Origin of the sequence: Glaciimonas immobilis, from assembly GCF_011947285.1 — a bacterium.
Classification (GTDB): Bacteria; Pseudomonadota; Gammaproteobacteria; order Burkholderiales; family Burkholderiaceae_D; genus Glaciimonas; species Glaciimonas immobilis.
The window spans coordinates 346,027-403,697 of sequence record NZ_JAAOZT010000009.1 but is presented as its reverse complement, the minus strand read 5'-3'; the positions used below and the strand labels follow the sequence as shown (position 1 = coordinate 403,697).

36 protein-coding genes (2 of these 36 only partly in view) are annotated in these 57,671 nt (G+C 50.8%); 23 read left to right on the top strand and 13 right to left on the bottom strand.

All coding sequences use genetic code 11. From position 1 onward, the window contains the following. On the top strand, positions 1 to 564 hold the 3' portion of the coding sequence (locus HAV38_RS16020; RefSeq protein WP_168056371.1) for a pyridoxamine 5'-phosphate oxidase family protein. 129 nt of this gene lie to the left of the window's left edge; 564 of the gene's 693 nt are visible here — the last part of the coding sequence; the start codon falls outside the window, past its left edge; its stop codon occupies positions 562 to 564. A gap of 90 nt (positions 565 to 654) precedes the next feature. Continuing rightward, the gene (locus HAV38_RS16015) at positions 655 to 1,299 is read left to right on the top strand and encodes a tRNA-uridine aminocarboxypropyltransferase (RefSeq protein WP_168056479.1); all 645 of its coding nucleotides are present in this window, start codon (positions 655 to 657) and stop codon (positions 1,297 to 1,299) included. Between the two features lie 88 nt (positions 1,300 to 1,387). On the opposite strand, the gene HAV38_RS16010 is transcribed toward HAV38_RS16015, so the two are convergent. Both HAV38_RS16010 and HAV38_RS16005 read right to left on the bottom strand, forming a co-directional pair. Beyond that, positions 1,388 to 2,944, bottom strand: a complete 1,557-nt coding sequence (locus HAV38_RS16010) for a YifB family Mg chelatase-like AAA ATPase (protein WP_168056370.1) — start codon at positions 2,942 to 2,944, stop codon at positions 1,388 to 1,390. A gap of 22 nt (positions 2,945 to 2,966) precedes the next feature. After that, positions 2,967 to 3,209, bottom strand: a complete 243-nt coding sequence (locus tag HAV38_RS16005; protein ID WP_168056369.1) for an accessory factor UbiK family protein — start codon at positions 3,207 to 3,209, stop codon at positions 2,967 to 2,969. A 669-nt stretch (positions 3,210 to 3,878) separates the two neighbouring features. On the opposite strand from HAV38_RS16005, the gene HAV38_RS16000 reads away from it, so the two are divergent. The 14 genes from HAV38_RS16000 (at position 3,879) to HAV38_RS15935 (ending at position 21,907) form a co-directional block, all read left to right on the top strand. Further along, positions 3,879 to 4,703, top strand: a complete 825-nt coding sequence (locus HAV38_RS16000; protein WP_168056368.1) for a TorF family putative porin — start codon at positions 3,879 to 3,881, stop codon at positions 4,701 to 4,703. A gap of 11 nt (positions 4,704 to 4,714) precedes the next feature. Continuing rightward, positions 4,715 to 5,053: a P-II family nitrogen regulator gene (locus HAV38_RS15995; protein WP_168056367.1), complete on the top strand. Its 339-nt coding sequence runs from the start codon at positions 4,715 to 4,717 to the stop codon at positions 5,051 to 5,053. Between the two features lie 13 nt (positions 5,054 to 5,066). Further along, positions 5,067 to 6,626: an ammonium transporter gene (amt, locus tag HAV38_RS15990; RefSeq protein WP_168056366.1), complete on the top strand. Its 1,560-nt coding sequence runs from the start codon at positions 5,067 to 5,069 to the stop codon at positions 6,624 to 6,626. Positions 6,627 to 7,028: 402 nt separating this feature from the next. Beyond that, positions 7,029 to 8,327, top strand: a complete 1,299-nt coding sequence (gshA, locus tag HAV38_RS15985; protein WP_168056365.1) for a glutamate--cysteine ligase — start codon at positions 7,029 to 7,031, stop codon at positions 8,325 to 8,327. Positions 8,328 to 8,675: 348 nt separating this feature from the next. Next, positions 8,676 to 9,626: a glutathione synthase gene (gene gshB / locus HAV38_RS15980; RefSeq protein ID WP_168056364.1), complete on the top strand. Its 951-nt coding sequence runs from the start codon at positions 8,676 to 8,678 to the stop codon at positions 9,624 to 9,626. Positions 9,627 to 9,832: 206 nt separating this feature from the next. Next, positions 9,833 to 10,237 carry a PTS sugar transporter subunit IIA gene (locus HAV38_RS15975; protein ID WP_168056363.1) on the top strand — a complete coding sequence of 135 codons (405 nt, stop codon included), beginning with the start codon at positions 9,833 to 9,835 and terminating at the stop codon, positions 10,235 to 10,237. A 152-nt stretch (positions 10,238 to 10,389) separates the two neighbouring features. Then, positions 10,390 to 10,659, top strand: coding sequence for an HPr family phosphocarrier protein (locus tag HAV38_RS15970; RefSeq protein ID WP_168056362.1), 270 nt, complete (start codon positions 10,390 to 10,392; stop codon positions 10,657 to 10,659). Between the two features lie 258 nt (positions 10,660 to 10,917). Then, on the top strand, positions 10,918 to 12,675 hold the full coding sequence (gene ptsP / locus HAV38_RS15965; RefSeq protein WP_168056361.1) for a phosphoenolpyruvate--protein phosphotransferase: 1,758 nt from the start codon (positions 10,918 to 10,920) through the stop codon (positions 12,673 to 12,675). Positions 12,676 to 13,207: 532 nt separating this feature from the next. Then, complete coding sequence (gene metX / locus HAV38_RS15960) at positions 13,208 to 14,428, top strand: homoserine O-succinyltransferase MetX (protein WP_168056360.1); 1,221 nt, start codon at positions 13,208 to 13,210, stop codon at positions 14,426 to 14,428. Beyond that, on the top strand, positions 14,425 to 15,027 hold the full coding sequence (metW, locus tag HAV38_RS15955; protein WP_168056359.1) for a methionine biosynthesis protein MetW: 603 nt from the start codon (positions 14,425 to 14,427) through the stop codon (positions 15,025 to 15,027). The genes metX and metW overlap by 4 nt, the downstream gene beginning before the upstream one ends. A 329-nt stretch (positions 15,028 to 15,356) precedes the next feature. Further along, positions 15,357 to 16,604: an AmpG family muropeptide MFS transporter gene (locus tag HAV38_RS15950; RefSeq protein WP_168056358.1), complete on the top strand. Its 1,248-nt coding sequence runs from the start codon at positions 15,357 to 15,359 to the stop codon at positions 16,602 to 16,604. 211 nt (positions 16,605 to 16,815) lie between these two features. After that, entirely contained in the window at positions 16,816 to 18,738 is a 1,923-nt protein-coding gene (locus tag HAV38_RS15945) for a PrkA family serine protein kinase (protein ID WP_168056357.1), read from the top strand. A gap of 362 nt (positions 18,739 to 19,100) precedes the next feature. Then, entirely contained in the window at positions 19,101 to 20,369 is a 1,269-nt protein-coding gene (locus tag HAV38_RS15940) for a YeaH/YhbH family protein (RefSeq protein WP_168056356.1), read from the top strand. Further along, the gene (locus tag HAV38_RS15935) at positions 20,366 to 21,907 is read left to right on the top strand and encodes a SpoVR family protein (RefSeq protein ID WP_168056355.1); all 1,542 of its coding nucleotides are present in this window, start codon (positions 20,366 to 20,368) and stop codon (positions 21,905 to 21,907) included. The genes HAV38_RS15940 and HAV38_RS15935 overlap by 4 nt, the downstream gene beginning before the upstream one ends. A 126-nt stretch (positions 21,908 to 22,033) precedes the next feature. On the opposite strand, the gene guaD is transcribed toward HAV38_RS15935, so the two are convergent. From guaD to xdhA, 4 genes are all read right to left on the bottom strand, one after another. Further along, on the bottom strand, positions 22,034 to 23,356 hold the full coding sequence (gene guaD / locus HAV38_RS15930) for a guanine deaminase (RefSeq protein WP_168056354.1): 1,323 nt from the start codon (positions 23,354 to 23,356) through the stop codon (positions 22,034 to 22,036). Positions 23,357 to 23,438: 82 nt separating this feature from the next. Further along, the gene (gene xdhC, locus HAV38_RS15925; protein ID WP_168056353.1) at positions 23,439 to 24,566 is read right to left on the bottom strand and encodes a xanthine dehydrogenase accessory protein XdhC; all 1,128 of its coding nucleotides are present in this window, start codon (positions 24,564 to 24,566) and stop codon (positions 23,439 to 23,441) included. Between the two features lie 79 nt (positions 24,567 to 24,645). Beyond that, positions 24,646 to 27,024: a xanthine dehydrogenase molybdopterin binding subunit gene (xdhB, locus tag HAV38_RS15920; RefSeq protein WP_168056352.1), complete on the bottom strand. Its 2,379-nt coding sequence runs from the start codon at positions 27,022 to 27,024 to the stop codon at positions 24,646 to 24,648. A gap of 28 nt (positions 27,025 to 27,052) precedes the next feature. Then, the gene (gene xdhA, locus HAV38_RS15915; protein WP_168056351.1) at positions 27,053 to 28,612 is read right to left on the bottom strand and encodes a xanthine dehydrogenase small subunit; all 1,560 of its coding nucleotides are present in this window, start codon (positions 28,610 to 28,612) and stop codon (positions 27,053 to 27,055) included. 484 nt (positions 28,613 to 29,096) lie between these two features. Between xdhA and HAV38_RS15910 the strand changes: the two genes are divergently transcribed. Next, entirely contained in the window at positions 29,097 to 30,398 is a 1,302-nt protein-coding gene (locus HAV38_RS15910; protein ID WP_168056350.1) for an NCS2 family permease, read from the top strand. A 138-nt stretch (positions 30,399 to 30,536) separates the two neighbouring features. On the opposite strand, the gene HAV38_RS15905 is transcribed toward HAV38_RS15910, so the two are convergent. Further along, a complete protein-coding gene (locus tag HAV38_RS15905) occupies positions 30,537 to 31,232 on the bottom strand; it encodes a Crp/Fnr family transcriptional regulator (RefSeq protein ID WP_168056349.1) in 696 nt (231 codons plus the stop codon). 498 nt (positions 31,233 to 31,730) lie between these two features. Between HAV38_RS15905 and HAV38_RS15900 the strand changes: the two genes are divergently transcribed. Then, entirely contained in the window at positions 31,731 to 37,931 is a 6,201-nt protein-coding gene (locus HAV38_RS15900; protein ID WP_168056348.1) for an SET domain-containing protein, read from the top strand. Between the two features lie 337 nt (positions 37,932 to 38,268). Here HAV38_RS15900 and HAV38_RS15895 read toward each other — a convergent pair whose 3' ends face one another. Beyond that, positions 38,269 to 45,327, bottom strand: coding sequence for a hypothetical protein (locus HAV38_RS15895; RefSeq protein ID WP_168056347.1), 7,059 nt, complete (start codon positions 45,325 to 45,327; stop codon positions 38,269 to 38,271). Between the two features lie 597 nt (positions 45,328 to 45,924). Beyond that, positions 45,925 to 47,400: a hypothetical protein gene (locus HAV38_RS15890; RefSeq protein ID WP_168056346.1), complete on the bottom strand. Its 1,476-nt coding sequence runs from the start codon at positions 47,398 to 47,400 to the stop codon at positions 45,925 to 45,927. A 339-nt stretch (positions 47,401 to 47,739) separates the two neighbouring features. On the opposite strand from HAV38_RS15890, the gene HAV38_RS15885 reads away from it, so the two are divergent. Both HAV38_RS15885 and HAV38_RS15880 read left to right on the top strand, forming a co-directional pair. Continuing rightward, the gene (locus HAV38_RS15885) at positions 47,740 to 48,738 is read left to right on the top strand and encodes a DMT family transporter (RefSeq protein WP_168056345.1); all 999 of its coding nucleotides are present in this window, start codon (positions 47,740 to 47,742) and stop codon (positions 48,736 to 48,738) included. A gap of 128 nt (positions 48,739 to 48,866) precedes the next feature. After that, complete coding sequence (locus HAV38_RS15880; RefSeq protein WP_168056344.1) at positions 48,867 to 50,135, top strand: aminotransferase class I/II-fold pyridoxal phosphate-dependent enzyme; 1,269 nt, start codon at positions 48,867 to 48,869, stop codon at positions 50,133 to 50,135. 459 nt (positions 50,136 to 50,594) lie between these two features. Here HAV38_RS15880 and HAV38_RS15875 read toward each other — a convergent pair whose 3' ends face one another. Continuing rightward, entirely contained in the window at positions 50,595 to 51,293 is a 699-nt protein-coding gene (locus HAV38_RS15875; RefSeq protein WP_168056343.1) for a LysR family transcriptional regulator, read from the bottom strand. Between the two features lie 889 nt (positions 51,294 to 52,182). Here HAV38_RS15875 and HAV38_RS15870 point away from each other — a divergent pair. Both HAV38_RS15870 and HAV38_RS15865 read left to right on the top strand, forming a co-directional pair. Continuing rightward, on the top strand, positions 52,183 to 53,532 hold the full coding sequence (locus HAV38_RS15870; RefSeq protein ID WP_168056342.1) for a CitMHS family transporter: 1,350 nt from the start codon (positions 52,183 to 52,185) through the stop codon (positions 53,530 to 53,532). 126 nt (positions 53,533 to 53,658) lie between these two features. Next, on the top strand, positions 53,659 to 54,372 hold the full coding sequence (locus HAV38_RS15865) for an autoinducer binding domain-containing protein (protein WP_168056341.1): 714 nt from the start codon (positions 53,659 to 53,661) through the stop codon (positions 54,370 to 54,372). Between the two features lie 4 nt (positions 54,373 to 54,376). Here the strand turns inward: HAV38_RS15865 and HAV38_RS15860 are convergent, their stop codons facing one another. Continuing rightward, a complete protein-coding gene (locus HAV38_RS15860) occupies positions 54,377 to 54,568 on the bottom strand; it encodes a Tn3 family transposase (RefSeq protein WP_168056340.1) in 192 nt (63 codons plus the stop codon). Between the two features lie 95 nt (positions 54,569 to 54,663). Beyond that, entirely contained in the window at positions 54,664 to 55,944 is a 1,281-nt protein-coding gene (fabF, locus tag HAV38_RS15855) for a beta-ketoacyl-ACP synthase II (protein WP_209216776.1), read from the bottom strand. Positions 55,945 to 56,493: 549 nt separating this feature from the next. Here fabF and HAV38_RS15850 point away from each other — a divergent pair. Then, on the top strand, positions 56,494 to 56,691 hold the full coding sequence (locus tag HAV38_RS15850) for a hypothetical protein (RefSeq protein ID WP_168056339.1): 198 nt from the start codon (positions 56,494 to 56,496) through the stop codon (positions 56,689 to 56,691). Between the two features lie 442 nt (positions 56,692 to 57,133). On the opposite strand, the gene metH is transcribed toward HAV38_RS15850, so the two are convergent. Beyond that, positions 57,134 to 57,671 carry the 3' portion of a methionine synthase gene (metH, locus tag HAV38_RS15845; protein ID WP_168056338.1) on the bottom strand. The gene runs 3,221 nt beyond the window's last position, so only the last 538 of its 3,759 coding nucleotides appear in the window; its start codon lies beyond the right edge, outside the window; it ends in the stop codon at positions 57,134 to 57,136.

Sequence of the window (57,671 nt, the reverse complement as noted above, 5' to 3'; positions counted from 1 at the left end):
TTTATCCAGAATGACAAACCGACAGCGATTCCCTTGGCCTGCTGGCGCGATGGTCAATATTTATATTTTCATTCTGCGAATAAAGGACGTTTGAGCAACCAGCTGATAGGGAACGAGGTCTGTATCTCAATTGCGTTGTTCGATGGGTTGGTACTGGGACACAGCGCGTTTAATCATTCTTATAATTTTCGTTCCGTCGTCATCCGCGGACATGTTGAGGAGGTGGGGAAAAAGTTAAACAAGGAGGCGGCAATGCGCGCCTTTATGGACCAGGTATTGCCAGGACGCTGGCCGGATATCAGGCCACCAAAGGAAAAAGAACTGCGTGCGATTGCGGTGATGCGGGTCAAACTGGATCAGGCCGCAGGCAAAATCCGCGACGAATTTCCAGATGAGGAGGCCGATACGCCCGACTGGCCGACCTGGATTGGGGTGATTCCCGCCGCAATCACATTTGCTGCGCCGGATCCCGATCCAAGGCGCAACAAAACGGATCTCACCCCACAGTATATTGCCGACTATGCTGGTATCGACGACCACGTTGCGCAATACCGAAACAAATAAAACGCATAAAATGCTGATGCCGAACGACCGCCGGATCACTACATTAAATGAGGTTGTAAATCATTATTACGAGCAGACACGCCCATGCATATGTCGTCTAACAATTTATCAACTTCCCACACTTCCCGAACGCGATGCATCCAATGCACGCGCCCACTTGCACGCTGTCTGTGCCATCTGGTTCCGCACCTTGATAGTCGGACGCGGATAGTGGTGTTACAGCATCCGAGCGAAACCGATCATGCATTAAACACGGCACGACTGGCGGCGCTGGGATTGAACAATGCGGCGTTGCTTATTGGCGAGACATTTCCCGATTTGCCGACATTGCTGGCTGATCCAGTTTATCAGCCTTGCCTGTTATTTCCCGGTGATCAGGCGCAAACGCTGGTTGCGCCTATTGAAGAAACGGACGCCAAACCTTTACTGCTGGTGGTGCTGGACGGCACGTGGCGCAAAGCGCGCAAACTATTGCACGTTAATCCGGCATTATCGCTGTTGCCGCGAATTGCCTTGCCCGCAGGGCGCCAGTCGCGCTATCGCTTACGCAAGGCACCCGCGCCCGGCATGATCTCCACGCTGGAGGCGATTGTTTGTGCGCTCAACTTGTTGGAAGCGCCGCGTAATTTCGATGCGTTGTTAGTGCCTTTTGAAGCGCTCATCGATCAGCAAATTGCGGCGATGGGTGAGCAAACCTACCTGCGTAATCACGTTAATCACGTTCTTGCAGAGTAGAAATCAGAAAGCGCGCTCAGGCGCACTCGGGCACAAACGAGCACAATCGAGCACAATCGAGCACAACCGAGATTTGCACCCCGCTAGCCTATTTCTCCCGCAACGCCCGCCGGTATTGAATCGCTTCTGCCACGTGCGTTTTTACGATGTTCTCGGAGGACGCAAGATCGGCTATCGTTCTCGCGAGTTTAAGTACGCGGTGATAGCCGCGGGCTGACCAGTTGAGATGCGTCATGGCAGTCTGCAGTAACTTCTCTCCTTCCGCATCGGCCTGACAATACGCATCAATATCAGTCGTCGATAATGCGTTGTTGCCCTTGCCCTGCCGCGCTAACTGGATCGCATGCGCGCGTGCCACGCGCTCGGCAATCTGGCTGGACGGTTCGCCATCGGCCTGTTTTTTTAGCTCGTCATGGCGCAGCGATCCAACTTGAATCTGCATATCGATCCGATCCAGCAAGGGGCCGGAAATCTTGTCCTGATAGCGTGCGATATTATCTGGGGTGCAACGACATTTATTGGAAGCATGACCAAGATACCCGCACGGGCAAGGATTCATCGCGGCGATTAATTGAAAGCAGGCGGGGAAATCTGCCTGCCGTGCCGCGCGCGAGATGGTGATGCGACCAGACTCTAGCGGTTCCCTTAATACTTCTAAAACGCGTCGATCAAATTCCGGCAATTCGTCCAGAAACAGGACCCCGCGATGAGCGAGCGAAATTTCGCCCGGCCTTGGCACGCCACCGCCACCAACCAACGCCACGCCCGAGGCTGTGTGATGCGGTGCGCGGTAGGGTCGCACCTTCCAGCTGCTACTGGAAAACCCGCTGGTCAACGATTGCACGGCGGCAGATTCTAATGCTTCCTGATCGGTCATCGGCGGCAGTATTCCGGCAAAGCGGGTCGCCAACATCGATTTACCGGTACCGGGCGGTCCGATTAGCAATGCGCTATGACCGCCTGCAGCAGCGACTTCCAGTGCTCGCTTGGCTTGTAATTGTCCCTTAACGTCGCTGAAATCGAGGTAGTGCGGCGTGCGCACTTGCCGGGCAGCAACGTGGCGCGTTAACCGCCCTTCCGCACTTTTGGCGGAAAAATGTGCACATACATGCAGCAACGAGTCTGCGGGGAAAATTGCTGCATCGGTCACTAACGCGGCCTCGTCAGCGTTTTGCCGCGGCAGAATAAATGCGCGTTGCTTTCTGGCGGGTTGATCGCGACGCGCTTCAGCCGTCGCAGGATTGGCGCTGGAAGTGGTCATCGCAAAGGTCATCGCCAGCGCGCCACGGATAGGCCGCAATTCGCCAGAAAGAGAAAGCTCGCCGGCAAACTCATAACGATCCAGTTGGTCTGCGGGCATTTGACCGGAAGCTGCCAAAATCCCAAGCGCGATCGGCAAATCAAAGCGGCCTGACTCTTTTGGCAAATCTGCTGGTGCCAGATTGACGGTTATTCTGCGTGAAGGGAATTCAAAACAGGCATTTTGTAACGCCGCCCTGACCCGGTCCTTGGATTCCTTGACCTCGGTCTCCGGCAACCCAACGATAGTAAATGAGGGCAGGCCGTTGGCGAGGTGCACTTCGACGGTGACTTCCGGGGCTTGCATCCCTGCCAACGCCCGACTTTTTAATACCGCCAACGTCATTGGCAGAACCGGTGATCCATCCTCATGGGCGCTTGAGCTGTACTTCCAACTCGGTTACGCGCAACTCCAGCAGTTCCAGTTTTTCACGGGTGGCGGCCAGAACTTGCGCCTGAATGTCGAACTCTTCACGCGTCACAAGATCAAGTTTTGAGAAACCGCTACTTAACATGGCCTTGACGTTTTTTTCAATATCCTTGGCGGGGGAGTTCTCAATAGCCTTATTGATCTTGGATTGCATATCTTCAAAAAAATTGGACTTACTCATTGTGACTCTCCGGTAAATACTAAAAATTGTACGAACGAAAAAATCATACCTCATCCGCCGCCCGTTGGCGTGAAACTGCCGTGCATCTTAAGATAATCTCCCAAACTCGCGTGTAAAACCGTGGCCAGCCAACGCTAATGCGCGTAATACGCCCGCGCCCGGCGCTGGTTGGCTAGTTTGTCGTCCGGCGTCTTGTTCAGCGGCGGCGGCATTTTATTGTCGTTTTCTCTGGTCCCTGGTGATACCCACGGGCATGGCAAAGCGTGAAATCCCTGCGGACGCAGGCGCTCCGCGCGCCAGTATCAACGCCACCACATTCACTCCGACAGCGCCCACCTAAAGCACTAAGGGATTTCGCTGCACCACGGTGGGATGATTTACAAGCTCACCAGTGTGGAGCGGCGCACGAAATCGGCACCTGTATGGTGCGCAAAATTTTCTTTGCATCTCATTGGTGCATATTTTTAGTATTCTCACAACATGAAGGTGCATTTTAATGGAATGAGACGCAATATGTATAACATTGCATATAAATCGGGCGGAATTTGCCTTCGAGATTAAATGTATGTGGTTGGCATGAGTCCTGCTAGAGAAAGAATGAAAGTAAGTTGCAGGGAATATATAAACAGTGTCAATATTTTTAATGCCTATAACCACTCGGGACAAAAGATGAAAAAAATCACCTCCAAGCTCTTATTAACTACCGTTGTTGCAACGACCATGGTGACCGGTTTTGCCCATGCTGACGACGCAGTGCCTACAGCACCTACGGTCGCCGCCGCTCCTGCCGCAGAACCAGTGCCAGATAATGTCATCGCTTATAACATCGGTCTGGTCAATGATTACCGTTTCCGCGGTATCTCGCAAACCCGCCTGAATGCAGCAGTACAAGGCGGCGTGGATTACACCAACAATCCTACCGGTCTTTATGCAGGCACCTGGTTGTCTAATATTAACTGGATCAAAGACTCGGTAAATAGTGCGGGCTTTAAGGGCAAGGGAGACATCGAGTGGGATTTGTATGCAGGAAAACGTGGCGATTTGCCGCTTGGCTTTACGTATGACGTAGGTGGTTTGTACTATTACTATCCAGCTAATAACTACAGTTTAATTAGTAAAAACGCAAATACTTTTGAGCTTTACGGCCAACTGGGTTACGGCCCAGGTTATTTCAAGTATTCACAGTCACTGACTAACTTGTTCGGCACCGTCAACAGCAAAAATAGTGGGTATTACGACCTTGGCGCCAATTTTGATGTGGGTTCGGGCATTACTCTTGGTTTGCATTACGGTCACCAGACAGTTGCGCACTCTAACTTTACGAGTTACAACGACTGGAAAGTTGGCGTAACCAAAACCTTTGATGTCCTTTATGGCGTTACGCTAGGCGCCGCTTATGTCGGAACAGATGCCAAAAACGGTGCGTATGCCAGCCCAAGTGGCAAAAACCTCGGCAAAAACGGCCTGGTTTTCTCACTCGCAAAAACTTTCTAACCGAGGTCAACATGAAACTGATCACTGCGATTATTAAACCGTTCAAACTGGACGAGGTCCGCGAAGCGTTGTCTGCTATCGGCGTGCAAGGCATTACTGTGACTGAAGTTAAGGGCTTCGGTCGTCAGAAAGGCCATACAGAGTTGTATCGTGGTGCGGAATATGTCGTAGACTTTTTGCCTAAAACAAAAATCGAAGCAGCAGTAGACGACAGTATTCTGGATCGGGCAGTTGAGGCGATCGAAACTGCAGCGCGGACTGGCAAAATCGGGGACGGCAAAATATTCGTTCTCAATCTGGAAGAAGTAATTCGTATTCGTACCGGTGAGACCGGTAAAGACGCAATCTAAGGGACCGAGAAAAATGAACATAAAGAGAATTATTGCCACGTTTCTGGCATTTTGCGCACTGATGCTTGCAGTTGGCTTCATGCTGCCAGCATCCGCGGCTGATGAGGCATCGGCTTCCGCAGCGGCTAGTGCCACTAGCACAGCAGAACTTGCTGTAGCCGCGCCAGTGGCGGCGGTAGTTGTCCCTGTAGCGGTAGTTGCCCCTGCAGCAGCGGCGGCTTCAGCGGTTGCAGGTGCTCCGGCAGCAGTCCCGGCACCTGCAGTACCAAACAAGGGCGACACTGCGTGGCTCCTGGTTTGTACAGCATTTGTGATTTTAATGACATTACCGGGCCTTGGCCTGTTCTACGGCGGCCTAGTGCGTAGCAAGAACATGCTATCGGTGCTGATGCAATGTTTCACTATCTTCTCTCTCGTGATCGTATTGTGGATTGTGTATGGCTACAGTATGGCGTTCACAGAAGGAAACGACTTTATCGGTGGCTTTAGCCGCTTGTTCCTGCATGGTATGACACCTGATTCATTAGCAGCAACCTTTAGCAAAGGCGTCGTATTGCCAGAGTTCGCGTTTGTTGTGTTTCAGGGCGCATTCGCCGCGATTACCTGCGCATTGGTTATCGGTGCATTTGCTGAGCGCGCTAAGTTCTCCGCGATTCTCGCCTTCACAGTCATCTGGTTCACGTTCTCTTACCTGCCAATCGCGCATATGGTTTGGTACTGGCCTGGTCCTGATGGCTTCACAGATGCCGCCGCCGCCGCAAAACAGACAGCGACTTCCGGCTGGTTGTTCCAAAAAGGTGCGTTGGATTATGCAGGTGGTACCGTTGTACATATTAACGCTTCGGTTGCCGGTTTGGTCGGCGCCTATGTTATCGGCAAACGGGTAGGCTACGGCAAAGAAGCATTCAAGCCACATAGCCTGACATTGACGATGGTTGGCGCGTCGTTGCTGTGGTTTGGCTGGTTTGGTTTCAATGCCGGTTCCGGCCTGGAAGCAAATGGCGGCGCGGCTTTGGCCTTCATCAACACGCTGGTTGCAACGGCTGGTGCCGTATTGACCTGGAGCCTGGGTGAGTGGATTGGCAAGGGCAAGCCTTCAATGCTGGGCGGCGCGTCTGGCGCAGTTGCCGGTCTGGTCGCGATTACACCTGCCGCTGGTTTCGTCGGCGTCGGTGGCGCACTGGCACTGGGCTTGATCGCAGGCTTTGCTTGCTTATGGGGCGTAACCGGTCTGAAGAAATTGCTTGGCGCTGATGATTCACTGGATGTATTTGGTGTGCACGGCGTCGGCGGTATCCTTGGTGCGTTGCTAACGGGCGTGTTCGCTGCACCTAGCCTCGGCGGTGTTGGTATCTATGACTATGTCACTAATGCAGTTGCTCCGGACTACTCGATCAGTGGTCAAGTCTGGATTCAGTTGCAAGCCGTATTGACTACGGTGATTTGGTCCAGCGTGGTGGCGTTTATCGCTTTCAAACTGATCGATATCGTCATCGGCCTACGTGTAACTGAAGAAGAAGAACGCGAAGGTCTGGACATCTCCAGCCACGGCGAATCGGCTTACCACGGTTAATAGATTTGCGCCCCTGCACTGATCCACGGTGGAGAGGCGACCGGCATAATACTGGATTTTAAATAATTCTGTTACGCAATAAAAAGCGCCCTTTTTGGGCGCTTTTTCATATTTAAGGGCTTTAAAATTTCCCGATTGCCCTAATGTTAATCATCCAGCTTGATTAATCTCTTATTATAAATTCAGTTTTTTTAGTCGGCGGGTTAGCAAAATCCCCGTTAAAATCGAGATCAATCAAGCGCAGCCGAAGTTTATCAAAGATTTCACAGACTTCTTTCGGATTGTGGTGCGCATCGCTTATTTGCACCGCACGGTAGGTTCCCAAAGAAACCTTCATTTGATAAACATGCCGACTGGCACTCTATCGCTAACAGCGCATAATCAAGAAAGTGTAAGAGTCCTATGGTCCCGCATCTCGTTACCGCCCTCAACGGCCCACTACTCGATCTCGAAAAGAAAATTCTCGGCGCCACACCGGCCATTGAACGCTGGTTCCGGATGGAATGGCAGGAGCACACGCCGCCGTTTTATTGTTCGGTCGACCTGCGTAACTCTGGCTTCAAGTTGGCCCCGGTGGATACAAATCTGTTTCCCGGGGGCTTTAATAACCTCTCGCCGGAAATGTTGCCCCTCGCCGTGCAGGCTGCGATGGCCGCGATTGAGAAGTACTGCCCGGATGCAAAGAATCTGTTGCTGTTACCGGAGTTGCACACTCGCAACACTTTCTACCTCCAGAACGTGGCCCGGTTAATGCAAATTTTCCGCCAGACTGGGTTGCATGTGCGTCTGGGCTCTTTATCCGATAAGGTCACAGAACCTGTCACCGTGGAACTTCCGGACGGCACCACAGTTACGCTGGAACCATTGGAACGTTCACACAACGGGCGTCGTCTTGGGCTGAAAAATTTCGATCCCTGCACAATTTTGCTCAACAATAATCTGGCCTCGGGCACGCCATCGATTCTGGAAAACCTGAACGAGCAGACTTTATTGCCGCCGTTGCACGCCGGTTGGACCGCGCGCCGCAAGAGTAGTCATTTCTCTTCTTATGACGACGTAGTGAAAAAATTTGCGAAATTGGTGGATGTCGACCCCTGGATGTTGAATCCGTTCTTTGCCAGGTGTGATCAGATCAACTTTCAGGAACCTCCGGGTGAAGATACGCTGGCTTCGAGCGTCAGTTCGTTGCTCTCCAAAATTCGCAAGAAATATAAAGAATACGGCATAAAGGAAAAACCGTTCGTCATCGTGAAAGCTGATTCGGGCACCACTGGTATGGGTATTACCAGCGTGACCGACGCCAACCAGATCAAAGAACTTTATTTTAAACAACGCAATAAAATAGCGGAGGGCAAGAGCACTCAGTCTATTTATGATGTTGTGATTCAGGAAGGCGTGCACACCTTTGAGCACATTAATGACGCCGTCGCCGAACCGGTGGTGTACATGATTGATCGATACGTGGTCGGCGGCTTTTACCGCGTGCACGCCGAACGCGGCATTAATGAAAACCTGAACGCCCCGGGCGCGCATTACGTACCGCTGGCGTTTGCCCAACAACACGCGTTGCCTGATTTGCTGGCTAAGCCGGGCACCACGGCACCGAATCGCTTTTATATGTATGGCGTGGTTGCAAGGCTGGCGTTGCTGGCGGCTTCGCTGGAGATGGAAAAAACCGATCCGAATCCAGAAATTTATTGATTCAACGTTAAAATGTGAACGAGCTACTGATGACAGCGCGCAGGCGTGCTCGGCACCGTCATACTAACTGATGCCCGAGACCATTGCGGTGTAAAGTTGCACAATGCGTGCAGCAAGTGCTTTATAGAATTCTCGGCATCGCGTCATAACGCGTGTCGTTACACCGACCATCAGCATTAGGAGTTACGCAAAGTCGTCCCAGCAACGAGTTTTTCGACCCTGCCGACGCAGACAGTGCGCTAGCTCCGGGCCGCGTAAGGTGGCAAGGAAAGCACAACGCAGCTGGGGCGACTTTGCGTAACCCCTAATCATGAGTAAATACAACACGACACTAGTAAAGGCTTGAACATGAAAATCGCTTTCCTCGCCGATCCGCTCGACAGCTTTAAAATTTACAAAGATACGACATACGCGATGATGGTCGAGGCTGCCAAACGTGGCCACACGATTTACGCCTTTGAGCAGCAAGACATGGCGCTGGAAAGCGGCATCGTTACGGCCAACGTTGCACGGATCACGCTCACCGGCGACGGCAAGGACTGGTACCGGGCGGCGGCGCCGACCTCGATGTTTCTGTCTGAGTTTGATGCGATCCTACTGCGCAAAGACCCGCCGTTCGACATGGAATACATCTATACCACCTATTTGCTAGAGTTAGCAGAGAAACAAGGTGCGAAGGTATTTAACAAGCCGCAAGCCATACGTGATCACAACGAAAAACTCGCCATTGCGCAATTCCCGCAATTCATTTCGCCTACGCTGGTGACGCGTGATGCGGCCCGTTTGCGCGCTTTTCATGAAGAGCATCAGGACGTTATCCTCAAGCCACTGGATGGCATGGGTGGTGCGGGTATTTTTCGGGTCAAGGCTGACGGCATGAATCTTGGCTCGATTATTGAAACGTTGACTAACAACGGCAGCCAAACGATCATGATCCAGCGCTTTATTCCAGAAATCGTGGCGGGCGATAAACGGGTGTTAGTCATCGGTGGCGAAGTCGTGCCCTTTACACTAGCCCGTATTCCACAAGGCAGCGAGGTACGCGGCAATCTTGCCGCCGGAGGATTGGGCGTGGCCCAACCGCTAACTGCACGCGAACGCGAAATCGGCGAAACGCTAGGGCCGATTTTGGTTAAACGCGGCCTGTTGCTGGTTGGACTGGACGTCATCGGCAATTATCTCACTGAAGTCAACGTCACCAGCCCAACTTGCTTTCAAGAAATCATGCAACAAGTCGGCTTTAATGTGGCTGAAATGTTCATTAATGCTCTGGAGGCAGCCGTCAACAGAAAGGATTAGAATAAAGTTAAATAAAAATTAACTTTATGATTCTTTTTGGGCGGAATAGATAGAGGCGCTACTCACATTTACCCGCTTTGTGGCTAAATCGCAAAGTCGATAAACGGGATTAATACGGACACACACAAAAGCGCATAAAATTACGTCGCAATATGCCATCCGGCACATTCGGTTTTTATCCGCTCAGCGGGTCTGGTATTTACATTATGGTTGGTATTCTTTTATTAACCCACTCGCCTCTCGGTCAGGCTTTCGTTTCTGCTGTGTCACACGTGTTCCGGCAAATGCCGGAGCGGTTCGAGGCAATTGATGTCGTGGCGGACCAAAATCCGACCGAGGTGAAGTTGCTAGCCAAAGAAGCGGCCGCCAGACTTGACGATGGTTCGGGCGTGCTGGTGATCACGGACATAATGGGCGGGACGCCCTACAATTGCACGCTGCCGTTATGCAGCGGTACGCAAACGCAAGTGATCGCGGGTATCAGCCTGCCAATGCTATTGCGCGCCCTTACTTATCGTAACGACACACTAGATGTGGTCGCTGAGATGGCACTTGCCGGTGGACAGGGCGGTGCCGTGCGCGTCGACAATCGGGTGCGGGTCTCCCAATAGCCTGAAGACAACGCGTAACGCTTTATTTAGCTTTGATCGGGTCGGCTTAAAAATTCAGCTTTAACAATGCGCTACCTCGTTACATCGTTTCCTACCCGCACGCGCATTACGAGACGCTATCAGGCAAACAACAAATAACGATAAAGAACCTCATGATTCAAAAAGAAATCGAAATCATTAACAAATTGGGTCTCCATGCACGCGCATCGGCCAAATTTACCCAACTTGCCAGTAAATTCAAATGCGAAATCTGGATTTCCCGTAATAATCGTCGCGTCAACGCCAAGTCAATCATGGGCGTCATGATGCTGGCAGCGGGAAAAGGCAGCACCATCTTACTAGAGGCCGAGGGTCCAGACGAGCAAGAAGGCTTCGATGCGCTCAATCAGTTGATACAGGACAAATTTGGCGAAGGCGAATAAGCTGCTTTAAAAGGAAACCACCGCGACAAGTTGCGGTCATATTGGTGCGAAAAACGACGGGGTGCACAGCAGAAACGCAATTAAGGACTTTCGCAGAATAAGCGCCGCGCAGGCTATTTTGAGCAAGACCTCAAAATTTTGGTCGACGGGGGTTTTTCTCCTTCGTCATCCAGTAGCGCACCCGTTTGGATTGACGCATTGACTAGCAGGGAAACTGTTCAATCATTTTCAGATAGCAATTTACTTCGGGCTGAACAGATGGCATCTTTTTCACTACATGGCATTCCGGTATCGCGCGGCATAGCGATTGGTCGGGCGCACCTGCTTGCGCCGACAGCGATGGACGTCAAGCACTATTTGGTATCGGAGACTCAGGTCGAAGCCGAGGTCCAGCGACTGGAAAACGCAGTCGCCACCGTGCGCCAGGAACTACAAACAATACGTGGCGAGTTACCCAAAGAATCACCCGCCGAACTAGGCGCATTTATCGATGTGCATTTGCTGATTCTGGCCGATGCGATGCTGGCCGAAATCCCGCTTGAAATCATTCGCCAGCGTCAATACAACGCCGAATGGGCGCTAGTCACCCAAATCGACGAAGTATCAGCGCAATTCGATGAGATAGAAGACCTTTATCTGCGTGAACGCAAAACCGATATTCAACAGGTCGGCGAGCGGATTTTAAAAATATTGACCGGCACCGCTACCACCCTGCCCGAGCTGAACCTGGATGGCGACGAGCAATCCTCGCCTAATATCATCGTGGTGGCGCACGATATCTCACCGGCCGACATGCTGCAGTTTCGCAATCGCGCGTTTGCCGGATTTATCACCGATCAGGGCGGTCAGAATTCCCATACCGCCATTGTGGCGCGTAGCCTCGATATCCCAGCCGTGGTTGGCATGGACCGTGCCTCTTCGCTGATCAAGCAGGATGACTGGATTATCATTGATGGTCTGGCTGGTGTCGTCATCGTTGATCCTTCACCGCTCATATTGCAGCGGTTTCGTGAGCAACAAGCGCAACAAATCCGCGCCAGAAAAAAACTCGGCAAGCTAAAGAAAACCCGCGCTGTTACCTTGGACGGCGTTGAGATTACCTTGCTGGCAAATATTGAACTGCCCGACGATTGTGGCCCGGCCATGGAGTCTGGTGCCAACGGTGTCGGCCTGTTCCGTTCAGAATTTTTGTTTATGGGACGCATCGGCGAAAAACTGCATTTACCGACCGAAACCGAACAGTTTGCCTCCTACAAGCAAGCGGTCGTCGCCATGAAGGGACGTCCGGTAACGATCCGCACGCTTGACGTCGGCGCCGATAAACCGCTGGATGCGAACGAGCAAACCGCGTTGAATCCGGCATTGGGACGCCGTGCGATCCGCTATTGTCTGGCGGAACCGCATTTATTTATAACCCAACTACGGGCTATTTTGCGTGCCTCGGCCTTCGGTCCGGTAAAATTGCTGATTCCAATGCTGGCGCATGCGTTTGAAATCGATCAAACCTTAACGATTATTACCCAAGCCAAACAGCAACTGCGCGAAGAAAAAATCAAATTCGACGAAGCGATGCAAATCGGCGCAATGATAGAAATCCCAGCGGCGGCGTTAGCCCTGCCGATGTTCATCAAACGCATGGATTTTCTGTCTATCGGCACCAATGATCTGATTCAATACACGCTGGCGATTGATCGCGTAGACCATGAAGTGTCGCACCTCTACAACCCGCTGCATCCCGCTGTGTTGTTTTTGTTGTCAAGCGTCATCGCAATGGGCCGCAAAGCCGGCATCCCGGTATCGGTATGCGGGGAAATGGCGGGTGATGTGAAGTACACCCGACTGCTACTGGGCATGGGCTTGCTAGAGTTTTCGATGGATCCTATCCATTTGCTGGCAGTGAAACAGGAAATTTTAAATAGCGATCTGGAAGCTCTGACCACCCAAACAAAGAAAATTTTGCGCACTACGGAGCCAAGTGCAATCGCTGCCGCAATGATACAGATGCGGGCGGCTTAATTGGCAATACTGATAACAGTGTAGAGGCGGCAGCGTTGCAAGACTGGAGAAGCGATCGCTCCAACAGTGAGATGGCGCCAGCGCGTTAACGTGAGGTTAACGTGGGGCTATCTTGCAACATGATTGCAACATAATTGCAGTAAGATTGCCGCACTCTTGCTGCCATCCAATTGACGGCGAGCCCCGACTTGGTTATTCTAATACCGTTGCAGCGTCAGGTAAGATACTGAGCAGCAACAAACAGCGCCGATTTGAACGGTCTCACCACCTCAGCTTGCGGGCGCGTGGCAATCCTCCGGGAATGTCGAATAAATACGGCTAAAGCGAGCTTGCATTACAAGCCCCTGATTTAGCCCGATGAGCGCAAGCTTTCGGGCTTTTTTATTGCTTGAGTATTATTTAAAACGTCCGGGCAAGACTGGCGTTCCGGCAGGACACGGAAAGCACAGCTTCGCTGGGGCGATTTTTGTCAGTCCTGTGTTTGCAGCGATGAGGCCTTACACAAATTGTTAATAACGTTCAATCTCACACTATGTCTCAAGTAACCGTCACACCGCAGTCCATGCATTTTGCGACACCCCTTAAATTGCAGAGCGGTGCGTCGCTGTCCGATTACACCCTTGTGTATGAAACATATGGCACCCTAAATGCCGATAAATCGAACGCGGTGCTTGTTTGCCATGCCCTAAATGCCTCGCACCATGTGGCCGGCAACTATGCCGACGATCAGAAAAACGTCGGTTGGTGGGACAACATGGTCGGCCCCGGAAAATCAGTCGATACCGATAAATTTTTTGTCATGGGCGTGAATAATCTGGGCTCCTGCTTCGGCTCGACCGGTCCGATGCATATCGATGCCACAACAGGCAATCCATACGGCGCAAACTTCCCTGTGGTAACGGTGGAGGATTGGGTGCAGGCGCAAGCGCGCCTGGCCGACGCGCTCGGCATCACCCAGTTCGCCGCAGTGATGGGCGGATCGTTAGGCGGGATGCAGGCGCTGGCGTGGAGTCTGCTGTACCCGATGCGTTTGCGCCATTGCGTGGTGATTGCATCCACGCCCAAATTATCCGCACAAAATATCGCTTTTAATGATGTTGCGCGGCAAGCAATTCTGACCGATCCGGATTTTCATGGCGGCGATTTTTACGCGCACGGCGTCGTGCCCAAAAATGGCTTGCGCGTGGCACGGATGATCGGTCACATCACCTATTTATCCGATGATGACATGGCCGAAAAATTTGGCCGGGATTTGCGCTCGGGTAGCTATCAGTTCGGATTCGGCGTCGATTTTGAAATCGAATCCTATTTACGCTATCAGGGCGACAAATTTTCTCAGTACTTTGATGCCAACACCTATTTGCTGATAACCAAGGCGCTCGATTACTTTGATCCTGCGGCCGAATGCGGGGGCGATCTCACGGTTGCGCTCGCAAAAACCCGCGCCGAATTTCTGGTCATCTCATTTATGACCGACTGGCGTTTCTCGCCGGAACGCAGTCGCGATATTGTCAAGGCGTTAGTGAATAATCGCCGACGGGTAAGCTATGCGGAAATCGACGCGCCACACGGCCATGATGCGTTTTTGCTAGAAGATGCGCGCTACCAGAACGTCGTGCGCGAGTACTACAACCGCATCTGGAAAGCGATTAATGCCACTGGCAAACCAGACGCCCATGGCAATCTGCCGAACCATTCAACCCCACCCGGGTCGGCTGAGGCCATACCTGACAGCGCCGGAGAAAATGTATGAACTTTGAGCAACTGAGCGGACTTCGCCCTGACCTGGCGTTTATCGCCCATTGGGTCCCGCAACAGTCTCAGGTATTAGACCTGGGCTGCGGTGATGGTGTGATGCTTGACTACCTGCAAACGGACAAGCAATGCGCCGGATATGGGGTTGAAATCGATGACAGCAAGATTCCTCCTTGCGTAGCGCGTGGTGTATCGGTAATTCAACAAGATTTGGAGACAGGCCTCGCTTTGTTTGCCGATAATGCGTTCGACACGGTATTGTGTCTTTCGGCATTACAAATGATGAAAAATGTCGAAGGCGTCTTAAGGGATATCGCCCGGGTTGGTCGCGAAGCAATAGTGTCGTTTCCCAATTTTGCCTATTGGCCACACCGCATGGCGCTGTTGCGTGGTCGCATGCCGGTCTCAAAGTTACTGCCTTACGAATGGTATGACACCCCTAATTTGCGTTGCGCAACGATTAAGGATTTTGAAGAACTGGCGAACGAAGTGGGCCTGGAAGTGCTCGAATGCGTGGCCCTGCATGATGGAAGGCCGGTATCATTTCTACCCAATTGGCGTGGTAGCCTTGCTGTGTTTCGTTTTCGCAAAAAATAACCCAAGCGGTAAGGCTGACGTGCTGTCGAAAGTTTCTGTAGCGACTTCCTGTGGCGCACCCAAGGTTACAAAATCTGAAAAAATAACAGGCACCTGTCACCAAACCGCATTTTTGTCAGTCGTCGTCATTGTAGACATTGAACGCGGTGCAATGACAATATTGACAGGTCGCGTCCCGGGTCCCGACGCGTTTAACGTTGTTTTTGTGTACTATTTTTACCACTCATTATTTTCCGGCGCAGCTTGGGTATTCTCCACATTACGTCTATCTGCTTCCGTATTTTAAATACTTTTCCTGCACACATAACGTCCCGTTTTCGGGCGCATAGATGACTTCAACTTCGCCCCCGTGGCATCATTATCTGAACCGACGCATGCTGATCTGCGTTTTTCTCGGCTTTAGTTCCGGCTTACCTCTATTTATATTAATCAGCTTGTTACAAGCGTGGCTGGCAAAATCGGGATTGAACGTCAAAGCACTGGGCCTCTTCGCGCTCGTAATGTTTCCGTATACGTGGAAATTTTTGTGGTCGCCATTAATGGACCGCTTTCACTTTGGCCGCATGGGCCGCCGCCGCGGATGGATGGCATTGACACAAGTCGCCCTGTTTGGCGCCATCGGCGCCATGGGAATGCTTGACCCGATCCTGAATTTACCCGCCATTGCAGCCATGGCATCGCTGGTCGCCTTTTTATCCGCAAGCCAGGATATCGTGATTGATGCTTACCGGCGCGAAATTCTTCCCGATAGCGAGCAAGGCCTCGGTAGCGCGATCCACGTCAACGCTTACAAAGTCGCGGGTATGGTGCCGGGCGCGCTGTCGCTGGTGCTGGCCGATATGATGCCGTGGCACCAGGTGTTCTGGATTACCGCTGGCTTTATGCTGCCCGGCCTGGCCTGCACATTGATCATCAGTGAGCCAAAGGTATACGGTGATCCGCCAAAAAACCTCCGCGCTGCCGTACTGCTGCCGTTTCAGGAGTTTATTTCCCGGAATGGCTGGCAAAGTGCGTTGTGGGTGCTCGGATTTATTTTTCTTTACAAGCTTGGCGACAGCATGGCGACAGCGCTGGCAACCAAGTTTTATATCGATCTTGGTTTTACGATGACACAGATCGGCGCCATTTCAAAGACGACCAGTCTTTGGGCCAGCGTCGCCGGCGGCATTATCGGTGGTATCTGGATGGTCAAAATTGGTATCAACCGCGCACTCTGGATTTTTGGCGTTGTACAAGCTGTCACAATACTCGGATTTGCATGGCTGGCGCATGTCGGCGCTGAACCACTAATACTCGCTGCCGTCATTGGTGCCGAGGCATTTGGCGTCGGGCTTGGTACTGCGGCATTTGTGGCCTACATTGCACGCACGACAGACCCGCGTTACACCGCAACACAGTTTGCCTTATTCACAAGTCTGGCAGCGGTTCCGCGTACGTTTATCAACTCTTCGGTCGGTTACATTATTGCCCAGACAGGCTGGTTTACTTTTTTCATCGTGTGTTTTGCACTGGCGATACCCGGCATGCTGTTGCTGCCAAAAGTCGCTCCATGGAACGAAAAAAAAGTTGAAGAATAAAATTTTTTCTGTTTCTGTAATCTCTGATTACACAATTTCTCGGTTGCGTTCGAGAAAAAGATATAGAATCAAAAGCATGGAAACCTCTTCCGTTAATTACTGTGTAAATTCAGCGCAAAATTCAACGGTCTGTTAAGCTCTCAAAGGGGTCCTACATTGTAGGAATTGTTTGTTCAGTTTGTTTTCGCAACATCGTTGATGCGGGGGTGATATGGATATTTACAGCAGCTTTGCGAGTCGGTTCGACAAGACCAGAGAAGAAGAATTTTCACTTGAAGAGTATCTGACACTTTGTAAGAACAATCCTACCGTGTATGCAACGGCGGGTGAACGCATGCTGATGGCAATCGGCGAACCTGAAAAAATTGATACACGTCAGGATCAATTGTTGTCACGTATTTTTGCCAACAAAGTGATCAAAGTGTATCCGGCCTTTAAAGAATTTTATGGCGCCGAAGAAGTAATCGAACAAGTCGTGGCATATTTCCGTCATGCCGCTCAAGGTCTCGAAGAAAAAAAACAAATCCTCTATTTGCTTGGCCCGGTTGGTGGCGGTAAATCCTCCATCGCGGAACGGCTGAAGCAATTGATGGAGCACGTTCCTTTCTATTCGATCAAAGGTTCTCCCGTTAATGAATCGCCCCTCGGTCTGTTCGACTATGACGAAGACGGCGGCATTCTGGAAGAACAATACGGGATTCCACGCCGGTACATCAAATCCATACTGAGTCCATGGGCCGTTAAACGCTTGCATGAATTTAACGGTGACATCCGAAAATTCCGTGTAGTCAAACGTTATCCAAACATATTGCGACAAATCGCGATTTCCAAAACGGAACCCGGCGATGAAAATAATCAAGATATTTCTACGCTGGTCGGCAAAGTAGATATTCGCAAGCTTGAACAGTATTCACAGGATGATGCCGACGCTTACAGTTACTCTGGCGGTCTTTGTTTGTCCAATCAGGGCTTGCTAGAATTTGTCGAAATGTTTAAAGCGCCGATCAAGGTTTTGCATCCGCTTTTAACTGCGACGCAAGAAGGCAATTTTAAAGGTACCGAGGGATTTGGCGCGATTCCGTTTGACGGCATTATTCTGGCCCACTCCAACGAATCAGAGTGGAAAGCATTTCGCAATAACAAGAATAATGAAGCGCTGTTAGATCGTATATATATCGTCAAGGTGCCATATTGCTTGCGGGTGTCGGAAGAAATCAAGATCTACGAAAAACTTATCCGGACATCATCTCTGGGCAAGGCCGTCTGCGCGCCCGGAACGTTAAAAATGATGGCCCAATTTTCGATCCTGACCCGACTTGCCGAGCCTGAAAACTCGAATATTTTTTCCAAGATGCAGGTCTACGATGGCGACAATCTGAAAGACAGCGATCCGAAAGCGAAGTCGTTCCAGGAGTATCGCGATTATGCGGGCGTCGATGAAGGCATGACCGGGGTTTCTACCCGATTTGCGTTCAAGATTTTATCGCGGGTTTTCAACTTTGACTCGTCCGAAATCGCCGCCAATCCTGTGCATTTAATGTATGTACTGGAGCAGCAAATCGAGCGGGAGCAGTTTCCGCAAGAACTGGAACAAAAATATCTTTCTTACGTGAAGGACACGCTGGCCTCGCGTTACGCTGAGTTCATCGGCAAGGAAATCCAGACCGCTTATCTGGAGTCGTATTCTGAATATGGGCAAAACGTATTTGACCGATATGTCACCTATGCCGACTTCTGGATTCAAGATCAGGAGTTCCGCGATCACGACACCGGAGAAAGTTTTGACCGCGCCGCGTTGAACGCAGAACTGGAGAAAATAGAAAAGCCTGCCGGTATCAGTAATCCAAAAGATTTCCGTAACGAGATAGTTAACTTCGTGTTACGTGCCCGGGTCTCGAATGGTGGCAAAAATCCACTTTGGACCAGTTATGAAAAACTGCGGGTAGTGATTGAGAAGAAAATGTTCTCGAACACCGAGGATCTGCTTCCGGTTATTTCATTTAATGCCAAAGGTTCAGCCGATGAGATGCGCAAGCATGAAGATTTTGTAAACCGCATGGTGACCAAAGGTTATACGCCAAAGCAGGTCCGGCTACTTTGCGAGTGGTATCTACGCGTCCGTAAATCGTCATAAAGATCTGCGTATGCGCACGTGCGTAGCGAGCTGTAACATGTGAACGTGGCTTATGGATCAGCGGTGGAGAAACCGAAATGTTTAACACACCATTTGGATTTTAAAACCCGTTTAGCACCACCTTTTAAAGGCAATATGTAGGCATCAAAAGATCGCAGACAGGCTCTCACGGCGATACCTGCGATGTCTACTACCAGTGGTGGTGCAAACTGTAACTGCACAGGGCAGCCATGGGAGCTGTCGGAACTGGCTTAGGGCTATGTCCGGCGGTCTTCTGGCAAGTCCGGCATCGTCAGCCGATCAAGGCCATCAGGCGATACCGGCGGCAGCTCCCAGATACATCACGATCAGGAGACTGTACCGTGTTACATCAAATAATTGACCGTAGACTCGCTGGAAAAAACAAGGGAATCGCTAATCGCGAACGTTTCCTGCGCCGTTATCGTGATGATATCCGGCGCTCGGTAACGGAAGCGGTGCGAGACCGTGGCATTACCGAAATCGAAAAGTCCAAAAGCATTACTATTCCGCGCAAAGATATTTCAGAACCGGTCTTCCGCCACGGTTCTGGGGGTATGCGCGAGATGGTGCATCCCGGCAATGAAGAATACCTTCAGGGCGACCGGATCGCCCGACCGGACGGTGGCTCAGGACGCGGCGGTGGGAGCGACGCGAGTGATCAGGGCGAGGGCCAGGATGATTTCGTTTTTGAATTATCCCGCGAAGAATTCATGCAATATTTCTTTGAGGATCTTGAATTACCGCGCCTGATCAAGACCAATCTGATGACAGCGCCAACGTGGAAGAATATGCGCGCTGGTTACTCCACCGATGGCTCGCCCAATAATATTGATATTGTGCGCTCACTGCGCAGTTCGCTTGGTCGACGCATCGCGCTAGGTTCCCCGCTAGTGGCGCGCTTACGTGAACTTGAGCTATTGATGGAGGCCCTTAAAGATGATACCGAAGATCGCGGCGAAGAAATCCGGCGGTTAGAGGAAGATATTCATCATCTCAAGGGACGCATCTGGCGGATTCCTTTTATTGATCCTTTTGACTTGCGCTATGTCAATCGCGTCAGGCAACCACAACCGTCAAGTCAGGCCGTAATGTTCTGCGTCATGGACGTGTCCGGCTCAATGGATGAACAACGCAAGGATCTGGCCAAACGCTTTTTTATTCTGCTGTATCTGTTTCTGACGCGTAACTACGAACATATTGAAGTCGTTTTTATTCGTCACCACACGCGCGCTGATGAAGTGGATGAAAACACGTTTTTTCACTCCCAGGAAAGCGGCGGTACCGTGGTGTCGAGCGCGTTGGAGCTGATGTCAAAAATCATTGATGACCGCTATCCACCGGGCGACTGGAACATCTATGGCGCGCAGGCGTCTGACGGCGACAACTGGAACGATGATTCCCCTAAGTGCCGAAAAATTCTTGAACAAAAAATCTTGCCTCGCTCCCGCTATTTTGCTTACATTCAGGTCGTTGCTGAAGAGCAAAATCTGTGGAGGGAATATGCACAAATAGTGCCGGCTTATCGACAGTTCGTGCAGAAGAAAGTCCAGCACGCCAGCGATATTTATCCGGTATTTCGTGAGCTATTTGAAAAACAGGTGAACCTATGAATGCACGTGCAGATATCGATAAGCGTAAAACGCCGTTACCATGCCCCTCCGATTGGACCTTTGAATTAATCGAACGTTATAACGTTGAAATAGCGCGGGTAGCGGCCTCCTTTAAACTGGACATTTATCCCATCCAGTTAGAAATCATTACCGCCGAGCAAATGATGGACGCTTACGCGTCGTCCGGGATGCCAGTGAATTATAGACATTGGTCGTTCGGCAAACATTTCCTATCCACCGAGCGCGGTTATAAGCGCGGGCAAATGGGTCTTGCCTACGAAATCGTGATTAATTCTAATCCGTGTATCGCATATTTGATGGAAGAGAATACGCTGACGATGCAGGCGCTGGTGGTGGCACATGCGGCTTATGGCCATAACTCATTTTTTAAGGGCAACTATTTATTCCAGTTATGGACCGACGCCAACGCGATTATCGATTATCTGGTGTATGCGCGTAATTACATTTCCGAATGTGAAGAACGGCACGGATTTGAAAGAGTAGAAGAGTTATTGGACTCATGTCATGCATTGATGCATTACGGTGTTGATCGTTATAAGCGACCGCAGCATTTATCCTTGGTCAAGGAGAAAGAGCAAGCCCGCGAACGTGAGGAATATAACCAGTCGCAGGTGAATGCATTGTGGCGGACTTTGCCGACCAGAAAAGAAGAGGCGATGGCGCAGGATGAAACCCGCTTCCCGCCTGAGCCACAAGAAAACTTACTGTATTTTGCAGAGAAAAACGCGCCGCTGTTAGAGCCATGGGAGCGCGAGGTCATCCGCATTGTGCGGAAGGTTGCGCAGTATTTTTATCCGCAACGGCAGACGCAGGTAATGAACGAAGGCTGGGCAACGTTTTGGCATTACACGCTACTCAATACGCTGTATGACGAAGGACATCTGACCGATGGCTTCATGATGGAGTTTTTGCATTCACACACTAGTGTCGTGTATCAGCCGCCAGTGACCAAGTCGTATTACAACGGGATTAATCCGTATGCGCTGGGATTCTCAATGATGAGTGATATCCGGCGTATTTGTGAACATCCGACCGACGAGGACCGCGCCTGGTTTCCACAATTAGCTGGCACGCCATGGCTGGACGCGCTGCATTATGCGATGCGAAATTTTAAAGACGAGAGCTTTATAGCGCAATATTTGTCACCCAAATTGATCCGTGACATGCATCTTTTTTCGGTCCAGGATGATGAGAATCGTAGCGAACTGGAAGTCACGGCGATTCACAACGAAGCCGGTTATCAATACGTACGTGAAACCCTATCGCGCCAATACGACATCAATCATCGCGAGCCGAATATTCAGGTCTGGTCGGTCAATACCCGGGGTGACCGCAGCCTGACTTTACGCCATTTCCGCAGCGATGGCCGACCATTGGGCGAAAATACGGATGAAGTCCTACGCCACATGGCACGACTCTGGCAGTTTGATGTGCATCTTGAAAGCGTGGACGATAGCGGTAAGGTACTGCGCCGGTATCAGTGTGTGAGCAATAATCGGTATTCTTTGCGAAGTTGAGATGCGTAAACTATGCCTTGAGCTTATCTTGGCTTAACCTTACGCACCCACGCGCCGCTTCTGATGTCGTCGCGTGGCTTTCTTGATTGGCTGCTTATTGCGCGACCAGCCGCTGTATTATTAGCACTAATAAACCTGTTTCCCGGCAGCAAAGGTCGCCTGAATACTGCGATCATCACCCAGCAATGCCAGCGCAAATAACAACTCTTCCAGACTGTCGGTGTTAGCTGTGCGGCGTGCCAGCAATGGCGTCGCATCCGGGTCCAGAATGATGAAATCTGCCTCGGCGCCCGGTACAAAATTACCAATGGTATTTTCTAGCTGCATGCTGCGCGCACCGCCCAACGTCGCTAGATAAAACATCCGCAATCCCGGTAAAAAAGTACCGCTCATGCGCGCCACTTTGTAGGCACCGTTCATTGTTTGCAACATTGAAAAACTGGTCCCCCCGCCAACGTCGGTGGCGATGGATAGCGGGACGTGCTGTTTGTCGGCGTTGGCAAAATCGAATAGACCACTTCCCAGAAACAGATTAGAAGTCGGACAGATTGAAATAGCGGACTGTGTTTCGGCCATACGTCGCCGGTCGTCATCGTTAAGCCAGACGCAATGTCCATACATTGAGCGCGGACGCAGCATGCCATATTTGTCGTAGACATCCATATAGCTGCGTGATTCCGGGAACAACGATTTTACCCACGCTACTTCGTCCACATTTTCGGCGGCGTGGGTTTGTAGATAAACGTCAGGATGTGCAGCCGCCAATTCACCCGACAATTGCAATTGCGCGTTGCTGGAGGTCGGTGCAAAGCGTGGCGTGATGGCGTATAACTGGCGGCCCCGATTGTGCCATTTTTTGAGCAGGTCTTCAGTCTCGCGAATACCCCCTTCGGCAGTGTCCTGCAAAAAATCAGGACAGTTCCGATCCATCATAACCTTGCCCGCGATCATCCGCAGATTGCGCGCTTCACTCTCCGCAAAAAAGGCATCGACGGATTCTGGATGGACCGTGCAATACACCATTGCGGTGGTTGTGCCGCAACTGAGTAACTGGTCAAGGAAAAAATCGGCGACATCGCGTGCGTGCTCGGGATCGCTGAATTTTCTCTCCGTTGGAAATGTATACTTCTCCAGCCATGGCAGCAACCCTGGCGATGGCGATGCAATCATGTCGGTCTGTGGATAGTGAACATGACTATCGATAAAGCCGGGCATGATGATCTTGCCGCGATAGTCGTGGATCGATTGTCCGTCGGGCAGTGCATCCTTCAGATGCTGATAATCCCCCGCCGCGACCACGTGTCCGTCTCTGATTAACAGCAGGCCATCTTCATGCCATGCGGTCCCTTCAGGATGATGCAAAGGATCGGCGGTGAAGTGCAGCACACTGCCGCGATAAACATCGAGCGTTGTGTGGTCGGATTGCGGGGTGTTGTAGCCTGCTGACATGAGCTGTATATCCTTTTGTGAACATGTACTGATGTTTTATTTTGTATTTTTTTGGGGATAACTGTGCCGTATCTATTGCATGTCAGCCGCCGGTCGCTATGCTTGCTTCTTCATTTGCAGCAAGACTAGCGGCGGTTGCGCTGGAGCGCGAGGGCAGGACCGGCGACGTGCTCGCCATCCGCTCCCACACTTGCAACAACTGCGCCGTCACGGAGGCGGCGATCACAGCGGGTTCTTTGCCAACGATTCCCTGAATACCTATCGGGCAGATCATTGCGGCGAACCTTTCCGGGGCGATGCCGCGCTCTTGCAGTCGATGTTCGAACTGCATGCGTTTTGTTTTGGAGCCGATCAAACCGAACCAGCCAATATCGTCGCGCTGCAATATCAGCTCGGACAAGCGTTGATCGAGCGCGTGGTTATGCGTCATGACCAAAAAACTTACTCCCGGCGGTGCGCTGGCGACCAAGGCCTCTGGAATGTCGGTAGCTTCTATCGTGACGTTAGCCGGTTGCAGATCAGGGAACATCTCTTCCCGCTCATCAATCCAGGTGATGCGGCAAGGCAAATCGGACAACGCCCGGACAATCGCGGCACCGACATGGCCCGCACCAAACAAAAACAATTGCGGCCGTGGTGCCAAACAACCGTCTAATAACCAGCGTTGCCCGGCAGCATCGCGGATGACCATCGCGCTATCAATCAATGTCGGCAATGTGGGCAACATGCCGGGGCCGTGCAAACGTCGCCCATCCGCATCGCAAAGACTCGGCGCGATGGCGGTATCTGCGCAATCCAATGCGACCAAACGCCAGCTATCTTCAGCTTTGCGCAAGCGTAACTGCAGATAATTAAAATACTCGGCGGCATTGGCATCGACCCGCTCAAAAGCCAGATGCACCACGCCGCCGCAACATTGGCCGAGCGATGGCCCTAATGAAAATCGTTGCAAGCGGCGCTCGCCTGCCAGATTGGAACCACTCAAACCGACCGATTTTTCATTTAGCATCTGGCGCGCGATATCAATCGCGCACAATTCCAAATGGCCACCGCCGATGGTGTCGAACTGGGCCAGAGAAGTCACCACCATTTTTGCCCCCGGGGCGCGTGGCCCGGAACCCTCGACCTGCGCAACCGTAATCAAGATCGCCGGATTAGCGGCGGTCGGTTGCTTCATCAGCGTGGTCAAGGCATTTAACCAGATGGTCATAGTAATGGTCCTTTTTTAAAAATCAGCGACGGCGACTGGTAGTCATCGGCGGTCCTCGCTTTGACGCCGCCGGTCAAATTCAACCCGCGGCCATGGCCTCAACGGCAGTGATCGCCTGCAATATCGCTTCGCTGGTCGCAGGTGCATTCAACGGTGGGTTATAACGATGGTCGGCCACGCTGGCGATGGCGTCACGGATCGCGAAAAAGACCGAAAAGGGCAACAACAGCGGCGGCTCACCTACCGCTTTGGAGCGATGGATGCTGTCTTCTACGTTACGATTTTTAAACAGGCTGACGCGGAAGTCCTGAGGGCAATCCGATATCGCAGGTATCTTGTACGTTGACGGCGCGTGCGTCATCAACTTGCCGTCTTTGTTCCACCATAATTCTTCGGTGGTCAACCAGCCCATTCCCTGAATGAAGGCTCCCTCCACCTGACCAATATCGAGCGCCGGATTGAGCGACGCACCGGCGTCGTACAACGCGTCGGCGCGTAGCAATTTCCACTCCCCGGTCAAGGTATCGATGACTACCTCAGAGACCGAAGCGCCATACGCGAAATAGGAAAATGGATGGCCCGTCATGGTCTTGGAGTCCCAATACAAACCCGGCGTCGCATAGAAACCGTCGGACCAAAGCTGCACTCGCGCCATGTATGCTTTTTGCACCAGATCAGGGAAGGAGATACTGTACTCTCCCATCTGTATCATGCCCGCGGCAAAGGTGACTGCCGTAATATCAGCGCTATTGTCACCGCCAAATAAAGTAACAAAAAACTCCGCCAGACGCTGGCGAATTTTATTTGCTGCGTTTTGTGCGGCTTTACCGTTCAGGTCGGCACCGGTAGAGGCAGCCGTAGCAGAAGTATTAGCAATCTTACTGGTATCGGTAGCGGTAACGCGCACCAACGCCAGCGGAATCCCTAATTCGTGCGCGACCACCTGCGCGACCTTAGTATTCACGCCCTGCCCCATTTCGGTACCGCCGTGATTAACCAGGACCGAACCATCGGTGTAGACGTGCACCAGCGCACCAGCTTGATTCAGGTGCGTGACATTGAATGCAATCCCAAACTTGACAGGCGTCAGCGCAAGACCTTTTTTAAGCACCAGACTGCTGGCATTGTAGGCGTTGATTTCAGCGCGCCGTTGACGATAGGCGCTACTGACTTCCAATTCGTCGACCAGTTCGTGGATGATATTATCGACGACGATCTGACCATATTGGGTCACATTGCGGCCTTCGCTTTCGTTGCGGCCGTAAAAATTGATCCTCCGAATATCCAGCCCGTCGCGGCCCAGATTGCGGGCGATTTCGTCGAGGATGTATTCAATCGCAATCGCGCCCTGCGGACCGCCGAAGCCACGGAATGCGGTGTTTGACTGCGTGTTGGTCTTGCCGCACATGGCGCGAATATCCACGTCCGACAAATAGTAGGCATTATCGAAATGACAGACTGCACGGGTAGCGACCGGCGCGGATAAGTCTGCAGAATATCCCGCCCGACTCACCATCTGTACCCGGGCACCGACGATGCGTCCGTCGTTGTCATAGCCGACTTCATATTCATAATGGAAGCAATGGCGCTTGCCGGTGACCATCATGTCATCGTCGCGGTCGGCACGCAGTTTGACCGGACGCTTTAACTTCTGCGCGGAGATTGCGGCCACCGCTGCCCACAATGCCGATTGCGATTCTTTACCGCCAAATCCCCCGCCCATACGACGACACTCCACTACGACATTGTGTGCGTGCAAACCCAACGCGTGCGCGACTACATGTTGCATTTCAGAAGGATGCTGGGTTGAGCACTGCACCAGCATGCCATTGCCTTCCTTCGGAATAGCGTAGGAAATCTGGCCTTCCAGATAAAATTGTTCCTGTCCGCCCACTAGCAGCTCACCACTGAGCTTATGCGCCGCAATGGCAAACGCTGACTCCACATCACCGCGTGCCAAATGCATTGGTGGCAACACATAAGAGCGTGCAGCATGCGCCGCCTGCGGCGTTAAAATAGCCGGCAACTCTTCGTAATCAACGACTACTTTACGGACCGCACGACGGGCATTATCGTGGCTGTCGGCGACGACCACAAATATCGGCTGACCGACGTACTGGACCAGACCATCGGCCAGAATCGGATCGTCATGGATGATCGGACCACAATCGTTGGTGCCAGGAATATCGCTGGCAACATAGACTGCGACCACACCGGTTGCAGCGCGCACAGCGTCCAGATTGATGGCGCGCACCCGGGCGTGGGCTTTTTGCGATAAGCCCAGTGCTGCGTGCAACGTGCCTTGCGCTTCCGGGATATCGTCGGTGTAGGTGGCTTCGCCCAATACGTGCAACGCCGCGGATTCATGCGGATGCGACTGGCCGACTTCGGCCCACTGGGCGACATCGACAGGCGTTGCTGGCTGATCTTTCAGGAATGCGTCGGTCTGGGTATTCATTGTATTTCTTCCTTTTTCCGAATGGCGCTCAAGCGCATGCAAACGCATTAACCTGATCGGGCCGCAGCGGCGCGTCGATACGGGTTTCTAACCAGCAGCGGCGTAGCAGATTCTGCGCTGTCTTCATACGGTAAACACTGGATGCGCGCATGTCCGACAGCGGTGCAAAATCCTCTGCCAGTAACGCCATCGCGGCTTGCAGTCTGACTTCATCCCACGGCTGCCCTACCAGCGCGGCCTCTGCTTTGGCGGCACGTTTGGGCGTCGCTGCCATCCCGCCAAAAGCGATCCGGACCGACTCCACCAGATTGCCATCCAGTACCACCGAAAAGGCGGCACACACCGCAGAGATATCCTGATCGAAGCGCTTGGCTAATTTATACGTGCGGAACTGCATACCGGCGCGTGGCAATGGCACCCGCACCGACTCAACAAATTCATCGGGCTGCATGTCTTTTTTCATGTAGTCCAGATAGAGCGCTTCCAATGGCATGATGCGCTGCCCCGCTGGTCCCCGTAATACGACTTCCGCGCCTAATGCGATCAACCACGGGGGCGAATCGCCGATCGGCGAGCCGTTGGCAACGTTGCCGCCAAGAGTGCCCGCATTGCGGATCGGCAACGAGGCAAAGCGTTGCCACATTTCATTCAGTTCCGGGTAATGCGCGCTTAACGCTGCATAGGCATCGTTCAATGAAACACCGGCACCGATTTCAAGTTGTGCGTTTTCAGTTTTAACGGTGGCAAGCTCTTTAACCTGTCCCAGAAAAATGATATCGCCCAAGTCACGCATTTGCTTGGTGACCCACAGACCAACGTCGGTCGATCCTGCCAGCATGCGCGCTGCCGGATGGCTAGCGCGAATGTCCACCAGTTGCTGCAAAGTACGCGGTGCGTAAAAATGCTGCCCGGCGTGGCTATAGGTAAACATGTCGTCGCGTTGCAATGGTTCTAATGCTGTCTGCAACGCGTGACGGTCAAAACCTACGACTGGCAATTCACCCATTCGGTGCGCCGCGTCGATAATCGGGCGATAACCGGTGCAACGACAAAGGTTACCGGACAAGGCGACATCAATCTCTTTACGCTGCAAGGGTTTCCATGGGGGACATTGCGTGACTGAAGCAATCGCTGTAGACGGCAACGGCGCCTGCTGCACCCCTTCATTTTTGAGATATAAATCCCACAAAGACATGACAAACCCCGGTGTACAAAAGCCGCACTGTGAGCCGTGACATTCAACCATCGCTTGTTGCACGGGGTGCAGCGCACCGTCCTGCTGCTTCAGGTCTTCTACGGTATATAACGCTTTACCGTCCAGCGTAGGCAAAAATTGAATGCAGGCGTTGACCGATTTCATCTGAACCCCGTTAGCGCCCATTTCACCAATAACCACCGTACATGCACCGCAATCGCCTTCAGCGCATCCCTCTTTGGTGCCGGTGCAATGCAGATCTTCACGCAAATGTTGAAGAATAGTCCGGGTGGGCGCGGCATGATGTACCGAGTGGACTGCGCCGCGATAAAAAAACCGGATTGGACTGCTGGCTGCATCTGGCGTTGCGGTCGTTTGGATGGCAGTAGACACAAGAAACTCCAATATGATTTATTTATACTTTGTAGATTAGCAGTCGCACGCCCTGCAGAGTGCGATATGCCGATGATGTTGGGTATTTGCAAAATGAAATAGCGCTGTGGGTCTTGTAGCCTGGATTACCCCAGGCCCTCATCCGATGTCAGCTTAACTGCTCTGTCCAAACCTTTTCAGACGTTGAGCGTTAATAATAAGCGGCAATAAAAATTATCAATAATACAATTTCACGGAAGTATGTTCGATTAATACAAGCAAGCATCGGACCCGCCGTCATAAACTGGCGAAGACGCGCATAATCATCCCCACTTAATAAACAGTATTTCGAAAGCGGCAACATCGACAACGTAATCTGCATCACATTATCTTGCCCGAATCCATAAAGCGCGCAGGAGCAGCCAGACAGACACATCAAGATGTCAACAAATAACGACGGGCATAAGACATGCACCAGCCACGTGACAATAATAATGGAGACAACATGCAACTTCTCGATAACTTTTTCAAGCTAAAGGATAACGGTACGGATGTACGTACCGAATTGATCGCCGGACTCACGACCTTCCTGACGATGGCGTATATCATCTTCGTCAACCCGGCGATTCTCGGCGATGCCGGTATGCCGAAGGACGCCGTATTCGTCGCAACCTGCATTGCGGCAGCGGTCGGCACCCTGATCATGGCGTGCTACGCAAACTATCCTATTGCGCTCGCACCCGGCATGGGCCTCAACGCTTATTTTGCCTACACCGTAGTTAAAGGCATGGGCGTGCCTTGGGAGATCGCGCTTGGTGCGGTCTTTATTTCAGGTTGCCTGTTTGTAATTATTAGTCTGGTCGGCGTGCGCGAGATGATCGTGAACGGCATTCCTCCCAGCATCCGGATTGCCATCACCGCCGGTATAGGGTTATTTCTGGGTTTGATTTCACTTAAAACCGCCGGTATCGTCGTGGCTAATCCGGCCACTTTCATTACACTGGGGGATTTACATAAAATCCCCGCGATTTTGGCAATTGCCGGATTTTTGATCATCGTAGTACTGGACCGATTCAAGGTGAAAGGTGCGATTTTGATCGGCATTGTGACGGTCACGATCCTAAGTTTTCTGATCGGTGGCAACAAGTTCATGGGCGTTTTTTCGATGCCGCCTTCGGTCTTGCCTACCCTGTTCAAGCTCGACATCATGGGCGCACTATCAATGGGCGTTCTGAACATTGTTCTGGTGTTTTTTCTGGTCGAACTGTTTGACGCGACCGGCACCATGATCGGGGTCGCCACGCGTGCGGGTCTGGTCAAGAACGGCAAGATGGAGCGCCTTAATCGCGCGTTGCTAGCGGACAGCGCCGCGATTGTTGCGGGCACGTTTCTCGGCACTTCCAGCACCACAGCGTATATCGAAAGCGCCGCGGGGGTACAGGCTGGCGGCCGCACCGGGCTGACCGCGCTGGCGGTAGCGGTCCTATTTCTCGCATGCCTGTTTATTGCGCCGCTGGCCGGTGCCGTACCCGGTTACGCGACTGCGCCCGCTCTGTTTTATGTGGCGTGCCTGATGCTACGCGAAGTCACGCATCTGGATTGGGAAGACAGCACTGAAAGCGTACCTGCTGTCATTACCGTGTTGATGATGCCGTTCACCTATTCGATCGCCAACGGGATCGCGTTTGGCTTTATTTCTTACGCCGGGCTAAAGTTGTTTACCGGTCGATTTAAGGAAGTGAAGATGGTCTTATGGATTATCGCGGCGGTATTTTTGTTCCGGTATATCCATTTGGGTGCCGAGTGATTGGTCGCCATGTGAGCGCGGGCATGTGGCAGGCGAATCACCGACAAAATGACTCTACCGCGATAAGTTGGCACCGGAGATTTGAGAGATAGAACAGGGGCGCATTGGCCGTCCCTTTTTTGTACGATGGTTTCGTCTTCATAATTGCGCAAGACCGAAGCGCCGTAATCCGTCCAGATCGACCACCTGAATCGATTGATAGGAAGTCGTCACCAAGTTCAGGCTTGCGAGTTGCTTCAGGGCTTGATTTACCCGTTGCCGGGACAATCCGGTCAACAAACCGATCTCCTCCTGCGAGAACGCCAGCACCGCCATCGTGCGCGGATACAATACCGGATGAAATAGCTGGGCGATCGCTTGCGCCACCTGCGCATCGGTACTTAACAGGCGCGTATTTTGCAAACTGGCGATAAACTCGCCCATGCGCTCGTTCAGTTGCCGGATAACGAAGCCGGTGAATGGCAGACTTTCTGCCAGTAATGTATGAAATGTCTGTTCCGGAATCAGCAAAATAGCCGAATCGCGCACCGCAATCACATCATATTTGCGCAGTTCACGCTTGATCACGCTGCCTTCGCCTACCCAACCGCCCGCGGGCACCCCAGAAAAAGTACACCCACGACCGTCAAGACTGTACACGGCGAGCTTGATTAAACCGTTATGGACACCTATCCAAAAGTGAGAAGGTGCGCCGCGCTGCGCGACCAATGCCCCGCTGGCAAAGTGCTCCATCACAGCAGCTTTGGCGACGAGGGCCTGATGCTCTGGAGCAAGCGCAGTAAACCAAGCGTGCAGGTGTAGCATCTCGGTGATATTTAATCTTGTATTAGTCATGGCATTGCCAATTTATTGCTTAAGTTAGGCAGCGGTCCGCAGTTGTTAAAGTTGGCCTTAGCGCTACGGGATACGTTGACGATTCGCTTGTAAAAGAGTGCGAAGGGATTAACCTTCTTGTGATGTGCATGGATTCTACGTAACCCCAATAATATCCCGAGCCTAGAAAAAAAAAGAAGAAGAAAAATCCGTGAAATAAACATGAATTCTTAAGAAAAGCACAAGTTGCGAATTCTTAAAAAGTAAAAAGAAAATGGGGGTTTTATTTTTCGTTCTGGTCCTAATGCATCCGTGGACGATTTAATTTCCATCTTATTCCATTGGCCGGTAGTGGCAGCTACCCTTTGACTAATTGCGGTGAACAGCAGACTTTTAAGAACGTGTGTATTTCGCATGGAGCCCTGTGAATTTTTCATGAACTTCCAGTTCAGTACAGCGGAGCTGCTTCCAATCTCAGGGCAATGTGTTTGATTCATATCTCCTCACGAAAGCGTCCGAGTGCAAATTAACCCACCTAGCTCATCCATTTCAATTACTGGCAATACGTCCGAGATATCTTCTTCGCCCGGGATGATCGTAACAGGCAATTTTAGTGACAGCATCATAGGCGCCAGCAACTCTTCAATACAATTTTATCCCAGCACAAGCGCTGCGGCAGGGTCTTATCTGACGGCACCGTCTTCACTTTCGTCCGAAGTCTGGGGAGTGTCCGGCAGCAATCAGACAAGTCTGGCGTCATCGGCGCAAGCTGGCGTAGCAGAAGTTACCACGCGCACGGTGCCGATGGGCACGGATTATTATTTTTTTGGTTATGGTTCAGATCAATGCACCTTAATAGCAGCCCTGAAAAAAAAATATCCCCACATGTCTGGATATGAACCATTTAATAGGGCGATCACCGACTATGCCCAATGTCTGTGTGATTCAAGGCACAGCATCGGAGCTGCCTATAGCCTTGCCAAGCCTGCGATGGAAGCCGCTCTGGGGATAGTTAGCCCTGCCGACACCGCCCATCCACACGCACTATTAAGCGCGGAGAGGCGTCAGCGCAGCAGCGCTGCCAGTCATCAGGCATATGCGCGAATCGACGATTTGGCGCAAGAGATAAAAACGCAACAGGGAGTAGTTGATGCGCATAAAAAAACCAGCAACGCGATAGCAAGGTCGATTAAAGAAATACCAAAACGCGCTTCGTTGCCGAAAAATTTTATCAACAGACTTTTTATGATGAGGCGCGAGCAATTTAACGCCTGGAAGGACAAAGAGCACGCCCAAAAATTACAGTTAAAGAATGCCCTACAGCAGGAATTTGCACTCTCTTTTCAAATACATACATCCAAAAAAGCAGTGAAAAATTTACAACAATCCTTTCAGCGGGCATTAGAACAGGATTTCCCGGTGTATGCGATGCTGGAACGCGCCCATGTTGCCTGCGAGGAGGGCGACTTCAGTGGTTATCACACGTTAATGGATATCTGTAAACGTGATGATCCGGAACTTTACACTTCTGTCATCGAGTCGCATTTTGCACTCGAAAGCGGGGAGTTGATCAACGAAAAATGTAGAAGAAATTGTGCTTCGGCATTAAAAGAAATTAATCTGGCATTAAAAAAAAACTGGGACAGAGCGATGGATTCCGCATTGATGGCTATCAGCGGCGCCCACCTCTTTGAGGGTTACGAGCTCAGTCAGTATAGGAGAGCGTATTCGCAAGCAGAAAGCGAAAAACGCAATTATTTCTATCAGGTGGGTCAGTACGAGAAGGCCGTCAGCAATGCGAATAGGCAGCAAAATATAGAAAGTATGATGTATTTGATCAACACCGCTGCTGCGGTGCATCAACTCCGTAGCGAGCAAGAACTTTACTATGTTCATTTTACCTACAAGCATCAAAGAGAAGAGACAATAACCACCAATGAGGACCCGTTGCCAACGATCATGGCTGCAGGTGAAGACGGGGTAATGCCAGACAATGACGACGAGGTGACGATAGAACGTAGCGTGCGAAAAATACAAAAAGAAGATTTTGTGGTAAGTAAGGGCTTTGAAACCTACGCGGAGGCGCAGGAATATCTAGATAATCGTCACTACATATCCGAGGATACTGTGGCAGTGCCGTATCAAGATACGATAATGAAAATATCAGATACTGCCCTTATTACGAATGTCGGGATACATCGCTCCCGTCCCGACAGGATGGTGCAAGGAAGGGGCTGGGATAATGTGATTGCGGAAGGGCCGCAACACGAAGGAATGCGTAACATATTGGTCGGGATCAGAGATGATCGCATGGAACAGCAATCCATGCCCCGGCTATTGCAGCTAAGAGCCACGGGAGATACGATCTACACCGACGTTTCCGCATCGCGGGAGACGGTGGTTTGCAGTGGTTCGGCTATGACAGGGGTCAACACCTTTGCGCCAGTCGGTCGCACAAATAACGAAGGTATCAGTCCGCCAAATATAAGTCAGCAGATTATAAGCCCAACGAAAGACTTCGAGAGCCCCGGTCCCCACAGCGTAAGCCTCCCTCAAATGTCGAGCGTGCGGGCAAACGATGCACTGACACGCATCAATCCTGACGTTCAGCCCAACTCTGTTCCTCCTCGGCACGCTCCGTCTTTGCACGCTCCGACCAGCGGCAGCGCTCCAATTGTTTTGCAGTCCCCAGAGGCTGTAAGTACCTATCAACAGCGACTTGCTCAGGTTAGACAAAACCGGCAGGAGTTTTTGTCCACGGTTGAAAAAACGCGCGCTGGGACGGACTGCCCAGCCGTAGTTATCCCGGTAAAACTACCGGCAATATCTCCTGCGACAAATCAGAACATAAGCTCGCAGAATATAAATCCAATAAAGCGCTCTATTGAGGGACACGGACGGTACCGCGGCAGTCCCGCGCAACTGTCTCAGGTGCAGCCAGATCCCGTACTACAAAGCGTGCGTCCTAAGGTTCCGAGGCACCCTACTCCTGAACCTTTGCCTCTTCTCGCTCAAACCAGTACATCAAGCGCTCCTATTGTTGCGACACCGGAAGAGGCTGAGCTTGCTGCGTCTGAGCAGCGCGCTCAGGTCAGAGAGGCGTTTTGTGCCAAACTTAAGGCAATGGGTTCCAAGACGCCATTGTTACCAGCTGCACTCCGCGCACAGTGCTCCGCGACCCATCGCATGATACAGACCTTGCACCGGCCGGACGGATGGATGAGCCCTGACGCTGCCTACGTACCAGATCTTATTGCCCTGTTGCCCGGCTTTTTGGACGGGGGGCGACAATTGCTCATTGTTGCGCCTAGCAGACAGGTAGTTACGGTATTCGACCGGACCGGCCAGCTGAATATTGGCGACATTGTGGTTGACGCACCGCGTTACGTTTTCGTGCGGAATGAGGACCACTATCGCCCCCTCCTCAATCACGTTGGTCTTGTACAAATAGGGGCTATACGTTACGTCGCAGGCGGAACGGTGGAGGACTCACCGATGGACGGTTATTGTCTGACACATTCAGCAGTGGCCGTCGAGTTAGGGGCTGTGGCAGCACCCGGTATGCCGGACGAAGAGATTTTCAGGGCGCGACTGATCACTTATGCACAGAGCCGCGCGCAAGTCCTGGAGGGGCCGGTTGCCGATTCCATTGAAATTGGCAAAATAACCGACCGAGGCGACGCGCTGCTAAAGGCCAGGCGTCTGGCTGAGGCGTTTGCTGCCGCTAACCCACAGCTTCCTCCGGCAGGCCAGCATTCGGCCAATCCGTATCGACGGGCCGATGCACTCGCTAGTCACAGCCCCTCCGCCACCAGAACCATGAGAACTGCGACTTTGGTTCTGCGCCCACCAAGTATCAGCCCCGGCACAAGTTCCGCCCCAATAGCCAACAGCAAAATCAATTCCGCACTACCCGGGACGTCTGACGTTCATCGTTCCCCGGTTCCTGATCTGCACCCTGCGCTTCCACTCGCTCCGACAAGCAGCAGCGCAGCTATTGTCCAGCCATCCATCAGCCCATCTGCACAGGTTGGCATTATCCCCAACCAAAACAGAGCAGCATTTCTTGCCACGCTTGGAAAAAAAAACGCCAGGACGGTCCTGCCAGAAAAGGCATTCGAACAGGCACATCCTATGATACACAGGATGATACAGACCTTACGCAGTCCAACCGGATGGATGAGCGCCGACGCTACCTATGTACCTTTACTGATTGCTCGCTTGCCACATTTTTTGGACAATGGGATATTGATCATCGTTACACCTGGCGGACGAGTCATTAAGTCATACGACCAGACCGGGCCCATCAGTCTTAGCGCAATTGCGGAGGACGCACCGCGTTACATCATCCAGCAGGAGGGAAGCCACTATAGCGCTATACTCGGCGCCGTAAGCCTAAAACCAAGCGTATCCGCTGGATATCTTATCAAAGGCGGAACCGTGAAGAACATCTTGTCGCAAGGCTACACCCTGCCGGATGCCGCATTAACCGCCCGATTAGGAGGGAATTCAAGCTTGCTGGAGCGACAGACTTTCAGAGCGTCTCTGATCGCCAATGCTCAAGACAGCGCCCAAGAATTTGACGCGGCTGTCGCCCGTGATATTTTGGTCACCAAAACCGTAAAAGCAAACGAGTTGACTGCTAATCAGCGTGCTGCCAGGCAGTCTGTAGCCAAGAGGCTGGCTGATGCTAGGTTTGCTATCCCTCAGCCGCCTGTCTCTCTGGCAAACGCTGGTAATCTCAATGCCCATAGTCCGCCTGTTGCGGTCTCACCGTCAGACGCCGATCGCCCTGAAACTAATACCAGTGCATTGCAAACCTCTCCTGCGCCATTAGCAGCCGAGCTTTCGGAGGCTGGCATCCATCAGCGTAAGCGCAAGCACAATGCGCCGGTTGTACAGTCTCTCCAACCGAATATACCCCCAGAGTTCGCGGCGTGGTACGCGGATCGCCCCATACGTGCTTTCGGTGAAAAGTGGACACCTTTTATACGACGAGTCAAGTTAGCGCCTGAATTTCCTACGACCATGAGTGACGACATACTGGCAGCAGCATATAAAACCAGTCCGTTGATTGTGATTGATGCTGCGCTACATTTGACCGCCTCTCCTGAGCAAAGGAAGTGGTTTGCAAATCAACGCCGAAAGGGTCTGGAAGAAAGACCATACATGCATATTCAACGGCTATGGGATGACCGCGATATGAACGACCCGGACTTCAGCCCGGCAATATTGGCTGAGATGATGGGTCGTAGAAAGCAGAGAATAGTCTATGCAATAAAAAGGGAGAGACCGGCTTTTCCGCCTAAGGCGTGGCCTGAAGGGTTTGACCCTAAACCGAACGAAGAAAAAAGTACTGCGGAATACGTGGCTGAGTTGAGGCGTGATCCTGAACGTCCAGCGGACCTTAGTAATTATCAACTACTGCAAGTAATTCCGGAGGAATATTTAGCCAACAGCAGCCTCCCACCGGCGTCTGCCAGCGTCTATGCACGGGAACCGGCACAGGCACCGCAACAGCCACAGATACTACCTGCTCAAGCATCAGAATCCCCCCAACAGATGCATGTCTCAGACCAAGTCCCGGCAACCGACGTGTTGATAAATAGGGACACTTCGCTTGATCCTATCAAAGTGGAATCAGACGAATTGGATTGGGAAAAATTGGCTGAAGACATGTACATGCGTCAACCGAGATTTCACGAGGGCCTGCACCACCGCACATACAACGACGGGCCTATCTTACGCGACGCGCGCGATCCGGCAAAAAGCCTGACCCAGGAGATCGGCATTGGCCCCGATGAATCGATAGCGACGATAAACGTTAGCGATTGGGGGATTATGGAAGAGCTGATTTCACAGCAACCAGCGCCACAACGGGTCAAGGAAGAAATCACGCAGTCGCTGAGGCACTGGTTGGCTTCGGAAGGGCACCATAGCGCGCTGATTGATGCCTTGATGGTGCGAACGCTGGAGGAAGGTGTCGTGGGCGAAGGTGTTGCGGCCGCACGGACGCTTGAACCGTTTACCGCGCTCGGCTTTTATGCGGGTGTGCATATAGAGGACATTGGGGGCATGGCGTTAGACGATGCACGCAAAAAACAGGGGCCCTGGAATGATGTGGCATATACCTGGGTGACAGGGACACGAAACGGCGCAAGTCTGAATGCATTTTCCAGCGCCAATATACTGGCTTCGGTCAACACAGGTAAATATTTGAATTACGAGCCAAGGGGAGAAAACAATGTCGCCATGGTCAGGGTAGGCAGTAGAAAAAATTTGCTAGCTTATGTGGTGACCAAGAGGATAGAAAAGAATAAGGAACTGCTGATTGATTATGGGCCAAGATATAACCCTAACTATCTGGGCCTCGCCGGAAGTGGGAAACGCATGGAAAATGAGCTAAGGGCGCTGAAAACGTGGGCCAGAAATACTTCTTACAAACAACAAAAAGATGCCGACATTTTAGCTGATGCCAGGAAGGCGGCCATATTGGGCAGCCGCAGCCGCGGTCCGGATTCTCGGAGTAAAGTAGCTAAGCTCGAAAAAGAGGCAGAAGAGACCAAAGTCCTGGCAGCGGAAATTCTCAATCAGATCGACACTATGAACGCGCGGATTGCGCTGGCAAACAAAGAAGATGAAGAATCCTTAAAACGTAAACAGGAATTTTTGAAAATTAAACAGGAATTTTTAGCCGGCACGTCGGAAGAAGGTATCTAATTCTGCATTCGGAATGCGATGGTTTAGCCCTCCATTGTTAACCAGCCATCACAATCCGATCCAAGAAAATTCCAAAAATGCTAAAGGTTTTTTTACTTTTTCATTGCAGGCGGTCTACACCAAGATTCGAATAAATCTTGGATGTAGGGCGTTCAGAAAGCAGGTTTATCGGGCCTGTCTGGTCGTGACTAATCGCCTTTTGTAAAAACATTCTCGCAGGATGCAACTTGCCGAAAACTGTCTTTTTGGGCCATAGTCCAAAGACCTGTGCGTGGAATTGAAAAATTTGAATTGCGCAATCGGTTGCATTCTCCGACTGCGACTGATGTTGGATTTATTAATCGCTGTTGCCGGGATCGCTGCAGGGAGGCTGCGCGCGATTCCTCGCTATGACGGACGGATAGAGGCTTCTTCTTTGCTGTTGCGCGACAGACGGAGGGGGTTTTCTCAGATCATCAATCACTGCCTGATACTTGATACCGGTCAATCTCGCCAAAACACTTTTACTAAATGTTTTATCCGTAACGTCGCGCATATTCCACATACGGTGGAGATAGATGGCACGTAATTCCTTGCTGGGATCCCAATTGATTTGTTCTTCAAACCATTTCTTGTGTTTGGGCTGGATATAAGAGTCCGCTATTTTTCTTGCCTTGAGCACGGATCTTATACTCTCTGGTGGGCGCCCCATCAGGCCCGCCAGGGAAAAGCGACTGAAGTACGGCTGGTCCTTAGGACGGCGGTTCCACAAAGCCATAACGTCGTTCTTATGCTCCGGTAGTTGCGCATCGTACCAGGCTCGCTGCTCAGGAGTCAGGTCAGCAATGGCATCGCAGACCTCTCTCACGGGGACGCCCAGTAACCTTGCGAACCCAGACGGGAGCAGTGACTTCGGGTAGCTCGGCAACTTCGACAGTCGTAAAATTTCCGCAGGATCTCCCGGTGGAAGCGCTGGATTTCTATTTTCGGCAAGCCACGTGGCGATATCGCCGGATGGCTTGTTCAAGGCGCGAGCCACTACACCGCGGGCAACCCCAATCATACTAGCGAGTTCCATCCGCAACATGTTGGGAGGATTGCTCGCCGATAATCTTTGTATGTATTCAAGTAGCGATTCCTTACTTAAATCCAATGGATCCTGGTCCTTGAACCACGCCCACTGCATTGGCGTCACCAAGTCCAGTCCCAACGCCTTTCTTACAGCGGTTCTTGTCACGCCTATCAAATCGGCAAAATCGTCCAGATCGCACGCGAGATCGTTCAAAGCGATTTCGTCTGCATCCCGATTTAGAGAAAGCTCGTCCGGAGCGCCCGGGTCAAGATCAAAATCCACATCAAGATTGTTCGGATCGCTACGCTCCAGAGCGAGCGCATTCGCATTGAGATCCTTCAAAGCGTGATAAGTCAAAGCGATCTGGTCGAGCGCGATCTCCTCTGGATCGCGGGCAAGATGAAGATCGTCCAGAGCGCCAGGCTCAAGTTCAAGATCAAGCTCGTTCAGATCGATATGATCCAGAGCGAGAGGGGCTGCAACGAGATCGCTCAACGCGACATTCTCGAGATCAAAATTTTCCAGATTGAGATCTTCCAGGTCAAGGTATTCTGGTGCGAGTTCGTTCAAAGCGAGATAATTCATCGCGATCTCGTTGAGTTCGTTATCGTCTGGAGCAAAAGACTCCACATCAAAATACTCCGGCTCAAGCCCATTCAAATCGAGACCCTCTACATCAAGATACTCCGGCTCAAGCCCATCCAAATCGAGACCCTCTACATCCAGATACTCCGGCTCAAGCCCATCCAAATCGAGAAGGCCCGGTACGGAACGGACCGGAGAACGAATGCTCATATCGCTATAGTTGGCACTAGAATTTTTACGATTAAGATGCCACTGAGCAAAATTTTCAGGGCGATCTCTCCATGATCGGAGAATAAATGCTCTCTCGGAGTTTTCGCTCATCCCCAACTGCATGCTATACCACTGTTCTAAATATAACGGCCGGTCCGGTAGTGTCAGCGCATTGACGACCTGAAGCGTTGGGATACCTAATAATCCTGCCACTGTTGCCTCGGTAAAGCATACGTCGCCCACAGGGCGGTTGGTCCACAGCTGCCGGATGTACTGGGGTAGCGTTTCTTCGGGCTTGCGCACATCCTGCCTTGCAAACCAACTGTGCTGCGAGGGCAAAACATCAAAATACAACAGAGCTGTGCATATAACATGGGTCTCGGTTCCAATTAATCGTGCCAACAAATATGGGGTAGTCGCGGCAAGATAGTGAGGTGACAACCTCAAGCGCCTGATATACCGTCCCAACAATTTATCCGCGCCCGACATGTCCCGTTTATCCTCCTTATTGAACCAGGTCATGACAGGTTCGGGTACACCTTTGCGCACCAGTTTGCCCAATGCGTCCTGAGTTGACGGCAGATATCTGCCCCGCCTGTTGGGTATAACGAGAGTGTCCCCGGACTGTTGTTCTCCTGCCACCAAAGAAGTTGCCGTCGCCCTGGTAGACGCTAGGTGGCTAACTCCTGACGAAGTTGGCCGGCCAACGGCAAGCCGATTTCGGTTTGGTTGATCTGCCATCTCAGGATGCGCCTGCGTCTCGTATGCTGCCAGCGCTTTGGCCTGCTCTTCCATAGCCTCCCTGGTGGCAATGGCGTCGGCTATTATGTAGTTACGAGTAACGTCGTCAACTAAGGGCTCAAGATTTTCCGCATTTTGCTCTGCAAAATTAGCCAGCCTTGCCCTGAAATGATCCAGCTCATCACTGGTTGCGACCCTGTTTAAAGTGGCGGAGAGAGCTGCATGCGGCAGACAATATCCCAGATCAGAGATCACATGCGCCGTTCCGCCGGTGACGAAATAGCCATCATCTGTTCTCGCTAGTGTGTTGTTGTGATCGAGGATGACGCTGTAGTGGTTCTGCTCCGCATTCTGGCGGATGACATAATGCGGGACATGGTCCGGCACCTGTTCCAAATTGAGACCCCCGGCCGCGCCGATAGCCTCAATTACTCTATTGTCATTCATGATCATGATCAGTACTCCATCTCCCAGAAAATCCGGCAACTGGGAAATGAGTCTTGGTACATAGGCAGCCTCAGCACTGGCCCATCCCGTAGGATTAAGCAAAGTCTCTATCATGCGGCGTGTCGCAGGATTGACCATAGCCTGGGGCGGCGCAGAAGGCGCAAGTGGTTGAGCGTTTTCGAACAGCGTGTATGGTTGGGCGATCGTCGCCGATATAGCCATGGCCGGTCCGCTCACCAGCGGCCCTTCAGAAGAGGAAAAAGAAGAGGAAGAGGAGGATAAATCGACAATTTCAGGTGTGTATTTCGTTGCCCTTAACGCGGTTTTTATGCTCTCCGGTGGTCGCCGCATTAACCCCGCTAAAGTGGTGTATTTAAAATTTTTGTCATCCATTGGGCGGTGTTTCCACAACCATTTAACATCAGCTTGGTCAATCCGGGTTTGGGCAGCGTACCAAGCTTTCTGCTTAGCCGTGACATACCCCATAGCGAAGTAAATATCTCCTACCGGACGGTGGAGTAGCTCCGCAAGCTCCGATGGACGCATGTACCACGGACGGCTCCACAGAAACCACAATCGTTGAATCTCGGCATCATCAACGTCCTCCAGCGCACCCCTTAAATTTCGTTGTAACCAGACGTTGTAATCACCCTTCGACTTGTTCACCACGAGAGACACCAGGCTGGGGCTAACCTTTGCTAAGAATGCAAGTTTCGCCTGGGACATTGAGATCGGACTGTCAAGCCATAGCCTGAGAACAAAATCGGGCTGTGATTCAGCTTGTCGCTGCGGATCCTGATCGTCAAACCACACCTGTTCCGAAAGGGTGACATCGAATTCCGCGAAATGTCTGTACACATTCGACTTATCGGTCTTGAGTATCCTTGCTAACATGCTGCGATTAAGGCCCTTAGGATAGCTAAGTGATGCTCTCAACCGTACGATATATGGCCCCCAATTAATTTCATCTCCCGTAAGGTCGCGTGGAATTTGCTTGTCGAACCACTCTTGAAACTCTGCGGGTATTTCTTTAAGCGCTCTTTTTCCCGCCGGAACTTTCTGTGACGCAGCAGACTTGCGCTTGCGCTCCGCTGACGAAAGCAAAGAAAGGACGAAATTATCTGCTGAAGGCGCAGAAGAAGTTACCCTAGTATCCGTGGCAAGCGGCCGGGAGCCAGCATCAGACAATTGCGTAGCGCCAACGGTTGTGCGCATCATATTGACTTGCTCTGGCCTGGCCTGATAAACCTCTGCCCTATAGGCGGCAAGGGCATTAGCCCTGGCTTGCTCGCGTGCCCCGGCTATTACGGTGTTTTCCGCAATGATATCTTCAATGGCACGCGCATTATTAATGGCGTAAGCGATTAACCCGCCATTGCATGCGATTGCCTGGTCGATACTTAACATCTTTCCTGTTCGTGCTAAGTTCGCAGCCTGCATCAGACTATGTGCGCTCGGCGGGATGTCCCGCACCGTTCCGCCGCTGATGAAGTAGCCATGCTCTGTTCGCGCCATTTCTCTGTTGCTACCGACGATAACGCTATAGTGACCGTTAGTCATATTTTGCCGGATGACGAAATGTGGCACACCGGTTGGTACACCCCCAACAGGGATTTCTCCTTTCTCGGTGTACATCTCAAAAACACTATTGTCACTCCTGAGAAAAATTAATATTCCATTTCCCAAAAATTGTGGCAACCGAGAAATGAGAGCCCTTATATGATGGGTGTCAGCGCTTATCAATCCGGTAGAACCGCGCAAGGTTTCTATCATGTTATGCGTCCCGGGATAGGCCGCCTGAAATATGGCCTCTGCCACGGCCGCCTCCGAAAGAGATGTTGGCGCTATTGCCTGCGTGTTTTCCTGAGGTGCATTTGGGCTGCTATTGGAAAGCTGAACAATCATGGTCTGTCTTCTTCCCCCCAGAACGTCGTCACGGGGAGCGGGTAACGATGCAATTAGTCCTGATAGCGATAACGCTTCTCCGCTGCCGTCATGATCGACGAGTTCAAGCGCGGCTTTCAGGCCAGCACTGGAAATAGCCGGAGCCTGAACCGGCAAAGGCAACGCCTGATGATTGTGGATCATTGGGCTCTCTGGGGACGAAGCCACCCCTTTTCCAACATCTTCAAAAAATTTACTTTTAGCGTCGGCCAGCTTATGCCGCCTCTGGTGGTCAATACCCATGGTCGCTACGGGCGGCAACTTCTCAACGTGACTGTTGATGGCTGGAAAAAGGGCAGACGAAGGTTGTAGTCGACCAACGTCGCTGATTTGAGGCAGTACCGAATCTATCTGGACCCTGGGTGTTTCTGGAAAACTAATGCTTTGATGGGCGGCGCTCGGCGCGGGGGACATTCTCAGCCCAGTCGCCTGCGCAGTAACGCTCCGGGCACTTATACTTATAGCAGCAGGATTGTGGGGACCGACGAACGGCACAGAAGGTACGCGCTGAGCACCTGCTAAGGCGGTCGGTAAACTGCGGGGGTCCAGTGACGGCGCAGAAGAGACCCCGCTCGGGGTATCAACCCCAGCGGGCATGATTGAAAATGGCTCCACCAAAGGCCGTTGCTGCGCTCTGCGTGCTTCACCTCGTACTTTGATCATCTCGGAGTACCGCGCCTCCAGCCCTCCTGGCTGCGGCCCCAGCTCCCGCAGCGCCTCCCTGCTGATCCCTCCGGGAGGCATTTTTCCTTTAGCAATGCAATCTATTCGGGCAGTATCAGCATGGGCTGTTTGTTCTACTTTTATGATCGTATCCCCAAACGATCGGTTCAGTATCAGACTATCGCCAGGTGTAATGCTAGTGTTCTCCAACCACGTCTGCGCCTCAGTGACGGTGTCAAAAAGTGGACTCGTTACCCAGAATTTTTCTTCTGTCTGCTTGCTATTATTGACCAGGTACTCGTCCGCATTTGCCTTAACGTCTTTCTGATTTTTGCCCGCGATTCCCAACTGGTCGCTGTGAGTCGTTACTGTTACGTCTTTTTTTAACGTGTAAGCGAAATGTGCAACGTAGTGCCCCTGATAACGATGTATTTCATACACCGCGGCAGCGAAGTTGATCAACGACAAGCAAGTCGCGACAAGCTCACCCATCCGCTCGTTGCTAACGGCCTTATCGTACAGCCCCATCTGGTAGTTATAATCGCGCTTTTCATCTTCCCATTGCGACTGCGCCTTGTTCCATTGACTGAATTCTACACCCTCGGCCAGATGGGCCGCGGTGACAGCCATCGCATAGGAGTTGCTAGCGCTCTCCCATGTTTTTTTTAGCAAGGTATTGATTTCTTTTAACGCCGTAGCGCAATTGCTTCTAGAATACTCCGTGATCAAACCCCCACTTCTACGTTTAAAATGGGGGGCAATGGCCTCACGAAAATAGACAGGATAAGCGCTTTCACCGGCACTCATAAGCGCTGCATAAGCACTCAAGTCGCCCTGTTCGCATGCGGCATGGGCGCGTTCAAGCATCGTGTACAAAGGGAAATGGGTGGCCAAGGTCCGGTGCAAAAATTGTCGGGAATTTTCCAGGGCTTTTTGAGCGCCATTTAAGTTCAGCATCAGCGCATTGTTAGCATGCTGGGCATCCTTCAAACTTAATTTTCTGGCGTGTTCCTTGCCTTCCCATTTCAGGAATTTTTCCTGATCCACACTTAAGTTTCTCATAAAAAAGCTGCTGATCTTTGAGGGCCGGGGGGTTTCGAAAATAGCCGAGCGGGATCGCGCAAGATCAGTCTCAAGCCCCTCGATTACCTGCCGTTGCACTGCTATCTGATGCTGCAGACTGTCGATTACCTCATACACCCGCGGACCGATAGCGCCACTGCTATCCTGCGTCGCGGCAATGGTACGTGCGGCAGCGCGTGCCGAATTTTCCAGAGTGCCCAGTCCCATCGCGGCTTGCAACGCATCGTGACTGGCGAAATAGGCAGCATCGATGGCGATTTTTGAAGACGATAGCGCTTGGGAATAATTGCTGACGAGCCCGGTAAATTTTTCATTTCCATCCATCTCGGGGTGCGCTTTTTTCAGTGACGCTTTCAATGCGCATGGTTCTGAACCCCAATCGGAAAAATGACATTCCAATCTTAATGGTGCGGAGCGTGCCACGGCTTGACTAGGGCCAGCTGGCGCCGACAATCCCGAGCCGGCCGGGATTGTCCGCAATTCCCCTATTGCGGACGAAGGAAAATAAGGCGCTACCGATGGAATAGGACTTGGACCATCCTCAAATCGCAAGGCAGAATTGCTGGCAGATGTGAGACTGCTGCTGAAATTTCTCGGAGCGGACGCTCCCAACGCAAACGGATTTACTAACGATTCGCCAGAGGCGAGTGCGGGGGGCAGATTAATAGGCAATATCGAACCCTTGCAGTATGGGAGGAATTAGGCAGACCCGCGTGATTTTGAAGTAACTAAGCCTCATTCCGGCTGAACTAATATCCCCACAAGTAGCCCAATTACATAGCATAATATATTTTTTCTTGAAAATGCCCCTACGCACGCTAGCGTATGGCGGGGTGCAAGCGCAAAGCCTAATTATTTTATAAGATTTAACTCAAGTATATGCCTGACCGTTATGCGAAAAAATGGGACTGGAATTAAAGAAGTGCCCATTTACATTAGGACACAGACGAAAAATAACTTTTTTTGACTGTATTTAATATTCGTAAAAAAGATGATTTGTTGATCACCCTGCCTCTTCGCTCTTATTTGAGCCCAGACGATTTCTTACCAAAACAACCGATTTACGTTATTGTTCGTAACCAGCCAGGCGCTTGGCTATCTGTCGACAATACAACGTCTGGATTTATGAGAACGTGAGCAGAAATATACGCAGGAATCGGCCGCTGCCACTTTATCTATGTATCCAAATCGCTGTTCATCAAGAGATCGCGTCGCAATCACGGTGAGCATCAAAACGCTGTATATGGATTGCGCCACTTAAGCGTGTTCTTAACCAAGTGGGACTTTTAACTGGTTAAACCTGGGGACCCCGTCTCGCATATTCTGAGCTACTTCTTCGCATCCATAACCCTCCAGAATATGTGGATCGCTAAGAAGCGTTAGAGGAAGACCGTTTTGTTGTCTGAGCTTGTTCATGACGAGAGAGGCAATCATATAAGTATTGCCCTCATTGAAAAGGTGATGCCTTGCGAGACTGATGCAAAGTTTGGCGATAACTGTTTCTATTTTTCCTATATCGCCACTTGCCGTTTGAATATCCTGGTGATAGTCATCAATAAATTTTTGAGCCAACTCTGCACACTCCTGGCTCGTTCTGAGTTTCGGACTAATATATATACCTGCAGAAGTTGAAAAATCATTTTCAGGGCTATTTTTTATAGCTTTTGGTATATAGAATTTTTTCTCTGCGTTGAATTCCAACGCAATTCCCAACGCCTTCCACTCTGCCTGTCCCGCCTCCGTCGTCTTATAAATCTTATAGTCGACACTACCGTCGCGATATCCTTTGTTAAAAAAACAGGTGTATTTCTTGGGTGTGGGCTTAGTAAAAATTTCATAACGGGAAGCCCGTCTTTTATCGACAACGCCGTCGATACTGTGATCATGGAATTCTTCAAGTAAATGACTACTAAGTTTTTCATGCTGTGTTTCAAGCATGTAGGCTAACCCGCCTAACAATCCCCCCATACATCCTGATGCATTCTCCCCATCAACTTTACCGGAGTCATCAATTGTGATGTGATTGCTGTCAGTAATCAGACGCCAATAATTTTTTTGTGGAATGTCGCAATAAGCAGGAACGCCCCGGCAAGCTTGCGTTAAAGAGACTTCTTTTTCCTCCATAAGAATAATACCCCGCAGTATCTCAAAACATAAGGACTCGGATGAATTCTTTAGATGGCTTGGTTTTTTTACTATTGTGTGGAAAACTGCATCAGAAAGCCATGCTGCAATAGTGGCAATAGATTGGTTTGTCGCCGCTGCTTTGTGGCGCACAAAGTTCCAGACATTTCGTTGCAAGCTGACCCCGCGAGCAAAACTATCCCCCATCTCTTCGTAGAGTGCTGTTAAGCCCTCTGCTGTCATTTTCTGCACTGGTAAGAGAGTATCCATACCTGGAGATTCAGAGGAGCGGAAAATCTTTGCATCTTGCGAAGTTGTCGGCGAATCTCTGTTGATCACCGCAGCGACTGAAGCGGCAATCGCGCGGCTATTTTGTTGTGGATCGCCGTCATCAGACGCAATGTCAGATCGTATCTGTAGCAACGCTGATTCCCGCCCGCTCGGCTTTTGAATTTGGTTCGGGTCTCGATAGTCCAGAACTGGTTGAACCGGGATTGACTCGGCGGTGCTTTTAGCCATAACGACAGTCTTGGCTAATTCCGTTTTTTCTAGAGCTGTGACATTCGCGGGTCCTGCCGTAGCAGTTCCGGAATGGCTACCGGGAGGAGGAGAAATTGGCATGAATTCTGAAAAATTTTTAGTCTAAATAAGTATGAGAAATGAATATGAGAAACGGTCATTCGAATCTAAAACTTTACATTGTCCATATCTCAGGATGCAATCATAAAACGATCAAAACAATTTATTGTTCAGGTAATTTGCAGAACTGCTTTGCGCGTTTTAGTCAAGAATTTAAGCCATCAAATTTTGCATAATATTCGCCTGAAACGCTGTTGATCGCATACCCATCAGGGCTATTGATGACGGCATTCAAAAAAAGTGAATGGATTTTTAAAGAGCATGTCATTAAAGTTCGCTGGTCGCTGGTTAAAAGCGGTACCACTAACTTGGAGCAAAACAATGCAAACAAAAAAATACTTAACAGGAATACTGTGCTGCTTTGCAGCCACTCTTTCCTGGGGGGCTATGTTTCCCGTCATGACCGATGCCTTGAAGTACATGGATCCATTTACCTTCACGGCATTACGTTATTCCATTGCAGCCATCGCATTTATTGCATTGCTTATTTTTCGCGAAGGAACACGCGCATTATCGTTGAAAGGAGAACGATGGGGCCTGGCCTGGCTATTTGGCACCGCAGGATTTGCCGGATTTGGCTTTTTAGTCTTTCTCGGGCAAAAGCTAGCCGGATCAGGCGGTGCGCTAAGCGCATCAATCATGATGGCAACCATGCCGATGCTGGCGCTGTGCGTGATATGGGTTCTGAAAAAGGTACGTCCCCCTTTCTTCTCGTTCTGTTTTATCTTGATGTCGTTTATCGGTGTCTTGCTAGTCATCACAAAAGGAGATATTCATGCCGTTTTGACCACACCATCTACCTACCAAGCCAATATACCTCTCATTATTGGTGCCTTGTGCTGGGTGTTTTACACAATCGGGGCCTCGTATTTCCCAAAATGGAGTCCATACCGCTACACAGCCATCACGACAGTACTTGGCCTGACGAGTGTCTTTGCAGTCGTTGCAATATTAATGTTTGTAGGCGTTATCCCGGTCACAACAATGGCAGCAGTCTCGAAAGTGGCGCCGCATCTTGTCTACATGGCCCTTATTGCGGGATTTGTTGGCGTGCTGTGCTGGAATATCGGCAACAAGATACTCACGCCTTTAAATGGCGTGCTGTTTATGGATGTCGTACCAATCACAGCTTTTAGCATCTCCTCGCTGAGCGGCGTCGTACCAGAAAACATGCAAATCACCGGAGCATGCCTGGTCGCATTTAGCTTAATTCTAAATAACCTGTATCAACGTCAAATACAAAAAAACAAGGTGTTGTCTGCACCATCAGGCGAGGTCAAATTGAATATCCCTAAGTTTGCAGCCTGCGCGTCTAAATGATTCTGGGTAGCAGGCATACGATGCAAGAACACGAAAAAGATGCTGACTTTTATTGTGATCGGCATCCACCTTGCTCCGAAGTTTTATATTGATTACTGGTGTCGATTTATCTCATAGAGGTTTATATCATGCTCACTACGCATTACAAAACGCCGATCGCAGATGCGATACTTACCTTACGTGAAACGACCAAATATTCATTTCATGCTTTTCCGATTTATCAGGGCAACTCCCTCAGCGACGACGAGCTAGGTGGAAAGTACCATGCGCTTTTTGGAAAGAACTTCTTCGGTACAGAATTAACCATCACGGGGAAATTATTCGACAGTTTCTTTTTTTCGAAATCGGTCATTCGCGAATCGGAAGATTTGGCGGCGGCATTATTTAACGCCGATGGAACGCTCTACGTGACAACGGGCACAACGACCAGCAATCAGATCGCAATCTCGGCCTTATACCAGTGCTCTGAGAGATTTGTTCTAATCGATCAAAGCTGTCATCAATTGATTCATTTTTACTTGAATACATTAAAGGCTTCGGTTCATTACATCTGGCCGCAGTTTCGCTGCGATCAAAGTGAGCGCAGCATATGGCATATCGCCTCACTAATAGAGGTTGTTCAAAATGCAGAAAAAAAGAATCAAAGCTACGAACTGATCGTTCTTACCGCGCAATCGCACGAAGGCGTGATTTACAACATCCCAATGATCTTGCGTGAATTGCTCGATTCCGGCATACGCACCAGAAAATTTCTGATTGATGAAGCCTGGGGAGCAGCAAATTATTTTAATCCAGCATTAAAAGAAATTACCGCCATGCATATCGATGGCTTGATGCGCGACTATCCTGATCTGGAATTGGTATGCACACAATCTTCACATAAGTCCTTGAGCGCATTACGTCAGGCTTCTATGATTCATTTTCGTGGCTCGGAAACTTTGCGAGAGAAACTGAATATTGAAAAATTTCGTATTCACAGCACTTCGCCCAGCTATCCAATCTTAGCCTCGCTGGATATGGCGCGCGCGCAAATGGAGCAAGAGGGAGAACATCTTTTGAGTAATGCCTTATCACTTGCAAAAGAGTTCAGAAAAAAATTGGAAATCGGGACCGCGTGGTCATGCTACTACATCAACTCGCTGCCCGATCTCGGCGACATGAATCGTTTTGTTTGTGAAGATCCTTGCAAACTATCAATCAACATACAGGCACTGGATCTGACCGCCGTTGAAGTGCAGTCTTATTTATATAGTGAACATGGTGTGTATATTAATCGGATCACCAAAAATTCTATTTTACTGAATTTTCATATCGGCATCACCGCTGAGGCGGTTCAAGCGATATTAGATGGATTGGCTACTTTGCAAAAGCAACAAACTTCTCTCTCCAAAAAATAATCTGCGATCAATTCCACGACGGAATCTGGCATCAATACTATTGCGGGACCCGATGATTTATTGTCCCATCCAAAAGGCGTTGGGCGCCTACGATGAAAACCAAATAGCTATTTTTTCCGCTGGCGGTGCCGTCCTGGCGCCGGAGCAGATAGCGGAAAAGTGCGTGCTGACGAGCTACAAAAATTGGTAGAGAGTATTTGCTAACGAAATGCAATAAAGGCGATTGTCCACATACGGAATCGTCTTTGTTTTATTTCTGCCATATTCAATCGAGGATTGGCATTTTTTGGTTAGAAGGTAATTTCCACACTGCATTAATTCCTTGTCTCAGGGCGTGCACGATTGGAGAGTCCGCTTCAGAGTGTAGGTAGATAAAATTAAGCGTGCTTGTTTCAGCACTTTGCGGCCATATCACTAACTCTTTTTTAGATTCCGCGACGAGCGCGACGTCTTCGCGCATTAAGGCCAAGCCAATGCCGGATGCGTTTCTTCTTGATCAACCGCAACCACGCTAGACAATGTAAGCCCATTCCTTGCAAAAATTCTTTCCGTAATCTTACTGAAAGAACACTTTTGCGGCATAGAAATCCAAGGCAATCGGGCTATATCTTTCCAGTCAGCATGTGTGATTTTGTCTTTCCAGTCGTAAGGAGCAACAATGCGCAAAGCAATCGGACTAACGGGGATACAAGCGATCCTCGCATCATTGACATTGCCAATAACATATCCTCCATGCAATTTTCCTTCCAATAATTGATCGATCACGATACCCGAGATACTTTGCGTTAATGTCATGGACAAATTGGGATGCGTCTTCATTAGAGTAGAGAGCAGTTCTGCAAGATGTAACACGACCGGTTCGGAAATTGTGCCAATATTGCACTTGCCAATTAAGCTAGACCGGAAGGCTTGTGCGCGTGAAAGGACATTCTTCGCTGCACTGAGGGCACGCAAGGCATCTTGTTTCAACACATTGCCGGCAACTGTTAACGTCATTCCTCTTGCGTTACGGTTAAACAAAGTAAGGCCTAGTTCCGCTTCCAACGCCTTGATTTGAGCACTTACCGCAGGCTGACTGAGAAACAAAATTTCGGAGGCTCTGGTGAGGTTGGCCTCTTCGGCCACAGCAACAAATGTTTTTAACTGGTTGAGATCCATATAATTTACTCCGGGGGCGATTTTGATATAGATGCCAAATTTAACAATACTTGACTGTTAATTTTAGGGGCCTAACAATAAGTCGAATTGGTAAATCTCAAAACAAGGCGACTCATCAGGTAGCGTGAGCAAATTGACGTCTTCTGGAGATGCCGTGACGGCGGAGATGGCAACGCAACATTCGGTGCGTGTAATTTGCGCCGAAGCTCAGCGGCCTTAACCTAGCTGCTCTGACGCAGTTCTTCGCTGGCAGGAGTTTTGATGACCTCGTTATTTGGACTGAAAAAACACCTGCGAATAACAAGAATAAAGCGACTGTAAGTTTGATGACGATAACCATTGAGGACCATCAGTAAGGTAAATATTTTTAAGCAAGCGCTGTCTTGTTGTGTGGACTTTAGGTACGACCAGAATGCGTATGGCCGATGGGTCACACTTCTCAAAAATGCGCATGTGGTTTACCAAATCAGTTTTTAACACACGCCTCCTGAAAGACCTCCAAAATCGTGGCCCCTCAATACAAAGACTAGTGAAATACTTATGGATGGCATTTAAAACCGGTGCTATCGGTGCCATTCCAAGATAATTTTTCAGCATAGCGCTGAAGGCGGTGCCCCAAAACCTGCCTGCAAATTTTCTAAAAACATGTCTGGAAACCCGCGTTCAAGCGCGCTGAATAACTGCGCGTCAAAAATAAAGAGAGGGAATTTTCGCCCGCCTTATCAAAACGGTTCACACATGTGCGCTCCGATTGCGACTAATCTCTTGAAACCCTATCAAGATTTTTCCTAAATCATAAGTAATTTCCCTAACTCTCGGTGCAAAACGTCATCCCGAGCGCATTTCATATTATATTAAGCAAATTATTTCTCATGAGAAAGATATTCCCGTGCTTACGTTAATCGGACTGTTCACGCTGGTGACACTCGTTTTGTTACTGCTCTGGCGCAAAGTGTCACCAATCATCGGGTTAGTACTGATACCGTTGACCGGTGCAGTACTAGCCGGATTTTCGATACCTGAAATCGGTGCGTTCTATTCCGCCGGACTCACCAAAGTCATGCCGGTGGCGACGATGTTTATTTTTGCGATTACCTTTTTTGGCGTCATGCAAGATGCCGGATTATTTCGCCCCTTGATTCGCGGCATGGTGACGCTGACCAGAGGAAACGTTGTTACGGTGGCTATCGGCACCGCGATATTGGGCATGCTAGCGCATCTGGACGGCGCTGGCGCTACGACCTTTTTGATGACAATTCCAGCACTGCTGCCGCTCTACAAAAAACTTAAAATGAACCCATATCTGATGTTAATGCTACTGGCAACCGGTGCCGGTATCTTCAACATGTTGCCGTGGGCCGGACCTTTGGGACGAGCTGCTGCGGTCACCGGGATTGAAGTCACCTCATTGTGGCAGCCGTTGATACCGATACAGATCATCGGGGCGGTACTGCTGATTGCCATGGCCAGCATTTTTGGTCTCGCAGAAAAGCGCCGTATCGCAATGGCTCAAGGCGGCCAAATTAACCTCAACGATGGTGCGAATACCGCCATTGTTGTCGATGCGGCTGAAGATGCGGAAGCTGATATTGCGCATCAAATGTCGGCTCAGGAAGAGGCCTTACTACGACCGAAATTAATCTGGGTAAACACTGCTATTTTCGCCGCCGTACTCGCTAGCCTGATCGGTGGCATCTTACCTTCCGCCTATATTTTCATGATCGGCTTGTCCATCGCGCTCATCATCAATTATCCGACCGTGGACGAACAGGCAAAACGCATCTCGGCGCACGCTCAAAGCGCGATGATGATGGGTGGGATTATTTTGGCAGCGGGATCGTTTCTGGGGATTATGGATGGCAGCGGCATGCTACGGGCGATAGCTAACGATCTGGTAAATATTTTGCCGACGGCGACGGTCCCCCATCTGCACTTGATACTCGGATTTTTCGGTTTTCCGATGGAGTTGTTACTCAGTACCGATGCCTACTATTTCGGCCTGCTACCGGTAGTCGTGCAAATCGTATCCGAGCACGGTGTGCCTGCTGCAAATATCGTCCACGCATTAACGATAGGGAACGTCCTCGGCACTTTTATCAGCCCGTTCTCGCCAGCACTCTGGATGGCGCTTGGATTGGCCCAGCTTGAGATAGGGGCGTATATCCGCTATGCATTCTTCTGGATGTGGGGATTTTCGCTGTTGTTGTTTGGTGCGGCGCTGATGCTTGATTTGATGTAGGCCTCATAAACCGATGATTGCAATATAAATCACTTCGAATTTCCGAGTGAGCTTCCCTCGAAATTTTTTCTTGGAAAAAGTTTTGAGGCCAACGGTTTATCTAAAATTATAGGGAGACGAGCAACGATGACAGGGTATTTAATCAATAAAATTTCAGACAAAGACGTTATTACGCGCACCCAGCGGATTTTTAGTTCGGCTGTTCAAGTGGCAAAAGAACTTGGTTACGAATACTGCGCTTATGGGATAAAAGCAGCTATTCCGATCGTTAAAGATAGGGGTGTATTGTTTAGCAATTACCCTGTGTCTTGGCAGGATATTTATGATGAGCGCGGTTATATTGAAATTGATCCTGCGGTTCGATACGCGTTATTGAATTCGGCTCCATTGGCATGGACTCAAAAAACTTTCGAAACAACACCCCATCTTTGGGCTGACATGGAACGGGCGGGTCTACATTCTGGATGGATACAAAGTCATCGAGTGGGGATTGGAGTAAATGCCCTCTTCACCGTGGCCAGAGGAAGCCAGGCAGTGGCTAAACGATTTACTAAATTTAAGCGTGTTGACCTCATAGGCCTGTCACATTTGGTTCACAAAGGAATATCCAAGTATTTGGCACCCCAATTTACTACCGAATCCTGCTCCGAAATGACCAAACGCGAGAAGGAAGTTCTGAAGTGGACGGCTCTCGGAAAAACCGCGTCGGAAATTGGAAAAATCCTATCAATTGCAGATAGCACAGTTAATTTTCATGTTGCAAATGTAATAAAAAAAATGGCTGTAATAAATAAAACGCAAGCTGCGGTAAAAGCTACGGCCTTAGGTCTAATTTTTTAGTTTTTTAGTTCAAGTGAACTGGGCGCTGCCGGTACAGGCTCAGCGCGCGCAGAATCTCCGGCGTCAATACCATCCCTTCGTCCTGCAGCGCCATTAGTCCTATTAGTGTGTACGTCATGCTCTTCCAATTGTGGAAAATTAGCAAGTCGGCGATCAAGTTGTTGTATTTGATGACCTTCAACTGTTCGTCGCGCACGTGCTCCTGGACCAAGTCGGTAGCGAAGTAAATCGACTCCTTCGGCACTTTGGCCACCCGCAGTCGAAAAAATTCGCCGCATCAACTGCCAAAGCTCAAATTCCTGTCCAACGTTTGAAAAGCACACTAGCGTTGACGCCGCCGAACCCGAAGCCATTCGAAATCGCATAGTCGAATTCCCACGGCCGTGCGTTCGGTCCCACGAGATCAAGCCCTGCAGCGAGCGGATCGGGATCGACGAGATTTAACGTTGGCGGGAGCATCTGGTCTCGCAGTGCCATCAACGTAAAGATTGCCTCTATCCCGCCCGCTGCACCGAGCATGTGCCCTGTCGCCGATTTGGTTGCACTGATCGCCGGACCATTAACTTCGCCAAAGACCGTTTTGAGGGCAGCAATTTCGCCACGATCCCCAACTGGTGTTGACGTGGCATGCGCGTTGACATGGCGGACGACCGACGCCTGCAGTCCAGCCTGGTCCAGTGCGGCCTGCATGGATCTGGCCGCGCCCTCGCCCGTGTCTGGACCAGCGGTCAGATGATAGGCATCGGCGCTAGTGCCATACCCGATTAATTCGGCTAATGGCGAGGCACCTCGGGACAGTGCGTGTTGGAGCGACTCGATCACAACTATTCCTGCTCCTTCACCCATTACAAAACCGTCGCGAGATGAGTCGAAGGGGCGCGAGGCCGCTGTCGGATTGTCATTGAAGTTAGTTGAAAGCGCTCGCGCAGCGGCAAACCCGCCAAGACTGACCCGATCAATGGCGGCCTCCGCACCGCCACAAATCGCGATATCAGCCTCGCCAGCCCGGATGAGACGCGCCGCATCTCCAATGGCTTGAACACTCGCGGCGCAAGCGGTCGTGGGTGCGCCGAGCGGCCCCTTGTAGCCGTGCTGGATCGAGACCCAACCCGCAGCGAGATTTGACAGAAACGACGGAATAGTAAATGGCGATAAGCGGCGTGCGCCGCGCGCATCGGTAACACGAACGGCTTCCGCAATCAAAGGAAAGCCTCCGATGCCAGATGCAATCACGGTCGCTGTGCGCACACGCTGCGCTTCGGTTTCAGGGCGCCACCCCGCTTGGGATATAGCTTCATCCGCTGCGCCAAGCGCGAACTGGATGAAGCGGTCCATCTTCTTTTGGTCTTTACTGGAAACAACTGTGTCAACGTCGAAACCACCCAATTCGCCCGATAACGGAACGAGACCGGCGACCTGGCAAGGTACATCGGCTGCAAATTCGGGAGCCAGACGCCGGATGCCAGACCGACCAGCGATAAGGTCTGACCAGGCAAAGTCGACGCCGCAGCCCAGCGGCGAGACAACTCCCATACCGGTGACAACAATTCTCATCTTATGATTACTTTTCATTATCTTCTGGGTTACCGCTCCATGAGCAGGAGTGTCGACGTAGCGGCGTAGAGCCCGCCTCTGGCGTCCTTTAACGTTGCCTCCGCAAAGGCGACGCGCCGTCCGATGGAGACGACCCGCCCTTCAGCACGAAGGGCGTCCGCTTCATTACCTCATCCCTGAAAAATATCACGTATTGCAATAAGCCAATTATGATGAGATTAAGGTAGTAATGTAACTATCAATGTTTATAGTTTTGAAGGACTGGCCGCGCCGGGATGCATTCTTCTGGATGTGAGGATTTTCGCTGCTGTTGTTTGGTGCGGCGTTGATGCTGGACATACTATAGGCCACCGATCGAGATGGCTCTCTGGCAAGCCCAACATTCAAGCTAAACGCGCAATGCCTGTCAATAACTGCTTTTACTTTATTTCCTGCTGGAACTATATTGAAGGGAGTCCGGTACCATTTTGTGACCGGACCCGTGCAAGTCGTCTCACAGGCCGTTTTTAAGGGCGGTCATCCGAACGCGACAGTGCCCTCCCTCATGTACAGTTCCAGGAGAACTTTATGTCACAAAGTATTTTTCGACAATTGACCAATGATGATATTGAAATGGTATCGGGAGGCGAGATCGTCTCCTCAACCGTTTCTACCCTCACAAATGACCAAGCTCGTGCTCTTTCCGCCTTTTTCCAAACTTCTGGCACAGTTGATCCGCAAGGGTCACTTGATGCGGCAGCAAACTTTGTCAAAACTCTCATGTGAGGGTGGAGGCGCCGGTTAGGGTGGTCATTTAGCCTTGAGTAAAGCCTCTTTGGCGCAAAATTTTGTAAAAGGCCCATGTTCCGCTCTCAATCACGCACCGGCGCCTGCGCCGGTGTATTACCTAGATTTTTAACAAGTAACGTGCAACTAAAAAGGGTTTAAAGGACAATATCCGAAATGTAGACGACAGCGCTTGAAAGAGCGCAAGTAGCTACCAAGTTGCGGCGTGGTTACATTGCGCCAGCGCAGGCGTACAGCAAACCGTGGTCGAATTTCACGCTGGGCTACGGTCACTTTAAAACAACGGTATACCCCGACGACCCTTGCCATCAAATCCACTCTGGACATTGATTTTCTTGAGAGCGCTGGTGACGTGGCATCGGGTGACTTCTATCCTGATCGCTGTCAGGCTCTATCTGGCGGACCACATTTAGTTGAATAATTACAAATTCGGTGCCAACCAACGTTCAATTTCTTCTTTCGGCACATCCCGTCGCTTCGCCATATCGCTGACCTGATCGTCGCCGATCTTGCCTACCACGAAATACTTCGACTCCGGATGCGCCATGTAAAAGCCCGATACTGCCGCGCCGGGGAACATCGCGTAAGATTCGGTCAATAGCATGCCGATTTCTTCGCATTGTAATACTTTGAACATGTCGGCTTTAACCGTGTGCTCCGGACATGCCGGATAGCCGGGTGCGGGGCGGATGCCGCTGTAGGTTTCTTTGATCAGCGCTTCGCTGGATAAATCTTCGGTCGGCGCATAACCCCATAAATCTTTACGCACGCGCTCGTGTAAATATTCTGCAAATGCTTCCGCCAAACGGTCTGCCAAAGACTTTAGCATGATCGATGAATAGTCATCATGCGCGTCTTCAAAACGCTTCTCGTATTTCTCGATACCAAGTCCCGCAGTGACGGCAAACAGGCCGATGTAATCGGCGGTTCCAGATGACTTCGGCGCGATAAAATCTGCC

Bases quoted from the DNA above. Each gene is read 5' to 3' on its own strand.
- HAV38_RS15935 (WP_168056355.1), top strand. From the start codon at position 20,366: ATGAATGCACGTGCAGATATCGATAAGCGTAAAACGCCGTTACCATGC.
- HAV38_RS15850 (WP_168056339.1), top strand. From the start codon at position 56,494: ATGTCACAAAGTATTTTTCGACAATTGACCAATGATGATATTGAAATG.
- HAV38_RS16005 (WP_168056369.1), bottom strand. From the start codon at position 3,209: ATGAGTAAGTCCAATTTTTTTGAAGATATGCAATCCAAGATCAATAAG.
- HAV38_RS16015 (WP_168056479.1), top strand. From the start codon at position 655: ATGTCGTCTAACAATTTATCAACTTCCCACACTTCCCGAACGCGATGC.
- HAV38_RS15910 (WP_168056350.1), top strand. From the start codon at position 29,097: ATGCAACTTCTCGATAACTTTTTCAAGCTAAAGGATAACGGTACGGAT.
- HAV38_RS15875 (WP_168056343.1), bottom strand. From the start codon at position 51,293: ATGGATCTCAACCAGTTAAAAACATTTGTTGCTGTGGCCGAAGAGGCC.
- xdhB (WP_168056352.1), bottom strand. From the start codon at position 27,024: ATGAATACCCAGACCGACGCATTCCTGAAAGATCAGCCAGCAACGCCT.
- HAV38_RS15905 (WP_168056349.1), bottom strand. From the start codon at position 31,232: ATGACTAATACAAGATTAAATATCACCGAGATGCTACACCTGCACGCT.
- HAV38_RS15890 (WP_168056346.1), bottom strand. From the start codon at position 47,400: ATGCCAATTTCTCCTCCTCCCGGTAGCCATTCCGGAACTGCTACGGCA.
- HAV38_RS16000 (WP_168056368.1), top strand. From the start codon at position 3,879: ATGAAAAAAATCACCTCCAAGCTCTTATTAACTACCGTTGTTGCAACG.
- HAV38_RS15950 (WP_168056358.1), top strand. From the start codon at position 15,357: ATGACTTCAACTTCGCCCCCGTGGCATCATTATCTGAACCGACGCATG.
- gshA (WP_168056365.1), top strand. From the start codon at position 7,029: ATGGTCCCGCATCTCGTTACCGCCCTCAACGGCCCACTACTCGATCTC.
- HAV38_RS15865 (WP_168056341.1), top strand. From the start codon at position 53,659: ATGACAGGGTATTTAATCAATAAAATTTCAGACAAAGACGTTATTACG.
- HAV38_RS15945 (WP_168056357.1), top strand. From the start codon at position 16,816: ATGGATATTTACAGCAGCTTTGCGAGTCGGTTCGACAAGACCAGAGAA.
- metX (WP_168056360.1), top strand. From the start codon at position 13,208: ATGTCTCAAGTAACCGTCACACCGCAGTCCATGCATTTTGCGACACCC.
- ptsP (WP_168056361.1), top strand. From the start codon at position 10,918: ATGGCATCTTTTTCACTACATGGCATTCCGGTATCGCGCGGCATAGCG.
- metW (WP_168056359.1), top strand. From the start codon at position 14,425: ATGAACTTTGAGCAACTGAGCGGACTTCGCCCTGACCTGGCGTTTATC.
- HAV38_RS15880 (WP_168056344.1), top strand. From the start codon at position 48,867: ATGCTCACTACGCATTACAAAACGCCGATCGCAGATGCGATACTTACC.
- HAV38_RS15995 (WP_168056367.1), top strand. From the start codon at position 4,715: ATGAAACTGATCACTGCGATTATTAAACCGTTCAAACTGGACGAGGTC.
- fabF (WP_209216776.1), bottom strand. From the start codon at position 55,944: ATGAAAAGTAATCATAAGATGAGAATTGTTGTCACCGGTATGGGAGTT.
- HAV38_RS16010 (WP_168056370.1), bottom strand. From the start codon at position 2,944: ATGACGTTGGCGGTATTAAAAAGTCGGGCGTTGGCAGGGATGCAAGCC.
- guaD (WP_168056354.1), bottom strand. From the start codon at position 23,356: ATGTCAGCAGGCTACAACACCCCGCAATCCGACCACACAACGCTCGAT.
- HAV38_RS15970 (WP_168056362.1), top strand. From the start codon at position 10,390: ATGATTCAAAAAGAAATCGAAATCATTAACAAATTGGGTCTCCATGCA.
- HAV38_RS15975 (WP_168056363.1), top strand. From the start codon at position 9,833: ATGGTTGGTATTCTTTTATTAACCCACTCGCCTCTCGGTCAGGCTTTC.
- gshB (WP_168056364.1), top strand. From the start codon at position 8,676: ATGAAAATCGCTTTCCTCGCCGATCCGCTCGACAGCTTTAAAATTTAC.
- amt (WP_168056366.1), top strand. From the start codon at position 5,067: ATGAACATAAAGAGAATTATTGCCACGTTTCTGGCATTTTGCGCACTG.
- xdhC (WP_168056353.1), bottom strand. From the start codon at position 24,566: ATGACCATCTGGTTAAATGCCTTGACCACGCTGATGAAGCAACCGACC.
- HAV38_RS15885 (WP_168056345.1), top strand. From the start codon at position 47,740: ATGCAAACAAAAAAATACTTAACAGGAATACTGTGCTGCTTTGCAGCC.